The sequence below is a fragment of the Microvirga tunisiensis genome, assembly GCF_009296175.1.
Lineage (GTDB): Bacteria > Pseudomonadota > Alphaproteobacteria > Rhizobiales > Beijerinckiaceae > Microvirga > Microvirga tunisiensis.
The window spans coordinates 1-44,717 of the sequence record NZ_VOSK01000031.1; the positions used below are offsets into that span (position 1 = coordinate 1).

General features: G+C 61.7%; 38 protein-coding genes, 9 pseudogenes and 1 riboswitch. Of the genes and pseudogenes, 14 read left to right on the forward strand and 33 right to left on the reverse strand.

The window, feature by feature from the left end; genetic code table 11:
- Positions 1 to 146 precede the first annotated feature (146 nt).
- Together FS320_RS11060 and FS320_RS11065 are read right to left on the reverse strand one after the other, a co-directional pair.
- A complete protein-coding gene (locus tag FS320_RS11060) occupies positions 147 to 1,721 on the reverse strand; it encodes a YadA-like family protein (RefSeq protein WP_162002933.1) in 1,575 nt (524 codons plus the stop codon).
- Between the two features lie 291 nt (positions 1,722 to 2,012).
- Positions 2,013 to 2,405 (reverse strand): hypothetical protein, encoded by a 393-nt coding sequence (locus FS320_RS11065; protein WP_152711518.1) that lies wholly within the window; start codon positions 2,403 to 2,405, stop codon positions 2,013 to 2,015.
- Positions 2,406 to 2,558: 153 nt separating this feature from the next.
- Here FS320_RS11065 and FS320_RS11070 point away from each other — a divergent pair, with 153 nt between their 5' ends.
- Both FS320_RS11070 and FS320_RS11075 read left to right on the forward strand, forming a co-directional pair.
- The gene (locus FS320_RS11070; protein ID WP_152711519.1) at positions 2,559 to 2,996 is read left to right on the forward strand and encodes a helix-turn-helix domain-containing protein; all 438 of its coding nucleotides are present in this window, start codon (positions 2,559 to 2,561) and stop codon (positions 2,994 to 2,996) included.
- 1,058 nt (positions 2,997 to 4,054) lie between these two features.
- Complete coding sequence (locus tag FS320_RS11075) at positions 4,055 to 4,819, forward strand: helix-turn-helix domain-containing protein (protein WP_274597164.1); 765 nt, start codon at positions 4,055 to 4,057, stop codon at positions 4,817 to 4,819.
- A 166-nt stretch (positions 4,820 to 4,985) separates the two neighbouring features.
- On the opposite strand, the pseudogene FS320_RS11080 reads toward FS320_RS11075, so the two are convergent.
- Positions 4,986 to 5,342: pseudogene (locus FS320_RS11080) on the reverse strand (ATP-binding protein); the annotation flags it as partial.
- Between FS320_RS11080 and FS320_RS11085 the strand changes: the two are divergent.
- Together FS320_RS11085 and FS320_RS11090 are read left to right on the forward strand one after the other, a co-directional pair.
- Positions 5,343 to 5,651, forward strand: a pseudogene (locus FS320_RS11085) (ABC transporter permease); the annotation flags it as partial.
- On the forward strand, positions 5,648 to 6,490 hold the full coding sequence (locus tag FS320_RS11090; RefSeq protein ID WP_152711521.1) for an ABC transporter ATP-binding protein: 843 nt from the start codon (positions 5,648 to 5,650) through the stop codon (positions 6,488 to 6,490). The pseudogene FS320_RS11085 and the gene FS320_RS11090, both read left to right, overlap by 4 nt.
- 57 nt (positions 6,491 to 6,547) lie before the next feature.
- Here FS320_RS11090 and FS320_RS11095 read toward each other — a convergent pair whose 3' ends face one another.
- Positions 6,548 to 7,054 carry a hypothetical protein gene (locus FS320_RS11095; protein WP_152711522.1) on the reverse strand — a complete coding sequence of 169 codons (507 nt, stop codon included), beginning with the start codon at positions 7,052 to 7,054 and terminating at the stop codon, positions 6,548 to 6,550.
- Between the two features lie 676 nt (positions 7,055 to 7,730).
- On the opposite strand from FS320_RS11095, the gene FS320_RS11100 reads away from it, so the two are divergent.
- A complete protein-coding gene (locus FS320_RS11100) occupies positions 7,731 to 8,192 on the forward strand; it encodes an Lrp/AsnC family transcriptional regulator (protein ID WP_152711523.1) in 462 nt (153 codons plus the stop codon).
- Between the two features lie 321 nt (positions 8,193 to 8,513).
- On the opposite strand, the gene katG is transcribed toward FS320_RS11100, so the two are convergent.
- From katG to FS320_RS11175, 15 genes and pseudogenes are all read right to left on the reverse strand, one after another.
- A complete protein-coding gene (gene katG / locus FS320_RS11105; RefSeq protein ID WP_152711524.1) occupies positions 8,514 to 10,715 on the reverse strand; it encodes a catalase/peroxidase HPI in 2,202 nt (733 codons plus the stop codon).
- Positions 10,716 to 11,184: 469 nt separating this feature from the next.
- Positions 11,185 to 11,382 (reverse strand): annotated as a pseudogene (locus FS320_RS11110) (IS6 family transposase); the annotation flags it as partial.
- A 96-nt stretch (positions 11,383 to 11,478) separates the two neighbouring features.
- Positions 11,479 to 13,191 carry a dipeptide ABC transporter ATP-binding protein gene (locus FS320_RS11115; protein WP_152711551.1) on the reverse strand — a complete coding sequence of 571 codons (1,713 nt, stop codon included), beginning with the start codon at positions 13,189 to 13,191 and terminating at the stop codon, positions 11,479 to 11,481.
- A 2-nt stretch (positions 13,192 to 13,193) separates the two neighbouring features.
- Positions 13,194 to 14,060, reverse strand: coding sequence for an ABC transporter permease (locus FS320_RS11120; RefSeq protein WP_152711526.1), 867 nt, complete (start codon positions 14,058 to 14,060; stop codon positions 13,194 to 13,196).
- Complete coding sequence (locus tag FS320_RS11125) at positions 14,057 to 15,007, reverse strand: ABC transporter permease (RefSeq protein WP_152711527.1); 951 nt, start codon at positions 15,005 to 15,007, stop codon at positions 14,057 to 14,059. The genes FS320_RS11120 and FS320_RS11125 overlap by 4 nt, the downstream gene beginning before the upstream one ends.
- Positions 14,988 to 16,661 (reverse strand): ABC transporter substrate-binding protein, encoded by a 1,674-nt coding sequence (locus tag FS320_RS11130; protein WP_152711528.1) that lies wholly within the window; start codon positions 16,659 to 16,661, stop codon positions 14,988 to 14,990. Before FS320_RS11130 ends, FS320_RS11125 begins: the two co-directional genes overlap by 20 nt.
- Before the next feature lie 90 nt (positions 16,662 to 16,751).
- Positions 16,752 to 17,936, reverse strand: coding sequence for a cystathionine beta-lyase (locus FS320_RS11135; RefSeq protein ID WP_152711529.1), 1,185 nt, complete (start codon positions 17,934 to 17,936; stop codon positions 16,752 to 16,754).
- Positions 17,937 to 17,986: 50 nt separating this feature from the next.
- Positions 17,987 to 18,583, reverse strand: a complete 597-nt coding sequence (locus FS320_RS11140; RefSeq protein ID WP_162002935.1) for a DsbA family protein — start codon at positions 18,581 to 18,583, stop codon at positions 17,987 to 17,989.
- Between the two features lie 48 nt (positions 18,584 to 18,631).
- Positions 18,632 to 19,687, reverse strand: coding sequence for an LLM class flavin-dependent oxidoreductase (locus FS320_RS11145; protein ID WP_152711530.1), 1,056 nt, complete (start codon positions 19,685 to 19,687; stop codon positions 18,632 to 18,634).
- A gap of 65 nt (positions 19,688 to 19,752) precedes the next feature.
- A complete protein-coding gene (locus FS320_RS11150) occupies positions 19,753 to 20,649 on the reverse strand; it encodes an ABC transporter substrate-binding protein (protein ID WP_152711552.1) in 897 nt (298 codons plus the stop codon).
- 101 nt (positions 20,650 to 20,750) lie between these two features.
- Positions 20,751 to 21,689 (reverse strand): ABC transporter substrate-binding protein, encoded by a 939-nt coding sequence (locus tag FS320_RS11155; protein WP_152711531.1) that lies wholly within the window; start codon positions 21,687 to 21,689, stop codon positions 20,751 to 20,753.
- Between the two features lie 29 nt (positions 21,690 to 21,718).
- On the reverse strand, positions 21,719 to 23,503 hold the full coding sequence (locus FS320_RS49725; RefSeq protein WP_152711532.1) for an amino acid ABC transporter permease/ATP-binding protein: 1,785 nt from the start codon (positions 23,501 to 23,503) through the stop codon (positions 21,719 to 21,721).
- Positions 23,504 to 23,532: 29 nt separating this feature from the next.
- The gene (locus FS320_RS11165; protein ID WP_152711533.1) at positions 23,533 to 24,078 is read right to left on the reverse strand and encodes a GNAT family N-acetyltransferase; all 546 of its coding nucleotides are present in this window, start codon (positions 24,076 to 24,078) and stop codon (positions 23,533 to 23,535) included.
- Between the two features lie 14 nt (positions 24,079 to 24,092).
- Entirely contained in the window at positions 24,093 to 25,289 is a 1,197-nt protein-coding gene (locus tag FS320_RS11170; RefSeq protein ID WP_152711534.1) for a M20 aminoacylase family protein, read from the reverse strand.
- Positions 25,286 to 26,458: pseudogene (locus tag FS320_RS11175) on the reverse strand (LLM class flavin-dependent oxidoreductase); the annotation flags it as partial. The gene FS320_RS11170 and the pseudogene FS320_RS11175, both read right to left, overlap by 4 nt.
- Positions 26,459 to 26,501: 43 nt before the next feature.
- Between FS320_RS11175 and FS320_RS11180 the strand changes: the two are divergent.
- Together FS320_RS11180 and FS320_RS11185 are read left to right on the forward strand one after the other, a co-directional pair.
- The gene (locus FS320_RS11180) at positions 26,502 to 27,020 is read left to right on the forward strand and encodes a helix-turn-helix domain-containing protein (RefSeq protein WP_244627087.1); all 519 of its coding nucleotides are present in this window, start codon (positions 26,502 to 26,504) and stop codon (positions 27,018 to 27,020) included.
- A gap of 29 nt (positions 27,021 to 27,049) precedes the next feature.
- Complete coding sequence (locus FS320_RS11185; protein WP_152711536.1) at positions 27,050 to 27,595, forward strand: transposase; 546 nt, start codon at positions 27,050 to 27,052, stop codon at positions 27,593 to 27,595.
- On the opposite strand, the pseudogene FS320_RS11190 reads toward FS320_RS11185, so the two are convergent.
- Both FS320_RS11190 and FS320_RS11195 read right to left on the reverse strand, forming a co-directional pair.
- Positions 27,594 to 27,776 (reverse strand): annotated as a pseudogene (locus FS320_RS11190) (LLM class flavin-dependent oxidoreductase); the annotation flags it as partial. The gene FS320_RS11185 and the pseudogene FS320_RS11190 overlap by 2 nt on opposite strands.
- An 18-nt stretch (positions 27,777 to 27,794) precedes the next feature.
- Positions 27,795 to 28,001: a hypothetical protein gene (locus FS320_RS11195; RefSeq protein WP_152711537.1), complete on the reverse strand. Its 207-nt coding sequence runs from the start codon at positions 27,999 to 28,001 to the stop codon at positions 27,795 to 27,797.
- A gap of 363 nt (positions 28,002 to 28,364) precedes the next feature.
- On the opposite strand from FS320_RS11195, the pseudogene FS320_RS47790 reads away from it, so the two are divergent.
- A pseudogene (locus tag FS320_RS47790) lies at positions 28,365 to 29,675 on the forward strand (IS4 family transposase); the annotation flags it as partial.
- Here the strand turns inward: FS320_RS47790 and FS320_RS11205 are convergent.
- Entirely contained in the window at positions 29,607 to 30,185 is a 579-nt protein-coding gene (locus FS320_RS11205) for an NAD(P)H-dependent oxidoreductase (protein ID WP_162002937.1), read from the reverse strand. The pseudogene FS320_RS47790 and the gene FS320_RS11205 overlap by 69 nt on opposite strands.
- A 14-nt stretch (positions 30,186 to 30,199) precedes the next feature.
- Positions 30,200 to 30,484: a hypothetical protein gene (locus tag FS320_RS45905; protein WP_192926272.1), complete on the reverse strand. Its 285-nt coding sequence runs from the start codon at positions 30,482 to 30,484 to the stop codon at positions 30,200 to 30,202.
- Positions 30,485 to 30,751: 267 nt separating this feature from the next.
- On the opposite strand from FS320_RS45905, the gene FS320_RS11215 reads away from it, so the two are divergent.
- Together FS320_RS11215 and FS320_RS11220 are read left to right on the forward strand one after the other, a co-directional pair.
- Complete coding sequence (locus FS320_RS11215; protein ID WP_152711540.1) at positions 30,752 to 30,982, forward strand: hypothetical protein; 231 nt, start codon at positions 30,752 to 30,754, stop codon at positions 30,980 to 30,982.
- 584 nt (positions 30,983 to 31,566) lie between these two features.
- A pseudogene (locus FS320_RS11220) lies at positions 31,567 to 32,109 on the forward strand (P-loop nucleotide/nucleoside kinase family protein).
- A gap of 278 nt (positions 32,110 to 32,387) precedes the next feature.
- Here FS320_RS11220 and FS320_RS47795 read toward each other — a convergent pair.
- The 7 genes from FS320_RS47795 to FS320_RS11250 all read right to left on the reverse strand — a co-directional run bounded on the left by FS320_RS47795 (position 32,388) and on the right by FS320_RS11250 (position 36,651).
- Positions 32,388 to 32,792, reverse strand: a complete 405-nt coding sequence (locus FS320_RS47795; protein ID WP_338105321.1) for a DJ-1/PfpI family protein — start codon at positions 32,790 to 32,792, stop codon at positions 32,388 to 32,390.
- A 13-nt stretch (positions 32,793 to 32,805) separates the two neighbouring features.
- Positions 32,806 to 33,075, reverse strand: a complete 270-nt coding sequence (locus FS320_RS47800; protein WP_244627089.1) for a type 1 glutamine amidotransferase family protein — start codon at positions 33,073 to 33,075, stop codon at positions 32,806 to 32,808.
- 21 nt (positions 33,076 to 33,096) lie between these two features.
- A riboswitch (ZMP/ZTP riboswitch) is annotated at positions 33,097 to 33,179 on the reverse strand.
- A gap of 103 nt (positions 33,180 to 33,282) precedes the next feature.
- Positions 33,283 to 33,492 carry a hypothetical protein gene (locus tag FS320_RS11230; RefSeq protein WP_152711541.1) on the reverse strand — a complete coding sequence of 70 codons (210 nt, stop codon included), beginning with the start codon at positions 33,490 to 33,492 and terminating at the stop codon, positions 33,283 to 33,285.
- A gap of 11 nt (positions 33,493 to 33,503) precedes the next feature.
- Positions 33,504 to 34,370, reverse strand: coding sequence for an NAD(P)-dependent oxidoreductase (locus FS320_RS11235; RefSeq protein ID WP_152711542.1), 867 nt, complete (start codon positions 34,368 to 34,370; stop codon positions 33,504 to 33,506).
- A 66-nt stretch (positions 34,371 to 34,436) separates the two neighbouring features.
- Positions 34,437 to 35,021: a TetR/AcrR family transcriptional regulator gene (locus FS320_RS11240; RefSeq protein WP_152711543.1), complete on the reverse strand. Its 585-nt coding sequence runs from the start codon at positions 35,019 to 35,021 to the stop codon at positions 34,437 to 34,439.
- Positions 35,022 to 35,154: 133 nt separating this feature from the next.
- A complete protein-coding gene (locus tag FS320_RS11245; RefSeq protein ID WP_152711544.1) occupies positions 35,155 to 36,108 on the reverse strand; it encodes a 2-hydroxyacid dehydrogenase in 954 nt (317 codons plus the stop codon).
- Between the two features lie 231 nt (positions 36,109 to 36,339).
- On the reverse strand, positions 36,340 to 36,651 hold the full coding sequence (locus FS320_RS11250; RefSeq protein WP_152711545.1) for a hypothetical protein: 312 nt from the start codon (positions 36,649 to 36,651) through the stop codon (positions 36,340 to 36,342).
- A gap of 410 nt (positions 36,652 to 37,061) precedes the next feature.
- Between FS320_RS11250 and FS320_RS11255 the strand changes: the two genes are divergently transcribed.
- Positions 37,062 to 37,697: a DUF4440 domain-containing protein gene (locus tag FS320_RS11255; RefSeq protein WP_152711546.1), complete on the forward strand. Its 636-nt coding sequence runs from the start codon at positions 37,062 to 37,064 to the stop codon at positions 37,695 to 37,697.
- Positions 37,698 to 37,810: 113 nt separating this feature from the next.
- Entirely contained in the window at positions 37,811 to 39,397 is a 1,587-nt protein-coding gene (locus FS320_RS11260) for an IS66 family transposase (protein ID WP_152711547.1), read from the forward strand.
- A gap of 528 nt (positions 39,398 to 39,925) precedes the next feature.
- On the opposite strand, the pseudogene FS320_RS11265 reads toward FS320_RS11260, so the two are convergent.
- The 3 genes and pseudogenes from FS320_RS11265 to FS320_RS49730 all read right to left on the reverse strand — a co-directional run.
- Positions 39,926 to 40,828, reverse strand: a pseudogene (locus FS320_RS11265) (NAD-dependent epimerase/dehydratase family protein); the annotation flags it as partial.
- Positions 40,829 to 41,083: 255 nt separating this feature from the next.
- A complete protein-coding gene (locus tag FS320_RS11270) occupies positions 41,084 to 41,353 on the reverse strand; it encodes a hypothetical protein (protein WP_152711548.1) in 270 nt (89 codons plus the stop codon).
- A complete protein-coding gene (locus FS320_RS49730; RefSeq protein ID WP_274597165.1) occupies positions 41,350 to 41,475 on the reverse strand; it encodes a hypothetical protein in 126 nt (41 codons plus the stop codon). Before FS320_RS49730 ends, FS320_RS11270 begins: the two co-directional genes overlap by 4 nt.
- 890 nt (positions 41,476 to 42,365) lie before the next feature.
- Between FS320_RS49730 and FS320_RS11280 the strand changes: the two are divergent.
- Positions 42,366 to 43,636: pseudogene (locus tag FS320_RS11280) on the forward strand (IS256 family transposase).
- A gap of 119 nt (positions 43,637 to 43,755) precedes the next feature.
- A complete protein-coding gene (locus tag FS320_RS11285) occupies positions 43,756 to 44,259 on the forward strand; it encodes a transposase (RefSeq protein ID WP_152711550.1) in 504 nt (167 codons plus the stop codon).
- Positions 44,260 to 44,717: the final 458 nt, after the last annotated feature.

Here is a 44,717-nt window from a genome sequence, read left to right on the forward strand (position 1 = left end):
ATGCGTTTGCCCGGCAAATGCGGCTCCATCCGATCCCACTGGTGATCTTTCAACATCAGACGAACTCCGCTCACCCAAGCCTCCGCGCCCAAAAGGAGCTTGAATCAGATTTGCGAGTCCGTCGAAAGCCTGAATGTCAACGCGCTCTAGTTCAGCGTGAAGGACATGCCGCCTGCCACGCCCCATTCTCCGTCAGCCGTGCTTGCGGAGATATTGTAGCGAGCAACGCCGTCCTCGCTGTTCCAGCCAACACCCATCGCCATTGCGGTTGACCCGCGCCAATGGCCGGAGCCAGCCGCCACACTCAGCTTGCCCGGTCGCGGGTCGTACCGGAGAGACGCCGTTGCAAGGCCGACAGCCGCCGCCGCTCTCGCCTCTTTGCGGACCTCCCCGATTTCTCCCGAGAGCGCGCTAAAGCGGCGATCGACATATTCCTTCATGATGTCGATGCGGGTATCGGTATAGGTCTTCCCTCCCCCGGCAGCGGCCTTGAGTTGCCGCACGTTCACCGCGTCAAGGTCCTTCACGCCGTCCGCCACATTGCTGATCTGGACCGGCTTGCTCTTGTCGCCCCCGCTTAGAGAGATCCGATTGCCCTTCGAGCCGTCCGCATTGCGGTCGTACTTGACGGTGCTGTCATCGAGGGCAGCAATCGCGCCGCCTACGTTCCGGTACTCGCGATCTTGGACCTGATAGGTAGGCATCAAGACAGCGCCGCCATCCATCCCCGAGCCAGCCGCAGCCGCGCCAGCCGACCTGCCATTGATCGTCTGGCCATTCCCAGGACCAACCGCAGCCCCACCGCCGAGAGCGGCGGCCAGGGCGCGCAGTTGCGCAACGTTCGCCGCGTCCGTGTTTTCCGTGCCTGCGGACACATTGGTAATCTGGCGCTCAGCGCCAGCCGTCCCAACGGAAACGGAGTTAGCCCGATCCGTCTTGGAGCCATCACCGAGAGCCACCGAGTTGTCATGTGCGGCCACCGATCCAGCACCGACGGAAACAGTCTTGGCTCCGGTCGCTTGCGCGTCCGGGCCGTTGCTGTTGGTGCGGAAGTTGGTAATGCCCTTGCCGGCATTCACATTGTTGATCCAAGTCGAATGCTGATCAACGGTGACGGTCAGACCGGCAACCTTAGTCTCGACTGTGCCGATCCGGGTCGAATGATCCGCCAGTTGCGAGGTATGGCTTGCTAGAACGTTCTCGGCCGCATCAAGTCGGACGCCATGAGACGCAACGGTTGTCTCTAGGCCACCGATCCTAGTTTCGTGGTTAGCGAGGGTCTGATTTTGGGCGTTATTGACAGCCTCGACACCATCAAGGCGGCCATCTTGGGCGGCGTTCTTGTTCTCGACATTGGTTAGACGAGTATCTTGAGCCGTATTCACAGACTCAGCGTTTGTAAGACGCGTGTTTTGAGCGTTGTTGACCGCCTCCACGTTATCCAGCCGAGTGTTTTGTTGGCCGTTAACTGCCTCAATGTTGCCAAGCCGTGTCTCGGCGCTGCCAAGGCGAGCCTCATGATTGTTGATCTGGTTAGTGATCGCTGGGTTGAGACGGATCGGGCTTCCAGCCGAGCCATCGCCAACGACGGTAGATTCATCAGTTGCAATCACCACCTCGCCGCCGCTACCGCTGTCATTCCGAATTTGGTTGATCTGGTTCTGGATGTTGGTGAGCGCGTTATTGACCTCAGTGGCGCCCACCCAGGTGCCTTGGATCACATTGTCTGTGCCGTTGGTGCCGCACTGAATTGGCTCCCCGGCGGACGCGCTGCCCCCATTTCGAACGATACAGCCACTGGTGCCCGTCACTTTGGGAGCAGTTTGTGCGCGAGCCGCAGGACTAAAACCAGAAACGGCAATCGCGGCCGCAACGAGGGCCGCGATGAAACGAGGAGGAGAGTGTAGGGACATTGAGGCTATACCGCCATGAGAGAGGGATCACTTTGAAGGGGAGAGCTATCGGGCGATAGCTTTACGCAACTCGTAGTCTTGGGAGGATCGTCGTCTGGCTTAATGCCGACGAGCAGGATGGCGGCTGTCCTGCCACATGCAGGCTTGCGCCCCGATCAGCAGGTTCTCGACAATGCTCTTCGGTTCATCCGGGTCAGAAGCCGCACCGGCTTTTCCCACCGCCTCGACCCATTGCTCAGCGATTTGCTCAACCTCGTGAAAGGATGAGCCGGATCCAAGCGCCCACAGCAATTTGCTGAAAGCACTCAGGGCGTCCGAGCCGGTAGATTTGGAAAGAGCCGAGCCTGTCATGCTCGCCTTGGTGAATTGATCCTCTGCGAGAGCGGAATCCGTGCGGACTACCGAGAGGCATGGGGCCTTGACATTCATCATTGTACGTCGCTTGAAAACGAATTGACTGTGAAAGGCTTGCGTTTTCAGGGCGATAGGCATTCGCCCCTAAAGACAGCAGGGACCCATTGCGCTAGTACTTGCGCTTTCCATGAGAGGGAAAAGCGATGCAGTGACAGCGGTTTGAATACCTAACAAACCCTTATTTGCACTTATATGCGCTAAAATAGATCGATTATGCGCTAAAATAGATCGATGCAACAGCCTAAACCCGGAATCCCCGAGAAATCTCTCCTATTTGTGCGCAAAGCCATCATTCGTATGGTTTTGTCGGACCTGCGGAGAACCGAGACAGGTAACCAGGCTCTGCAGCATCTTGGGCTCCTGTGGATTATCTATGATTACGCTAGTGTTGATGAGCCTATATCCAGTGCCGAACTACAAGAACTGACGGGAGTAGTGCCGAGCGTTATTCTTCGGCTGACAACACGCCTGGAAAAGCTTGGATTGATTGCACGTCAACGTATGAAAGGCAGTCGCGGAAGAGCGTGGGCCTATTCTCCAGCTCTACCAAACGATGTGCTGCAAAGCGGCATAGTGGGTTTACCACGCCACATCAGTACGTCTCTTGCGACCCCTGAGACCCTTGAGAGCTTGGAACGTGAGCTAATGCCGGACAAAGACGGTGAGTAGGCTCTTTTCGCAATCTTTCTCTTTGGGCCTGTCACTCACGGATTTGACGCGATCGCTATAGGCATAAAGCCAAAAAGAACCCAATTATTCACAGATAACGCGCAACGCCACTTTACCGCACTCTATTTTCATATATACGACGGATCGGGAGCACATCAGCCCGCACTCAGTTCCATCCGATCGGCTGACCTCCTTTCCCAGCAGCCGACATCAAGAGCGGTCAAATGCTCCCGAGTTCGAGTAATCTGGCATGTCTATGCACGCCTCCTGTGTCCCCCTAAGAGGGCCGACAAACCCCCTCCATCGGGCGATTATTCGCGAAGTCGTCGCTGAGTTTCAGAAGGTGGCTTCCGGCAATATGGCTTTGCAAGCCATCGCGATCCTCACAATCATCTACCAATTTTCCGATGAGGATGAGCGGGTCACGACGGCGAAGATCACCGAGCTAACCGGTGTGGGAGCATGGCCCATTATCAAGTTGACCCAGCGGCTCGAAGCTCTTGGTCTGATCACGCGCAGGCAGATAAACGCGCGTCACGGCAAAGGGCGGGCTTGGGAGTATAGACCCGCGCTCCCTGATCACCTCGTACAACACGCCACACGAGGTTTTCTGCCGGGAGGTGAGTGCTCCAGTTCAATTGTTGGAGTTGGTCCGTCACGTCCGCCTCTGACCAGCATCCAAGCGGCTTAATCAGGTTCTCAACCGGAGATTAGCGCGGCCGTTGGTGGATCAGTCTTAAACGTGGCATCGCGCTAATGTGCGACTCGTGCGCAAGCCGTCTTTCTCCCTGGCAGGACAAAGACAGTGAGCGCCCGAACATTACGGAGAAACTAGAGACCGAAAGAGAAAGGCCCTCACGATCCTGGCAGATCGAAAGGGCCTGTCACTGAACCAGAACCGCGAGGGGATCGCGGAAGACCGTGCAATTAGCAGCTCCGATTTTCCCATCCCCAACAATCAAAGTCAAGCGGCGTCGTTTCGGTGGACACTCTCTTTTTGTCTCCAATCTGAGGCGAACAGTGTTGCCTATGAAATGGGATTACCGAAGGGCTTTCCGATGAAGGCCAGCCCTCGCCTATCGACCGCAGGAAGCCGAAAGGTCTCCCCCGCCTTGCACCAGGCGCAGCAGATCGCTCGCAAGTATTCGGAGATCGAGCCGGTCTCGAAGCAAGTCGCCGTGACCGTCGCTCGACTGGCTGCAACGCCTATGCGTCTCACGTCCGCCGACAAGGACATGCTGAATTTCCTTTTCGCGCGGTCGAAGTCAATCGACTGGACCGACCTCTCCAGTCCGCCAATTGTGTGGCCTTCCAATCGCGAGATTTGCATCGAAACCGGCCTATCCCTCGCCACCGTCAAGCGGTGTCTCAGGCGGCTTGCAGAGCGTGGATTGATCACCTTTTGCGATAGTGCAGATGGAAAGCGGCACGGCCACCGTTGCCCCGAGACAAAGCGGATCTTGCGCGCTTACGGCATCAACCTTGCCCCGATTGCCGTCCGCCTCGCAGAGCTTAAGGAACTTCACCGGGCCGCACACGAGGAGAAGGTTTTCAGCAAGCAATACCGCCGCGAAATCACAAGAGCCCGGCGCTCTATCCGCATGACTATTGATGCAGGCCTAGAGTACCAGCTTGAAGGACCGTGGGTAGAGTTCCTTGAAGCCCTCTCTCTCATCACGGATGGCATGAGAACGGCGAGCATGGATCTTGCCGAGTTGCGAGAGATTTATAGCGCGCTCGTGTCCCTCAAAGAGCGTGTGGATAATGCGTTTCTACGCGCCTCACATCAGCATAATATGAACCCCCAAAGGGGCTCAAAATGAGCCTCACCATACTAACTGAGGATACCGACGAAGCCGTCCACTTCGTCCAATCTGAAGCCGTCCAGGCGTTCCGATTTCAAGCCGCCCATGGTTCCGAGGTGAAGTCGTCCACCTCAGTGCCGCTCTTCGGATCGTTGATGGATGGTGGTGGAGGTGATGGCGCTGGTCAAGTATCGGCTTGCGTGTGGCGGGTCTTGCGCAGGCTCTCGCCGGTCAGACTAATTCGGTAGGCGTTGTGCACGACCCGATCGAGAATGGCGTCCGCCAGTGTCGGAAGACTGCCGATCATCGCGTACCAGTTCTCGACCGGCACCTGGCTGGTGATCAGCAACGAACCGGCATCATAGCGGTCCTCGACGATCTCGAGCAGATCGCGCTGCTGCTCGCCGGTGAGCGCCTCAGGCCCCCAGTCGTCGAGCACCAGCAGCTTGGCCCGGGCGAGTGTGCGTAACAGACGAGAGTAGCGGCCATCGCTGCGGGCGAGATCGAGCGCTGCAAACAGCCGCGGCACACGATGATAGACGCCCGCAGCCTCGGAAGCACTCGTACGGCTATGCTGCTCGAGGTCATTGTTCCGGGCGCGGCACCGAACATCGTTACAGGCCTGGTGATCGGCATGGGCACCTCCTGGTTCTGTCTCGTCACGGCCGAGATGATCTCCGGGCAGTTCGGCATCGGTTACTTCACCTGGGAGTCCTACACGCTGCAAAACTATCCCGAGATCATCGTCGGCATGGTCGTGATCGGACTGCTCGGCATGGCCAGCAGTGCGCTCCTCAAGGCGGCGGGGGAGGCCCTCCTGCCATGGAACAAAAAGGAAGGCGGTCGATGAACATCCAGGAACGCATATTCCGCGCCGCGACCGGGCGCGTTGAGGCCGAGCATGTGTCGATCCGGCTGGGTCGGGGCAGCACCGCGGCTGAAGCCGTCAGCGATGTGAGCTTCGAAGTTTTTCCTGGCGAATTCGTTTGCCTTTTGGGACCGTCCGGCTGCGGCAAGTCCACGCTGCTCGGGGCTCTCGCGGGGCATATCGAACCGGTCGCTGGCAAGCTCTCCGTCGACCGCGTGCCCGTAAAAGGCCCACATCCGGAGCGAGGCATCGTTTTCCAGCATCACACGCTTTTCCCCTGGAAGAATGCTCGCGACAACGTTGCTTTCGGACCCAAGATGCGCGGCGTCACGCGCTCTCAACGGAGGCTCGAAGCGGAGAGGATGCTGGAGCTCGTCGGCCTAAACGGATTTGCCGACCGCTATCCTTTCCAACTCTCCGGCGGCATGCAGCAACGTGTGGAGATCGCCCGCGTCCTTATCAATCAGCCGAAGCTGCTGTTGATGGACGAACCCTTCGGTGCTTTGGATGCGCTCACAAGGTTGATGTTGCAGGAACTGTTGCTCGAAATCTGGGAACAGTTCCGCAAGACGATCGTCTTCGTCACGCATGACATCGACGAAGCTATTCTCCTTGCCGATCGTATAATCATCATGCAGGCCCAGCCGGGGCGAATTCGCGAAGAGTTCAATGTGCCCTTTGAAAGGCCCAGAACCACGGAGATCATTGCATCGGGCGAGTTCATGCGGTTGAAGCAGCATTGCCTGCGCCTGCTCCACAGCGACAGGCGGGGAGATATCCTGGCACGGCTTTCGCCACTCGGTTATTCCACCACGATTTAGTGGATCGAAGACTGCTGTTTCGTGGCGCCGTCACAAATCCTTCGGTAACTCACTTCGTCATTCACCTCCGGCAGTTCCCGGAGGTGAATGACGCTCAAAGAGCGCCGTTTTGACCGCTTGGTGATCCTGCTGTGTGTGCGATAGAAGCGCACGGGCATCCTGAGCCTGCGTGATCTGGAGGAGATGATGGCCGACAGGCTCGGCGCTGACCTCAATAATCCGAGGCCTGGGATCGTCCAGGGTCTTTTCGAGCCACTCTGTGGTCACGTGAGAGCGTTCATCGGAAGCCTGCAGGCGGAAGGCCAGGACGAACAGCGCTGTCGCGACGGCGACGACCGTAACCGGTAGCGCTTTGGTGCTCGTGCTAACCTCACAGGGTTGTTCAGCGACGCTGGCTGAGTTGTTCACGTGCCGCCCGGCCGGCGTCCTCGATTGAGGCAACGATCGCCAGGTCGCGAGGCCGAATGCAAGGCCGGCGGTGAAGAAACGGAAGCTACCTTCAACGGCGACATCGATGCCCGCGGTAACGTCCCCGACTTCAATGACGTATGTGGTATGTGGCATGACAAAAGCTCCCTGCTGCCAACGCTGGGCTGGCCATGATGCGGTTGTCTCAAGAAAGAAAAATGTTGTCTGTGAGAGGCGACACCAATCACGGCTGCCGCGAACGCGACGCACAATTCAATGCAGGGCAAATCTCAGCAGGGGAACAATCATGACCGCAGTCCTTCGACGGGATCTCGAGGCGCACGGTACGCATCGTGACGCCTTAGCGTTTGGTTTCGCGGCGCAAGCTGCTCATTTCAAACCACCGTGGTCTCAGGCTCCGCATGGACCTTCTCGAGACACGAGGAGGATGGCTTGACCATATAGCCCCGTCAACGGGAATGAAGTTCTTTATTATGAGGCTCAACGAGAAGGACTTGCTGCCGAAACCCGAGGTGAAGAAAATTGTTTCTCAACCGCACAGAACATCTTTCACCTGTATCCTTATGGCATGCAAATCTGCGAACGATCCCGCAGAATGGCCGCACTGACAAACGAGAAAAACGTTCACCGTCCAGTTCTGCATAAGAAAGATATTGTTCTTCAAACCGGACGCGGTATAGTCGATAAATGATTGCCGTTCCCGAACGCGACGATGCACGTCGTTTTTCATGGCGATCGACGCACTTCAGCGAACCCTTTGTCCCTTCCAATCGCACTGCATTCGAGTCGGCTGCAGATCATGAGCAGAGACATGGACAATATCGACCTCAAGATTCTCACCTTTCTGCAACAGGATGCGTCCCTCTCGATTGCCGACCTGTCTCAAAAAGTAGGACTGTCCCAAACTCCCTGTTGGAAGCGGATCCAACGACTCGAAGGCAGCGGCGTGATTGACAGGCGGGTCGCCCTTCTCAACCCGGAGAAGATCGGTTTGGGCCTGACGGTCTTCGTGTCGATCCAGGCGCCCGATCACTCGGGCCCCTGGCTCAAGCGTTTCGCGGAGTTCGTGTCCGACATCCCGGAGGTGATGGAGTTCTATCGCATGGCGGGCGACGTGGACTACATGCTGCGCGTGGTGGTCAACGACATGGCGGCCTATGATCAGATCTATAAGCGTCTCATTGAGACGATCCCGCTCAAGAATGTCACCTCACGCTTCGCGATGCAGCGCATCAAGGCGACCACAGCATACTCGTTGAAGTCAGTGGCATGACTGCGTTCGAAAAAACTCGTAGTCGTCGGCTTAGGCCAGGAAGTGCCCAAGGTTCAGACTAAGGCGTTTGATCCCCAACACAGCGTCGACTGATTCAAGTTTCATCTTTCCCTCCGACCCCTTGAAGCAATTCCCGAGCAACCCCACCCCAGGCAAAGAGGTATTGATGTCCGAGAGCGCCATTACGTCAACGTCCAGAGTGAGTGTTGTCTTCAGGCTCGGTCCTGAACTCGTCGTGCACTCAGACGTCAGAGATTGTGACAGAACCGAAGTGGCCGGGGTAGTTCCCCGGCCGCCTGCAGTGATCTCATGCGGACGCGGTTATGACCCAGCCTGCCGGGACGGGGCCAGATCGAACCGATCTGCCTGCATCACCTTGGTCCACGCCGCGACAAAGTCCCGCACGAATTTTCCCTGCGAGTCGATGCAGGCATAGACTTCCGCAAGCGCGCGGAGCTGCGAGTGCGCCCCGATGATCAGGTCGACGCGCGTCGCCCTCCACTTCAGCTCGTTGGTTTTGCGGTCGCGCCCTTCGTACGTGCCGTCGGCGACCGGATGCCATTGCGTCTTCATGGTGAGCAGATTGACGAAGAAGTCGTTCGTCAAGACGCCGGGCCTGTCGGTGAAGACGCCATGCTCTGTCCCTCCGGCATTCGCACCGAGAACGCGCAGACCACCGAGAAGCACCGTCATCTCCGGCGCCGTCAGCATCAGCAATTGTGCCCGGTCCACCAGCGCCTCCTCGGGCAGCATGAACTGCTCGCCGCTGAGATAGTTGCGGAAGCCGTCGGCACGCGGTTCGAGGGGAGCGAAGGACTCGACATCAGTCTGCTCCTGCGACGCGTCCATGCGTCCCGGCGTGAAGGGCACCTGCACGTCGACGCCCGCATCCTTCGCGGCCTTCTCGATCGCCGCCGAGCCGGCGAGAACGATGAGGTCGGCGAGCGAGACCTTCGTGCCGCCGGACTGAACCTTGTTGAAGTCCTGCTGGATCGTCTCGAGGACATCCAGGACCGTGGCGAGCTGCTCGGGCTCGTTGACCTCCCAGCCCTTCTGCGGCGCAAGGCGGATGCGTGCGCCGTTGGCGCCGCCGCGTTTATCGGAGCCGCGGAAGGTCGAGGCCGATGCCCACGCTGTCGCGACCAGTTCGGACACCGACAGGCCGGAGGCGAGGATTGTCTCCTTCAGACCCTCGGCCTCCGTGTCATCGATCCGCGGGTGATCGACCGCCGGGATCGGGTCCTGCCAGACTAGCGTTTCCTTCGGCACGAGCGGGCCGAGATAGCGCACGATCGGGCCCATGTCGCGGTGCGTGAGCTTGAACCAGGCGCGGGCGAACGCATCCGCGAACTGGTCCGGGTTCTCATAGAAGCGCCGCGAGATCTTCTCATAGGCCGGGTCCAACCGCAGCGACAGGTCCGTGGTCAGCATGGTCGGCACATGCTTCTTGGACATGTCGTGCGCGTTCGGGATCGAGGGCTCGGCGTTTTTCGCCTTCCACTGCCAGGCTCCGGCCGGGCTCTTGGTCAGTTCCCACTCGTACTGGAACAGGTTATCGAAGAAGTAATTGCTCCACCGCGTCGGCGTCTGCGACCAGGTGACTTCCGGGCCGCCGGTAATGGCGTCGGCGCCGAAGCCGGTGCCATGCCCGCTCTTCCAGCCGAGGCCCTGATCCTCGATTGCCGCGCCTTCCGGGTCCGGCCCGACCAGCGAGGGATCGCCGGCGCCGTGGGTCTTGCCGAAGGTGTGGCCGCCGGCGATTAGCGCGACGGTCTCCTCGTCGTTCATCGCCATGCGGAAGAAGGTTTCGCGGACGTCCTTGGCCGCCGCAACCGGGTCCGGCTGGCCGTTGGGTCCTTCCGGATTGACGTAGATCAGGCCCATCTGCACCGCAGCGAGCGGATGCTGGAGCTGGCGCTCGCCGCTGTAGCGTTCGTCACCCAGCCACGTGCCCTCGGGACCCCAGTAGAGTTCTTCGGGCTCCCACACGTCGGCGCGGCCGCCGGCGAAGCCGAACGTCTTGAAGCCCATCGACTCGAGCGCGACGTTGCCGGCGAGAACCATCAGATCGGCCCAGGAGATTTTCCGGCCGTATTTCTGCTTGATCGGCCACAGCAGCCGGCGCGCCTTGTCGAGGTTGGCGTTGTCCGGCCAGCTGTTGAGCGGCGCGAACCGCTGCTGGCCGGCCCCGGCGCCGCCGCGGCCGTCGGTGATGCGGTACGTCCCCGCGCTGTGCCACGCCATGCGGATCATCAGCCCGCCGTAGTGGCCGAAGTCGGCGGGCCACCAGTCCTGCGACTCCGTCATCAGCGCATGCAGGTCCTTGATGACCGCGTTCAGGTCGAGGCTCTTGAATTCCTTCGCGTAGTCGAACTCCTGACCCATCGGATCGGACAGCGGCGAGCTCCGATGGAGCACCTGAATGTCCAGCTGGCTCGGCCACCAATCGCTGTTCGCTCGCCTCTGGCGGCCGCCGGTGAACGGGCATTCGCCCGCGTTCCTGTCGTCGGTTTTTGTGTCCATCTTTCTCTCCAATTCCGTGGCGGCAGCTTTCGTTGCTCGTGCGTCTTATAGGCGGCGGCGGTTGATCAGGTCTAGGGCCGGTTCTAAAGCAGGGCGTCGAAGAAGGGTCGCGCTGGGCCTAGATCCCGACGAATTCTATAAGCCCTTTATCGATCATCGTCACAACATGAATCCGATTTGATGGTGTTGCCGATATCTCCTGGGAGTTCTACAAAGGCTCTTGGATGACAATCTTGTCAATTGGCTTGCAGCGGCCTGATAACTAAACGACGCGGAATAGCCCAACAGGGCTTCTCGTTCTGGACTCACCATTCTGGCGCATAGACAAGGCTCAATCCTGTTAGCACAACAAAACTCCTCCGCCAGCGAATGAATTCGGAAAAACCTTCTCCATGGTCCACGTCGACTAAGGAGTTCCGTCGCAAATTCCGGGCAGGAACGAGAGAGTAGCGGGCACGTCGTGCCGCGGTCATGCGCTGAGCAGGCGAAATGGCTCGGCTAGAGAGGGCTGCGGATTGTAGGCATACGCTGCCTGCTGGTTGGGCATCATTTGGATCATCTCGACTCCACCCGGGATCGCACGGGTGCTGGCGACGGATTGAAAGCCGAGTATTGGTCGCACTCGCCGCTTGATAGCTCGGTAATCCTGCTGAATGCGATTGTTCAGTTGCATGAACCATGCCATGAACATGAGGAGCGTCCGAATACAGGCCCTCCTTGTTGCCGGGCTGATGAAAAACATTACCTCAACTTGCGCAAGCCTTCAGCGCTGATTATTGCCACTTCTCGCTTTGAACAGGTGCAACTGAGGAACTGCCGCAAGCAGCTGACAGGTGTAGGGATGGCGTGGAGCACCGAAGATCTCTTCGACGATGCCAGATTCCACGATCCTTCCGCCTTTCATCACGGCAATGCGGTGACTCATGTGCTGGACGACCCCGAGGTCATGCGAAATGAAGAGCATTGCCAGGCCAAGCCGATTTTGGAGGGCAACCAGCAAATCGAGAATTTGCGCTTGAGTCGTTACGTCGAGTGCCGACACCGGCTCGTCGCAGACCAGCAATTCCGGTTCGCAGGCGAGCGCCTGAGCAATCGACACGCGCTGGCGCTGTCCTCCGGAAAGGGTATGCGGACGGCGCATGAGAAAGTCAGTCGGAAAGCCCACAAGCTCCATGAGCTCTGCCGCCCGCAACGCACGCGCAGCCTTGTCGAGGCGCGTGTGGAGGCGAAGCGGCTGCTCGATGATGCGCGCCACGGTGTAGCGTGGATCAAAGGAGCTGAGAGGATCCTGAACGATAGTCTGGATACGTCGACGCAACGGTCGACGAGCCGCTTCTGACAGCGTGCTCCAGGGTTCACCATGAAACCGGACCTCGCCCTTGTTGGGATCTTCCAGGGCCAATGCGGCTCTTCCCAAGGTGGACTTTCCCGAGCCCGACTCCCCCACGATGCCCACCGTCTCTCCCGGATGAACATCGAGCGATACCTCATCGACGGCGCTGATGGAGGTCCCATCGGGACGTCTGAAGTTGACTGAGATTTCGCGGATCTCAAGAATGGGTGCTCGACGTTTGGAGTTGGTCGACCGCAGAGGGACGATGCTGGGTGACGACAGCCAACGCCCGCGCGTCATTGCACTCGGCACTGCGGCGAGCAAGCGTCGCGTATAGGCGTGACGCGGTTCCGCCAGCACGCGGTCCGTCGATCCGGTCTCGACCAATTCGCCGCTTTGCATAACAGCGATCTTGCTCGCGATCTGCCCGGCGACTGCAAGATCATGTGTGATCAGCAGCACGCCATGTCCAGCCCGCGCGAGAGCAGCGAACACGGCCAGGACCTGCTGCTGTACGGTGACGTCCAGCGCGGTGGTCGGTTCGTCCGCGATGAGGAGCCGGGGTCGTCCCGCCAATGCCGAGGCGATGAGAGCCCTCTGCCGAAGGCCTCCGGAGAGTTCATGTGGGTATTGCGCCGCTCGTACGTTCGGATCGGGCATGCCGACCCGTGAAAGCAGGGTTTCGACCTCTTCCGCCACGCGAGACCGTGGCACAAGGTCGTGCGTCAGGACCGGCTCGGCGATCTCGCGGCCGACCGTGCGGAGCGGATCCAGCGAGACCAACGCGTCCTGCAGAACGAAGCCGATCTCGCGTCCGCGTACCATGCGCCAGGAAGGCTCGGAAAGGCGAAGCAGGTCGACGACGTCGCCATCGTGGCCGACAAGCCGCATCGCCCCTGCCGCGATCTGCGTCCGAGGACCAGCGAGCCCGACGAGAGCGCGGGCGGTCACCGATTTTCCAGAGCCCGACTCGCCTACCAGAGCGAAGATCTCCCCCGACGCGATGGCGAAGGAGATGCCACGAACGGCCTCGATCAATCCCTGGGCAGTGGCAAAGGCGACGCGCAAACCCTTGACCTCAAGGAGGGGGTGGGCTGCGGTCGGCCCTGTTCTCGTGTCACGGATTTCTCGGACTGCCTCCAGGTTCACGACACGTCTCCCCGAGCGAACAGCATCTGCATCCGGCGCCCCAGCACCGTCATCGCGATCACGGACGCTGCCACCACCGTGGCCGGCAAGAGACTGATCCAGGGCGCGGTATCAAGGAAATTTCGGCCGTCGGCCAAAAGCGCGCCCCACTCTGCGACTGGTGGGACTACGCCGAGACCAACGAAACTCAGAGCCGAAGCGGACAGAACGGAAGTGCCGACGCCGATCGTTGCCAGGATGAGCAGAGGCCGCGTAGCATTCGGGATGATGTGCCGGATGATAATTGTCCAGGGCGGCTCGCCGAGAGCCACGGCATGTTCGACATAGCCTGACTGCCTGACCTGGAGCACCTGTGAGCGTACGAGCCGGGCGTAGCCGGCGACGCTCGACAATCCTACTGCGAGCAACGTATTCACCGGCCCGCGGCCAAGCACTGCAATCACCAGCAGGGCCAGCAGGAGCTCGGGAAAGGCCAAGAGGATGTCGATGAGACGCACCAGGACGCGGCGCATGGCGACGGGCGCCAGTGCCGCCGCGGTGCCGAGGGATACGCCTCCAAGGGAGGCGATCAGCGTCGCGCCGATCCCAATGATCAGTGATTGCGATGTGCCGTAGACCACGCGAGTGAAGACATCGCGTCCGAGCTGGTCGGTTCCGAACCAGTGGCCCGGCCCCGGAGGCAGCAGGATCGCGTCGGTATCGACCGTGTCCGGAGCTAAGGACGTAAACCATTGCGGCGTCGAGGCGGCAGCCACAAGAAGCAGGACGAAAGCCGCCGGAAGCAACAGGCCAGGAGCACGCCACGGATGCCGCCGACCGTCTCTGGACTGTAGAACTGCGGCGATGCCTCTAATATCACTCATGCGGTCCTCCGGCGCAGGCGCGGATCGATAATGAGATAGAGGGCGTCGATCAGCAGGTTGACGAGCACGAAGACAAGCGCAGAGAGCATCACCAACCCCAGCACCAAGGGCATGTCGCGCGTCTTGATTGCTTGAAGCGTGATCTGGCCGATGCCAGACCGGCCGAAGACCGTCTCGGTCAGGATGGACCCGCCGAGCACGCTGGCAAAGAGCGTGCCGGTCAGCGTCGAGGCCGCCAGAGCTGCATGGCGCAGACCATGGCGCACCCGCAACGCTGTCTCGCTCACGCCTCTGGTACGCACCGTGAGCGCGAAGGGCTGCGCGAGAGCCTCCTCCAATCCATCCCTGAGCACCTGGGCAAGCAGGGCGGCAAGCGGAAGGCTAAGCGCGACGACTGGCAGTACGAGCGCCTGGAAGCCTTCTCCGCCGGTAACCGGGAACCATTGCAGATGGAAACTGAAGAGCGCGAGCAGCACGATGCCGATCCAATAGACAGGGGTGCTCAGCACCGCCAGCTCGAGACCTGAAAGAATGGTTCGCAGACGCTTGCGACGGCCGGCCGTGGCCAGGGCGTCGATAAGCGCCAAGCAGAGTGCGAGGAACATCGCGCTGCCTGCGAGTTGAAGCGTTGGCCCTGCCGCCTCACGAATAACGTCGACCACCGGCTGCCGGTATTGGTAGCTCTCTCCGAAATTGCCGGTCAGCGCCGCGCCAAGATAGCGCGCGTATTGGACTGCCAGCGGCCGATCGAGCCCGTATTGCTGGACGAGAGCGGCGCGTTCGGCTTCGTCGACGACGTTCTCGCCCCCCGTCAGCACCGCAACCGGGTCGCCCGGGATGAGCTTGACGGTAACGAAGGCGATCGTGGCTGCGCCCCACAGCACGGCCAAGATAATCCCGATCCGCTGGAGCGCGAGCGGCACGAGGTTACGGAGTGAGCCACGCATCGTAGAAATTCGGCTTTGCATTGGTGGCCCAGCTGATGCCCTGCAGCCGCTTTGAGGCGCCGAGCTGGTAGGCGGCTATGTAAAGTGGCACGGCATAGGCCTGACCTACGATCTCCGCCTGAATCTCGCCGTACAGGCGCTTGCGCTCCTCGCCGGAGGCACCGATTGCCCGCGTCAGCTTGTTATCGAGACTGGTCACACGGGTGACGTTGGAACCATTCGGCGGAATGTAGGCCGAATGGAACACGGTGCGCAGAATGTCCGGCTCCGCCCGTACGTAGAAGAACGAGGCGATGTCGTAGTCGTTAGCTGCGGTGCGTGCGGTGTAGCCGCCAGCATCGACCGGATCGAGCTGTAGATCGAATCCGGCTTTCTTCACTGAAAATTGAATCGCCTGGGCAAGCGTCAGATCCGAGGCGCCCGAGGCAGCGCTGTCGTACACGAAGCGGACCGACAGTCGCACTCCATCCTTCGTGCGAATGCCGTCGGCATCCCTTTGGGCCCAGCCCGCCGCATCGAGCAGGCGCGCGGCCTTGTTCAGATCAAAGCCCCATAGTGAGGCGATCGTCGGATCGTAGTAGAGCGTGGAGGTCCCGAGAATGTTGTCTGCGGGCTTCAGGCTGCCGAAATACGCCGCCTTCACGGCCGAAGGCACATCGACGGCGCTCTGAAATGCCTGGCGCACCCTGACGTCAGCGAACGGGCCCTTCGACGTGTTGAGGAAGAAGGAACGGTTCACGCCGGGGTTTTCGCGCGTCACAACCCGTAGCCGGCTGTCGGACTGTACTGAGCGGAAGTTCGCCGGCGGCACCTCGTCGATCGCCTGCACTTGCCCGCTACTCAGCGCGCCGAGCCGCACGGACGGTTCCGGCAGGTACTTGAACACGATAGTCTCGAGATAGGCGGGCCCCTTATGCGCCGCGTAATCCGGGCCCCAATTGTAGTCGGCGCGCCGGACCAAGCGGCTTCCGCTGCCTCTGGTGAAGGTCTCCAGCAGGAATGGCCCGGAACCGACAATACTGTTGGTGGTGCTCGCTGCAGCGCGCAGATAGGTCGGAGACTGAATTCCCAGATAAGGCAGACTGAGCCCCTGGAGAAGAGGCGCGAACGGCTGCTTATAGGTGATGACGACGGTCCGATCGTCCAGGGCCTGTACCTTGTCGACCGGGCCGAGCAGCGACTTTGCATAGCTCGAGGTGGTTTTGGGGTCCAGAATCCGATCGAAGTTAAACTTCACTGCCGCGGCGTCGAGTGGCGTGCCGTCGCTGAAGGTGACGCTCTGGCGGAGATGAAATGTATAGACCGTGTTGTCGCTGTTCACCTCCCACCGCTCCGCGAGCCAGGGAGTGAAGCGATTGTCCTCGGCCTGCCCTACCAGCGAATCGACAACGTTCCGGGTAATCAACGCGGTTATCGAACTTCCTGTGATCGACGGATCGACAATCGCTGTGTCGGTGGCAAGTCCGACAGTCAATGTGCCGCCGGCAACCGGCTCGTCAGCGGCACGACTCGGCTGGCCGAGCGCCGAGATCAGGAAGACCGAAACGACGGCAACCTGATTTCGCCAACTAAAGACGGAACGCGGGCACCCTGGTTGGCCTGAAGTGGGTGAGCCCGTGTTGGGGCGGATGGTTCTGACCGCTTTGGGGATCATGTGTCTGCCTCATCCTCTGTGAAACTCGCTGCGACCGGTAATTCGAGGCCAGTAGAGTATTGGAACTGATGGATCCTCGATTGAAGACATTCATCCCGCTGCATCGAAGCCCCTCGCAAGGTCCGCCTTAAGATCATCGATATCCTCCAGACCGATATGGAGACGGATGACGGGTCCTTCGTTTGGCGCCCGTAAGACGCGGCGATCATCCAGGTCGACATGGAGGGCTAAACTCTGGAACCCACCCCAGGAGTACCCGAGCCCGAACAGCGAAAGACCGTTCAGAAAGCCCTGCGCCCTCACCTTGAAATCCCGACCTGGCGCGACAGCCAAAACAAAGGAAAGCACCCCGCTCGCACCTTTGAAGTCCCGCTTCCAGATGTCGTGATCCGGAAAGCTCGGCAGAGCCGGGTACAGAATACGAGCGACATCGTCGCGCGCTTCCAGCCATTCGGCAATCGCCAGGGCGCTCTTTTGATGCCGCTCAAGGCGCACCCCCATCGTACGCAGGCCACGGAGAACCTGATAAGCATCATCCGGAGCGCCACAAATGCCGAGTTCGCCATGCACATGCTTCAGACGCCTCCAGCGTCTGGCGTTGGCTGACGCCGTTCCCATCAGAATGTCCGCGTGACCTGCTGGGTACTTCGTTGACGCCTGAATTGACACATCCACACCGAAGTCGAGCGGCCGGAAATAGAGGGGCGTCGCCCAAGTGTTGTCCATCGTCACAACGGCATCATGCCGGTGTGCCACCGCCGCGATTGCCGGAATATCCTGCATTTCGAACGTGTTTGAGCCTGGAGCCTCAAGATGCACAAGTCTGGTATTCGGCTTGAAAAGCGTCTCAATCTCGGCGCCAAGTGAAGGATCGTAGTACTCGACCTCAATGCCGAAGCGGGTCAGCACGGTGTCGCAGAAACGGCGGACATTGCCGTAAACGGAATCAACGATCAGCGCATGGTCACCGGCGGCGAGATACGCCAGAAATGTTACTGTGACGGCAGCAAGACCGGACGGAAGAAGGATCGTACCCGCCGCTCCCTCAAGCTCGTTGATTGCGGTGCAGAGAGCATCTGTCGTTGGTGTTCCGCGTGTTCCATATGTGTATTTCTGCCCGTGCGCCTCCATTGTACCAGCGTCCGGAAACAGAACGGTCGAGGCGCGGACCGTCGGCGGGTTGACGAACCCGTGGAAATCAAAAGGATTGTGTCCGGCACCGACGAGCTGCGTATTCGAACCCACTCGTGTCGGGCGACTGTCGTTTGCGGTCATCTGTGCTGCTTGCCGTGTTTCTCTTGAGGAATGAACGGACCGGGATCGCGCTACAGCGGGTCGCCGGCGAGATGACGCTCAAGGAAGGGGAGATTGTCCTGACCCCAGTAGACTTCACCATCATAGCCGTAGGTTGGAAAGCCGAAGACGCCGGCTTGACGCGCATGAGCGCGGCCCGATGCCCATTTCGCTCCTACGTCCTCATCCTGCTCACGCCGCAGCAAGGCGGCACCATCGAGGCCGACGGTGTCCGCTATCCGGCGGCGGACCTCCGGCACACCTATGTCTTCGCCGCGGATCCAGAACGCTTCCTGCAACGCACGCGTCAGGGCAATCCAGTCGTCTCCGTCAAGATAAGCCGCGATAACCGCAAGTGAGGCTGGCGTCGGATCCGAAAGCACAGGCCTGTTATCCAGAAGCAATGACTTCCCACGCACCTTGGCCCAGCGCTTGAGATCCCGCACCCCGTAGGCTCGGCGGGCTTCCGGCCGATTACGCGAGAAGATCCCGCCGTTTTCCTCAATCACCGTCGTCAGGTACGGCTTGATCTCAAACTCGTACCTACGTGCCAGGTCGAGAAAGGCGTCAAAGCCAATGAAGGCCCATGGGGAGCCGATCGAGAAGAAGTAATCTACGACTTTTGTCACTGATACAGCCTTTGACTAAGAGGATGCGATAACCTCGATTGGCATCGCTCAAGATATTGCGTGTTGTGCTGACGTCGCCTGAGCAGCCGGCGTTGGAGCCCAACCGAGTTCCGGTGCGATCAGGGTCACAAAGTCAGACAGGATCTGCTGGTATTCGTCCTGCTCGAACTCATACGGCAGATCGAGGCGAAACTCACTGACATGCGGCAGGATGGGGTCGTTGAAGAGCCGTTCCAGTATTTCTTCCGAGGTCCCCACCAGATCGCGCGCGTACAATGTCCGCCGTTCTCCTTGCGGCGAGAGGGTGCGCTCGTAGCGACCGGCCGCGTATTCCGCATAGCGTTGGCGGGTAGACCGGTCGGCACTGTCGGTGGGGACGATGACGCGCCCAAGCGCAATCCGCCTCGCCCCGGTCGACGACCGCCGGAATGTCTCGATCAGGCGCGACTGCGCCACGAAGAAATCATCGGTACCCTCACCGGAGATCACATTGCCGGTCAGAAGGTTGAGGCCAGCGCGTCCGGCCCATTCGGCCGAGGATTGCGACCCGCCGCCATACCAGATGCGGCTGATCAGCCCCTTGGCATGCGGCTGCAGGCGGGGACGCTGTGGCCCGAACGGGGTTTTGATATGCGTCTCTTCATCGCCCAGAGGCTCACCTCTCAGGTTAGCGATGAAGCGGCTCACCCGCGCATGGGAGAAATCAAAAGCTTTCCAGTCGCCATCGAAAACCAGAGGCGCCATCAGATCAGCATGCGGCGGCCGCCCAGCACTGATGCCAATATTCAGGCGGCCGCGCGACAGGACGTCAACCGTGGACAGGTCCTCGGCCAGCCTAAAGGGGCTCTCGAAGCCGATCGGAATGACCGCGCTTCCAAGTTGTATGTGAGACGTGCGCTGTGTCGCCGCCGCCAGGAAAGCGCTTGCGGACGAGATTCCTGGCTCCAGATGCCGTTGACGGACCCAGGCGCTGTCGAAGCTCAAACGCTCGCCGAACTGAAGAAGCTGGAGCGTCTGCTCCAGCCCGTACAGCGGGTCATCGCTCGGGTAGTTTCCGGGAGTGAGGAAGCCGATTTGGCTGATGTTGAGCGAGGATGATGTCATGGTTTCGCAGTATCACGAGAAAAGACACCCGAGTCGCAGCAGCGCCGCAGCCCGAGGACGGACGATCAGCTCTTGGGCAGGCCGGGCGGATTGGTTTGCGATTCCGGCAAGGCCTCTTCTGAAAGCTGCCAGCGGGCGAGCACCTTGGCGTACAGGCCGCGTTTGATCAGGTCGTTGGTCGCGAGCGTCAGCGCATCTGCAAGGCCCGAACCCTTACGGGTCGTGATCGCTACGTCCGAGCGTTCCGGCCAACCGGCCGACAGCGTGCCAACGCGTTTGATGTTCTTGTCGCGGGCCGCGATGTAGACGAGCTGCGCATGCGGCTGGACGATGACATCGACGCGACCGGAGCGCAGGGCGACGAGTCGGGCGGCCTCATCATCGTGATACTGCAGCTCGATCGGCTTCAGGCCGGCCTTGACGTTCTCGTCGCTCCACTTGAGCAGGATGCGCTCCTGGTTGGTGCTGGCGCTGACCGTGACGCGCAGACCCGCCGCGTCCTTTGGCTCCTTGATCTCTTTAATCGGACTATCGGCCTTCACAAAGAAGCCATGCAGGCCCTGCCGGTAAGTCGAGAAATCGAACTTCTCCTTGCGCTGCTCGGTGACGCCGACATTGGAAATCACCGCATCGTATTTGCCGGAGGTCAACCCGAGCGGCCAGTCCGCCCAGGCGACCGGAACAAGCTCCAGCTCCAGGCCGAGGCTGTCGGCGATGGCGAGCGCGTAGTCGGGATCGGCCCCGACCACGGTCTTGGCATCGGTGGCGTAGGTGGCGAGCGGCGGCCCGCCCGGAGAGACTGCGACCGTGAACTTGCCAGGGGTGGCGAACTTGAAATCCTTCGGGATTGCAGCGGCCGCCGCCGGGTTCTTTTCCGCGCGGATGCGGCCCGGCTGGTCGGGTGAAAGATCAAAAATATCACCGGCGGCACTTGCATGCGAAAGACCCATGGCAGAGGCCATGAGGCTCGCGGCCAGCAAGCTGAAGGTTTTCGAGACTATGCTCATGATGTTATCCTGGGTTTGACAAAAGGACGCGGGCGCAGCGGCACGGGCAAAACGGGCTACTTCTTGGGCAGGCCGGGAGGATTGGTCTGTGATTCCGTGACCGCCTCAGCCGTGAGGTTCCAGCGCGCGAGAGTCTTGCCGTAGTTCCCGCTCTTGATCTGAGCATTGATGGCCGCCGTGATGGCATCTGCCAAGCCCGAACCCTTCCTGGTCGCTACGGCAATCTCGGCAGTGACTGGCCAACCGCCGGAGAAAGTACCAACCAGGCGCGTCTTGTTGCCTTGCGCTGCCCTGAATGCGGAGATGGCGTTTGGACCCAGGTAAGCGTCGGCGCGACCGGACTGCAGCGCCAGATCCTGCACCACCACATCGTCGTAGTATTGGATTTCGGCCGGCTTCAGTCCCTTGGCGATGTTCGCCTCGTTCCAGCGAAGCAGGATCTGCTCCTGGTTTGTGCTGGCGCCTACAATGACTTTGAGGCCTGCTACATCCTCGGGTTTGCTGATGCTCTGGATCTTGCTGTCGTTGGCGACATAGAATCCCAGCAAATCCTTGCGATAGGTCGAGAAGTCGAGCTTTTCCTTACGCTGCTCGGTGACGGTAACGTTGTGAACCACCGCATCGAACCGTCCCGACGCAATGCCGAGCGGCCAGTCAGCCCAGGCGACCGGGACGAGTTCGAGCTGAAGGCCGAGACTATCCGCCACGAGCTGGGCGACATCAGGCTCATTGCCGACCGGCGTTTTGGTGTCGGTCGCATACACGGCAAATGGCAGATTCCCCGGGACAGTGGCGACTGTCAGTTTGCCGGGCGTCGCGAATTTGTAGCCGGCCGGGATGAGCTTGATCGCGGCTTCAACTTTTTCAGCTCGGACGCGATTTTTCTGTTCCGGCGCAAGATCGACCTCCTGCGCATGGGCGAGGGCGCCGAAGAACCCCGAAAGCAACAGAAGGCCGCCGGTTGCGATGCGAAGAAGCCTGGACGGGGAGGACATGCTGGGTATTTCCTTGTGATGGGATGGTGTCAGAGGACTTTGGCGAGGAATCCGGCCGTGCGCGGATGTTCTGGCCTGCTGAAGACTTTTTCCGTCGTACCGGTTTCGAGAATGCGGCCCTGCTCCATGAAGACGACCAGGTCGGACACTTCGCGTGCAAAGCCGATCTCGTGGGTGACGATGATCAGCGTCGTGCCGGAGCGGGCGAGCTCCTTGATGACATCGAGCACTTCGTTGACCAGTTCCGGGTCCAGCGCCGAGGTCGGCTCGTCGAACAGCAGAACCTTGGGTTTGAGCGCGAGGGCCCGCGCGATCGCGACGCGTTGCTGCTGGCCACCGGAAAGCTGGCGCGGATAGGCATGCGCCTTGTCGGAAAGGCCAATGCGGGCCAGAAGGCCGAGCGCTTCCGCATCCGCTTGTTCACGCGGAATGCGACGCACCGCTACCGGCGCCTCAATGATGTTTTCCAGCACGGTGAGATGCGGGAAGAGATTGAAGTTCTGGAACACCATGCCGACTTCGACGCGGCGCTTCAGGATGTCCTTCTCCTTAAGCTCATAGAGCGTCTCGCCATGCTGCCGGTAGCCGATCAGCTCGCCGTCGATGGCGATAAAGCCGTCATCCACGCGTTCCAAATGGTTGATCGATCGAAGAAGCGTCGACTTGCCCGAACCTGACTGGCCGAGAATGGTGGTGACGCTACCGGCCGGAATGGTGAGCGTGACATTGTCCAGAACCTTCAGGTGCCCAAAGCTCTTCGACACGCCGTGGATCGTCACCGCACCGCCGCGCGAACGCAGAGGCGCAATAGCGGTGCGGCGCTCAACTGGCCGGGCTGCCGTTTCCGCCGTCGGCGAGGGTGCGGCAGCCGGCCCGGCAAACCGGCGAAAGACGTTGGTGAACAACGAAGGCGGCGGATTGCGCAATGCGCCTCTGGCATAATGCCGCTCGATATGGCGCTGAATGAGGGAGAGCACCGTCAGGATGACCAGGTACCAGACGGTCGCGACCATCAGAAGCGGAATCACTTCCAGGTTGCGGCGGTAGATGATCTGGATCGTATAGAACAGCTCGGGCAGTGCGAGGATATAGACCTGCGACGTGCCCTTGGCCAGCAGGATGATCTCGTTGAAGCCATTGGGGAGAATAGTCCGCATCGCCTGCGGCAGGACGATCCGCGAGAATTGGCGGCGGCGCGGCAGGCTCAAGGCGGCGGCGGCCTCCAATTGGCCCTGATCGACCGACAGAATCCCGCCTCGCACGATCTCCGAGGAAAAGGCGGCCGCATTCAGCGTCAGTCCCAGCACCGCCGCCGCGAAGGGCGTGATGAGCTGCGTCGTGCTCCAACTGAAGAAATTGATGCCCGTATAGGGAACGCCGACCGTGACCGTCTCATAAAGATAACCAAAATTGTTGAGGATCAGCAGCAGCACGATCAGCGGGATCGAGCGAAAGATCCAGACATAAGTCCAGGAAACCCCGACCAAAAGCGGCGAGCGCGAAACGCGCGCCAGCGCCAGACCAGTGCCGAGCAGAAAACCCAAGAACGCGCCCAGGAAGGTAAGAAGCAGCGTCCGGCCAAGGCCAACCAGGACCGGCTCGGCGAAGAACCATTCCGCGAAGACGTCCCAGCCCCAGCGCGGATTGGAGAACACCGAGTTCAGGATCGCGAAGATCACGATGAGCGCGAAAACGGTCCCAATGGTGCGTGCGGGATATTTCGCAGGGACGATCCGGTAATGAGCCTTGCTCCCGATGGCAGAATGCTCGGAAGAAGTAACGTCTACTTGCCTGATGGCTGACGTCAGAGTCATGGCTTGCGCCTCCGCACGTGATTGGACAGTCAGATTGCACCCTGAGGTGCCTCGGAACGCGCAGGTTCGCGCCTGCTGGCGAGAGTGACCACTTTCGGTAAAAGGTCCTTTTTGAAAGGAAGGATCTTGTAGATCTCAGGGTCCAAGTTCATATCGAAGAGCGGCGTATAACCCATGCTGAGATATAAGCCCTTCGCCTCAGGTTGGCGGAAGCCCGTGGTCAGGTAAATGCTGGTGTAGTGCTGGCGCAGGGCCTGGGCTTCCAGTTCCAGGACCACACGGCGCGCGAGCCCCTGTCGGCGATAATTCTCATGCGTCCAGATGCGCTTCAGATCGGCGGTATGTTCGTCGTAGCGTTTGAACGCACCGCCGGCGATAGCCATGCCGTTGCGCAGAAGCAGGACGAAGTTCCCTTCCGGAGGGGCAAGCAAGGCAGCCGGATACCGGCGCATCTCGGCACCCGGCTCATCACCGAAATAGGTGCCGTAACGGGTTGCATATTCGTGCGTGAGCGCCTCGACCAGCGGACGTGAACGCTCATCGTCCGGCGAGGTATAGAGAAAGGTACCCGTCATGGGATCGCTTCGGGTTACTGGAGGAAGGTGCCGGCAAGCCCAGTCCAAAAGGCGGCTGCCGGTGCCAGGATGGCGTCGTTGAAATCGTAGCGGGGACTGTGGAGGGCGGCACTGTCGCCGTTGCCCACGAACACGAAGGCACCGGGTCTGGCTTCCAGAAAGAAAGCGAAGTCCTCGCTTGCGGTGCGGGGCTGGAACAATTCGGCAATGCCGGCCGGCCCGAACTGGCCGAGGGCGACACGACGCGCGAACTGGGTCTCTCTCGGGTGGTTCATAACGGGGGGAAAGCCGCGCCGGTAATCGACTTCGGCCCGTGCACCGAAACTCTCCGCTTGCGCCCTCGCAAGCGCCGGGACGCGGATCTCCAGGAGGTTGCGGATTGCTGGCGTGAAACTGCGCAAGGTCAGCTTCATTTCCACGCTGTCCGGGATGATATTCGAGGCCGTGCCACCATGAATCGATCCCACGGTGACGACCGCCGCCTCCAGCGGGTCGACGCCGCGCGATACGATGCTCTGAAGCGCCGTAATCAGGGATGCTGTCGCGACGACCGGATCGATGGTTTCGTGCGGGGCGGCCCCATGTCCACCCTGCCCGATCACGGCGATGCGAGCCTGATCGACGGCGGCCATAGCCGGTCCTTCGACAAACCCGAATTGCCCCGCAGCAAAGCCCGGCCAATTATGGAGGCCGAACACGGCATCGCAGGGGAACCGCTCGAACAGACCCTCGGTGATCATGCGCCGCGCACCGGCACCAATCTCCTCGGCAGGCTGGAAAATCAGATGGAGCTCGCCCGAGAAATCGACATCGTCTGCCAGGGCCTTCGCGGCCGCGAGCAGGATGGCGGTATGGCCATCGTGCCCGCAGGCATGCATGATTTCCTCATGAGTGCTGGCGTAAGACAACCCTGTGGCCTCTTGGATTGGCAGGGCATCCATGTCGGCCCGGATCCCAAGCCGCTTCTCGCCGGATCCCCGCCTGAGGGCCCCGACGACTCCAGTGCCGGCGAAGCCTCGGGCCACCTCGTAGCCCCAGGAGGCGAGATGGTCGGCGACGAGCTCGCTCGTGCGCTTCTCCTTGAAGGCCAGTTCCGGGTGGCGGTGGAGATCGCGGCGGATGGCCACGAAGGGGTCAAGCTCTGCGTCTTCTCCTGCAACGGCAGCACCACGGGATCCCCAAGATGGGCCTGGATCAATCAGCAGGGTCATGAGGCCACCGCTTCGTGCGGAGCGGCGTCGCTCTCCGCATAGCGGCTCTCCCGGAAGGGCAACCCGAGATGATCGCGCAAGGTCTGTCCTGTGAGCGTGCGCTCATAGACGCCTCGCTCCTCAAGAACTGGGATGACATAGCGGACAAAGTCGTCTAGCCCCTCCGCAATGACGGGGAAGCCCAGGATGAAACCGTCGGCGGCCCTCTCGTCGACCCTTCGGATGATTTCGTCCGCAATCTTATCCGGAGTGCCGATGAAATCCGTCCGAGGTGTCGCGGCATTCAGGGCGACCTCCCGCAAGGTGAAACCGTTTGCGCGGGCTTCCGCCTTGATACGGTCAGTGGTCGAGCGGAAGCTGTTACGGCCGATGTCGCCGAGATCGGGGAACGGCGCGTCAAGCGGGTAAACACTGAAATCGTGATGGTCGAAATAGCGGCCGAGATAAAGAAGGGCCTCATCGATCGTGACGAGATCCCGGATCGCGCGGTACTTCGCCTCGGCCTCGGTTTGCGTCGCGCCCACGATCGGTCCAATTCCGGGGAAAATCTGCACGTCATCCGCCTGCCGACCATGCGCCACAGCGCTTGCCCGCATCTGACGCCGAAACAACTTTGCCTCTTCCAGGTTCGTATTGTTCGTGAAGACGGCATCCGCATGCCGCCCGGCAAGGCTTATGCCTGCGTCGGACGATCCCGCCTGAAAGATCACAGGCTGTCCTTGTGGCGAGCGAGCGATGTTGAGCGGCCCTTCGACCGAGAAGAAGCGGCCCTTGTGGCCGAGCGTTTGAAGCTTCGTTTTGTCAAAGAACACGCCCGTGGCGCGATCCCGCACGAAGGCATCGTCGTCCCACGAGTCCCACAGGCCCTTGGTGACATTGAGGTATTCGTCGGCAATCTCATAGCGCAGGGCGTGCTCAGGGTGTGGCCGGCTGTAGTTGAGGCCGGAGCCTTCCAGCGGCGACGTGACCGCGTTCCAGCCGGCACGGCCCCCGCTGATGAGATCGAGCGAGGCAAACTGCCGGGCAATGGTGAAGGGATCGCTGTAGGAGGTGGAGACCGTGCCGACGAGGCCGACCTGGGAGGTCACCGCCGCCAGCGCCGAGAGCACGGAGATCGGCTCGAAACGGTTGAGGAAGTGCGGGATCGATTTCTCATTAAGTAGGTCGCCATAAGTCTTGCAACGCGAGAGCTGCGGGTGTTTTCTGGGGAGCATGCAACGACATGATCACTCTCCCGGGACGGGGCTCGACGAGGCGGATCGCAAGCGGCTGGCCGCCGCGCTGGCTGGCGCCCGTGAGGCCCGTGTGTATCGCCGCCTCGAAGCGCTGCTGCTGGTGGCCGAGAGGCAGTCCGTCGCCGAGGCGGCCCGCCGCTGCCGCGTCAACCGCTCCAGCGTCCACCGCTGGCTGGCGCAGTACAGGGCCGAGCATGAGGCCACCACGCTCCTCGACCGGCCGCGCAGCGGGCGTCCTCGCCTCCATCGCCCGCTCACACCACGGCGGCTGGCCGCAGCCCTGGCACGCGATCCGCGCCGCTGCGGCTACCAGGCCACGAGCTGGACGGTGCCGCTGCTGGCGCACGACCTGGCCGCGAAGGGGATCATGGTCAGCCCCCGGACGCTGCGGCGCCGGCTGCACGAGGCAGGCTATCGCTGGAAGCGCCCGCGCTATGTCTATGTCGAGCGCGCGGCTCATCTGGCGCAGAAAAAGGGGGCGTCATCCGGCGTCTGAAGGCGGGCTGGCACAGGGGCGATCGGCTGCTGTGCCTCGACTGGTCGTTGTTGCGGCTGTTTCCGCCGCTGCGCGCGACCTGGGCGCTCAAGGGCAGGCAGGCGGTTGTTCCGATCACCGGCCGCAATGCCAAACGGGTGCTGTTTGGGGCCATCGACCTGCGATCGGCGCGCCGCGTGGTGCTGGTCCGCAACCACGCCGGTCAGGCCGACGCTCAGGCGTTCCTGCGCGCGTTGCGGCGCCGCTACCGCGGCCCCGGCTGGCTCTGGCTGCTGAGCGACCGGGCCAGCGCCCACACCGCCCCGCAAACCCAGGCACTGGCCACGCGGCTGCGCATCCGCTTCGTGTGGTTGCCTCGGCAGGCGCCCGAATTGAGCCCGATGGATCAGCTCTGGCGCGAGCTCAAGCGACTCATCGCCGCCAACCGGCAGGCTGCGTCCATCGATGCTCTGGCCGCTGATGCCGCGGCTTGGGTTCTGACGCTGACGCCGCAACAGGCGTGTCGCAAGGCTGGCATGATGTCCAAGCGCTTCTGGCTCAGAAAGCTGGTGCAGAACTTTTGGCGACCTACTTAATATAGAGCCCGTCGGCAACGAACGCGAAAGCGATACCGTTCGCTTCTGCTGTCAGGGCCGTTGTGCGGTAAAAACCGAAGTTGACGCTCGCGTCGGCGGGGCCGCTCGGATGCCGCCACGAGTTCATGTGACCGCCCGGCCCCTGTAGCATGATACCGAGTTTGATGTGATTGCGGGACATGGAGATCTCCTTGCGAGGTCAGGCCGCTGCGGGTGCGTCGGCGGCGAGAAGCTCCGGCCTGGAACTGCCGAGGCCTGAGAAACCGTGATGCTCCGTGACCGAGAACCGGTGACAGCCGAGCGCTTCCGCACTGCGCGCGAAGTCCACCGTTCGCGCGAGCGCGATTTCGGCAACGTCGCCGGGGGCAAGAGGGCTCTTGTCGAGCAGGCCGAGGCGATAAGTCATCGGGCGGATACCACAGGGCTCAAGTGACGATCATTCGATGTTCGGCTGGTCACTTTGCGGCGCGGGCAGCGCGAAGCACGGGTTTGGTCTCGGCCGCATGTTTCGAGAGGAGACTCGCGAGCTCGTTCGCCGCATCGGACAATCGCGTGCGGATACCCGTGTCGGTCAGGACATAACCTGCGCCGTCGTCGGTTGCTGCGAAGTCACCGTCGGACGCATAGACGGCTGTCGGAATGGTAAGGGCGGCAAAGAACTTTCAATTACCCACATCTCCGGAGCGAGCGCCGCTTCAGCTTGCAAGGCGGGACTCGGGCGTGATTCCTTGTTGGGCACCCATTCGGATGGAGTGCTGCCATGGATCCGATGCTCGAGGGTGCCTCGTGGCTCGATGAGGAATTGGCCGGATCAACCTTTGCCGATGCACGGCTGGGCCAGCGGCTGCGGCGGCTCTTGGAGCAGCTCGGCGGGGCGATGGGAGCGAGCGTGCCGCTGGCCTGCCAGGACTGGGCCGCCACCAAGGCCGCTTATCGCTTCTTCGACAATGATCGGGTCAGCGAGGCGGAGATCCTGGCCGGCCACTTCGCGGCAACCGCCAGCCGCCTAGCCGCGACCGAGGGGCCGATCCTCATCCTCCACGACACCACCGAGTTCACCTATCACCGGGTCCGGCCCGAGCCAGTTGGCGTGATCGGGCAATATCCCTGCCGCAACACCAGTTATGATCGACGCCAGCTCTATACCGTTTGCGGCCTTCTGATGCACTCAAGCCTTGGCGTCACGCCGGATGGGCTGCCGCTGGGGCTGTGTGCGATCAAGTTCTGGACGCGCGCCACCTTCAAGGGCACAACCGAGCTCAAGCGGCATATCAACCCGACGCGGGTGCCAATCGAGGACAAGGAGAGCCTCCGTTGGCTCGAGAACATGCGCCAGTCCTCGGCGCTTGTCGCTGATCCGGCGCGGTGCATCCACATCGGTGATCGCGAGAGCGACATCTATGAGCTGTTCGTCACGGCGCACGAGCTCGGCACGCACTTTCTCGTCCGCAGCAGTGTCGACCGGCGGGCGGATGAGGGCACCCAGACAATCATCGCAGCCATGGACCAACAGCCTGGCCAAGGCGAGCACTGGATCGCGGTGCGTGACGACAAAGGCAAGGAGAGCCAAGCGCATCTCACCATCAAGTATCATCGCCTCCAGGTGCTGCCGCCTCTTGCCAAGCGCAAGCGCTATCCCGCGCTCGCGCTCACCGTGATCTGCGCTGATGAACAAGAAACACCCGAGAACCGCCAGCCAATCCACTGGCGCCTCATCACTGATCTGCCCGTCACGTGCGTCGATGAGGCAATCGAGAAGATCGGCTGGTACGCTCTGCGTTGGAAGATCGAGCTGTTTCACAAAATCCTGAAATCGGGCTGCCGGGCTGAGGACGCGAAGCTTCGGTCGGCCGAGCGGCTGGTCAATCTGCTGGCGCTGTTTTGCATCCTGGCGTGGCGGGTGTTCTGGCTGACGATGCTCAATCGGACAGCACCCCAAGCATCCCCACGCCTGGTCCTCACCGCGCTCGAGATCCGCCTGCTCGATCAGCTGGTCAAGAACAAGACGTCGTCACCGTCGCCAACGCTGGCACACTATCTGACCAAGATCGCCCGGCTCGGCGGCCACCTCGCCCGCGCCAAGGATCCACCGCCCGGCAACATGGTCATGTGGCGCGGCCTCTCGCGCCTCACCGATATCGAACTCGGCGCCTCCCTCGGCATGAGGCTTGTGGGTAATTGAAAGGGCAAAGAAGCCGAAGAGCGGCCGGAGCGCGTGCTCGACCACGAGCGCATGGCGCGGCCCTCCACCCGTCGCCGTCAGCGCGACCGGCTTGCCAGCCAATCGTTCCGGCGTGATGAAGTCGATCAGGTGCTTGAAGAGACCAGTATAAGCGCCCTTGTAGACCGGCGTGCCGACAATCAGCGCGTCAGCTGTCTCGATCTCATCGACGATACGTGCGGCCGGTAGCGGCAGATCGTTGCGCGCCAGCGCGGAGCCGAGCCCTGGGCCCGCATCGAGAACATTGTAGATCTTCAGATCGATGGACGCGCGGCGCCCAACTTCGGCGCCGAGCGCCTCCGCCAGGGCACGACTGCGCGAGGGGCGGCGAGTGTTACCGGAAAAGACGACAATGCGCGGTCGGCTCACGGGAAATCTCCTTGTCAAACGGCCAGCAGGAAGGGGCCTGGAAGGGCGAGCAGCAGATCGGTGGAAGACTCTTTGGGCGTGGTGCGAGACGACTTCGACCTGGGCGGCGGAGTTGTACGACGCCACTGATCGTGAGCGGCAGCGATCACCTGTTTCAGATTGCGAAACCGGCGCCCCTCGAGGCTGTCGAAGGGGTGCTGCGAGGAGAAGAAGCGAAAGCCACTCTCCTCCGGAACGGCAACGCCCGCGGTGACACTGCCGATCTCGATCACCCGGGCTGTGCTGGTGGTGGTGCTCATGGCAAAGATCTCCTGTCACCGGCAGCGATGGCCAGCGTGATCGTGGTTAGGCGAGAAAATGTCAGATCGGCTTCAACGGCCGCGACAAGCGGTCAGGCGTCCACGACGGGAGAGACGGTGGTTTCGGGTGGACGAGGCGTGCACGACCGGACATCCTTTGCGTTGGGCTGAGGACCACGGGGCAGCACAGGCTCCGTGGCGCTTTAGCGTTTGATCACGCGGCGCAAGCTGCGCACTGTCAAATCACCGCGGCCGATCAAGCGTTGAATGCGCCAAATCAGCATGGTTATGGTGGGTTTGTTGTCTCGCACTGTCAACGAGGATGTTCTTTTAAAAGAACGCCAAACAGTGAACGGTTGGCACTCTGGAATGGGCCAAGGCGAGGAAAAGCTTCCATGCATGGAACAACGTTGTTGCGACATCCCACTGATCAGCAAAAAAGTTCTTTTACCGAGAACCGTTGGTCATGGATTTTCGTTCAGTGAAGGCGCTGCTTGAGTGACGTGGTTCATAAGGTGAAGTGATTTCTTTGACCTTGCCTAACCGATAATGGCGATGGAGTAAGGCAGGTTGGCGAGGAGAATTGTTCCGCCGGATGCGGAATGGTGATCCCTTGGCATCGCCCCTGTCAATCCGAACGATACATCTTGGTTTCTTCCAGAAGGTCTCGCTCGAACGACATCAGAGTCGATCAACGGGCGGCGAGTATCGAGGTAACCTCTGTCGCGCCGAGCAGGCGGCGCCACAGTCCTGAGATGGGAAAAGCCCCGTGGGTTCTGGATGCATGGTGCTGAACTCGACGAGGGCATGATGCACGGAGCGCAGAGAGCTTCAGACCGTGTGAGTGACGCAACATCCCTCATTGCTGCGGTGCTCTGCAGTATTCACAATGGCGAGGATTTCGTTTGCATCTCTCCTGTCCTCCTCTAGCTTGGGCGGCTGCCAGATCATGGCCCAGTGCTGGGGCCTTAGAGGATCTCCGGCGAGCGAGATTGATCGGGCTACAGAATCGATGTCTGAAAGCCCAAATCTGCAGAAGATGCTTTGTCGGACGAGGCACGCGAAAAGAGGCGGAGGGGTGCATGTTGATCGTCCTTGGTGGGCTGCCCGGAGTGGGCAAGACGACTCTTGCTCGCGCTCTTAGTCAGCACCTCTATGCGACCCATATCCGCATCGATTCTATTGAACGGGCGATCACGGCCTCGGGTATGCTGAAGGCAGGGGTGGGCCCCACAGGCTACATGGTTGCCTATGCTGTCGCAGAGGATAACCTGCGTGCCGGGAAAATGGTCATCGCTGACTCAGTTAATCCTTTGAAGGTGACTTGAGATGCGTGGCGCTCCGTTGCCGAACGCACCTCATCTCGTGTTGTGGAGGTTGAGATTATCCGTTCAGACCGCGACGAGCATCAGCGTATCGTCAGGACACGCATCAGTGACATCGAAGGGCTGATCCTCCCGACATGGGATGATATTGTTTCGCGTGAATACGAGCCGTGGAACCGGTCACACGTTGTGATCGACACTTCGTTCAAGACGATTGATGAGAGTCTGAGCGAACTGTTGGTAGTCCTGAACGCATCAAAGATCGATAGCGCAAATCCTGTAAGTCCGATTATGGAGTGAGCAGGTCTGTTATGGTTATCGGTGTCATGGGATCGCGATGACCGATGGACGCTCCTGAGTTACCGCTGGACGTCAGCTTCAACCGCCTCTCTCAAACGCCTGACGCGATGGATATCGCCTCTGAGGTCAAACGAGCGGCTCTGAACGTTTACATCGTCACCGATCAAGATGGGACGACGCGTTTCAAAAGATTTCATGAGCAGCAGTGTCGTCCAAATCCACGTCTCCTAACCATTCCGCGGGATGATAAGCACCTCTTGGTAATTCGCAGAAGCTGGTTATAGCATGGATAGGTGCAATGCTGCCGCCGCCTCCCTTGCGATCTCCTCTCGGTGGCGCTGAAAGGCCGCTGACCCGTCCCGCACCGCTGCGATGATAGCGGGGTCAGAACTGCTCGGAGATCCTCCAGGAAACGGAGGTTCAGGGTCATACTCCATGGATAGCTGCGCCCGCCGGGCCCGGTCGTCGCCGAACAGGCTTGCCGCCAGGGCGAGAGCGAAATCGATCCCGAAGGTGACACCCACCCCTGTCACCCGGTTGCGGTCTACCACAACCCGTTCTGCGACAGGTTCGGCTCCGAAATAGGCGAGCTGGTTGAGCGACAACCAGTGGCAGGTGGCGCGATAGCCGGTCAGCACACCGGCGGCGGCCAGCACCAATGACCCGGTACACACAGAGGTCACGTAAGTGGCGTTTTCAGCCTGCGCCTGGAGATAAGGTGAGAATCTCACTGCCAGCCATAAGGGCGATCTGCCCAGGCCCACCAGGGACGAACAGGATATCTGCCTGCGGACAACTGGCAAAGGTGGTGGTCGGTATCAGGCGTAGCCCACTCCCGTCGACGACCGGGTCGGAGGATTTCCAGGCCAGGTGAAGCGACAGCTCCTTGAAGCGGGCGAACACCTCGAAGGAGCCGGTCAGGTCCAGTTGGGTCATCCGGGGATAGGCGAGCATGACAACGTGCATGGGCACTCTCCTGGGAGCTATCGCGGGTGCCCAGGCGAGCAGCGTCTTGCGGTTCACGCTCCCCGGTGGTGATCCACCTTGCCTCGCCAGTCACGTGAACACACAAAGATGAGCTGATCCTGTCAAAGCAAGCAACGGAGCATGGCTGCTGGTCTCTCCGGTGGCGTAATCTGCGGAAGCCGCAGTACCAAACGGCGTTTGGAGAGCCTATGCCGGCCTGGGAAGGTCCCAGATATGCGTCAGCACTAGAACCAAAAGACCAGCACACAGGAGCAGGACCAGAAGCAGGGCGATGCGGCTCAGCCTCTCATAGCGAGCCAGGTGGGCATCAGCGGCTTCGACCTTGCGGCGGCGCTCATCTGGTTCGGAGGAGGCAGGCGACACAACTCTGCGACCTTTGTTTTCGGAGATTGTCATCGGATCATCCATCAGGCGAGAAAGGAGGCGGCAATGTCCCGTTCGCCGTGGCCGGCATCGGCTGCGCGCTGAAAGCGGGCAAGACCGGCCTCGGCCAGATCGGCACGGACGTTTGTTCCCGCGAGCGCTTCGACGACGAGCTTGGCGTCCTTGACCCCGTTCTCGACCGAGAAGCTGGTGGCGTGGTCGCCCTTGAGCATCGCGGCGCCCTTGCCCTGGAAGTAGCCGCTGTCGAGCGGGCCGCCGGTCACGGCCCCGATCACCAGCGCCGGATCGACGCCGAGCGCTGTGGCGATCGCCAGCGACTCCGCCGTGCCATGGGTGAGCGCGAAGACGAATGCGTTGAGCGCGAGCTTGAGCCGGCTGCTGGCGCCGGGCGTGTCGGAAACCCAGAGAGTGCGTTGCCCGATGGCGTCGAAGATCGATTGAGCGGCTTCGCGCCCGCCGTCCGGGCCGGAGGCGAGGATGACCAGCTTGCCTTGCTCGGCCGGCTGGCGGGTGCCCTGCACCGGCGCGTCATAGAACACGAGGCCGTTCTCGGCCGCCAAACCGGCAAGCGTGTCAATCGCCTCGGCGCCGACGGTGCTGAGCTGGAGCCAGATCGCGCCCTTGGCGAGGCCGGGCCGCGCCGCCGCGATCGCCTCGATCACGGCCGGGCCGTCCTTCAGCACGGTCACGACGATCCCGGCGTCACGCACGGCGTCGGTGGCATGGTCGAACGGTGTGACGCCATCGGCGGCAAGCGCCCGAGCCTTGTCCGCCGAGCGGTTCCAGGCGCGGACCTCGAAGCCCTTGCGTGCAAGATTGCGCGCGACGGCTGCGCCGATCAGGCCGGTGCCAAGAACGGCGACGGGGCGAGCGGGTTGATTGTCCGTCATGATTGACTCCCGATGAGGTTGGATGTTATGTAACGATCATTCCATAATTGACCAAAAAAGGGCTGATCACGTCAGCGCGGCCAGGGTTTGATCGATAATGGCGGTGAGCTTTCTGCGGTCCTTTGGACGGGTCGTTTGGGCCAGCACCCGCAGGCCCTGGACCGCGTTGAAGATAAAGAGCGCCAGGACAGCGGCATCCGCGTCGGGGCGTATTTCTCCGGTGGCCTGCCCGCGCCGGACCGTTTCCTCGATCCCGCGCGTCAGGATGGCGAAGTTCTGGCGCACGAGGTCAGCCACCCGCGGATCGCGCCCGGCCATCTCGATCGCGCTGTTGGTGGCGAGACAGCCGCGCTGCTCCCGCGCGTCCCGATCGGCATTGACAATATCCACCATCAGTTCGCGCAGCCGCTGCGTGGGCGAGCCTTCCCGCCGGAGTTGATCGACATTGGCCCGGGAGCGCTTGCGGTAGTGAAGAAGCGCCTGCTCGAAGAGGCCATCCTTGTTGGCATAGGCCGCGTACAGGCTCCCGCGACCGAGGCCCGTCGCGTCGACGAGATCCTGTGCGGAGGTGCCCTCGTAGCCATTGCGCCAGAAGGTTTCCATCACCGCGTCCAGAACGCGCTCTTCGTCAAACTCTCGCGGGCGGGCCATAAGGGGTACTGTTATTATTGAATGATCATACCATAACACTATCGACGGGCTTGTCAATGCAGCGCTTTGAACTGCGACCGCAGCATGACGGTGCCGGTGATAGTTAGGGGTGGACGATGGCGAATAGCGGCTGTTAGAAGGGGTCGATCGGGTTCGGCACCGCACGGTTGTCGAAGAAAGCCTCCAGATTAGCGAGCACCATGTCCTCCTGGGCGTTCCGGGCGCCGGTGCTGGCAAAGGCGATGTGCGGTGAGAGGATCAAGTTCGGCGCGTTGAGAAGTCGGTCTGGCACAGTAGGCTCATTCTCGAATACGTCGAGCGCCGCCCCGGCGATCATTCCCTGCTCCAGCGCTTCGGCAAGCGCATCCGCATCGATCAGTGAGCCTCGGGCCACGTTAACGACATGACCGTTCAAACCGAGCGCGGCCAAAAGCGAACGGTCAACGATATGGTAGTTGGAAGGATCGGCGCGAACCGCCACGATGAGGATGTCGGCCCATTCGGCCAGTTCTCGTACGCTTGCTTTATAGGAACAGGCGGTGTCTGATTTGGGCGTTCGGCTGTGATAGGCAATTTTCATCTCGAAGGCGGCAGCCCGTGATGCGAGCTTACGACCGACAGCGCCAAAGCCGTAGATGCCGAGCCGCGCGCCGGTCAGGCCGGGAACGGCCGCCATGCTGACGAGACTATTCCCCGTCCAGCGCCCCTCCCGCACGAAGCGGTCGGCGGCGAGAATCTGCCGCGTCGAGGCTAGTACCAGACCCATGGCGAAATCCGCCACGCTCGACGCGTTAGCGCCGGGGCTATGTGTTACAGTCAACCCGTGTTCTGATGCCGCCTGGAGATCAATGCCCTCGAAGCCGGTCCCAAAATAGGAGACGAGGCCGAGTTCGGGAAGCGCTTCGATCAAAGCGCGATCCGTTTGCAGCCCGCCTTTCGTCACCAGCGCCAGGGCAGCGGAAGCCCCCACCGGTAAAGCGTCGGGCGCCGACCGCGGCATGGGTCCGAGTACCTTATATCGGTCCGTCAGCAGTTGCTTGAATCGATCCGAGAAATCACAGGCGAGCAGGACGGTCGGCTTGGACAAGGAGACAACCTTTCAGGTGGAATGCGACGTTGAGCGGTGGTCGCTCACCCGACGCGCAACTTATGGAACGATCATACCATAATAAGCCGGTGGCACCTGTCAATCGGCACACGGCCTCTCGGGCAACCCAATGAAGGGATCGACGACGGTCAGACCCTCTGGCGCGAACGACAGACACCATTCCATAACAGCGATCGGCTTCTGACAGGGATGATAACGGCGCTCGCCCTTCTACGAGGGCTGACACACGCCTTTCCAGAGATGATGGAAGACGTAGCTCTTCTTCATCGGGCGGTTGAGCCACACCATCTCGACGTCGGAGAACGAATCCTTCGGGCCGTAGCCGCCACCGGTCTTGTCCCAGGCGTGCATGCTGCCGCCGTCCCACAGGCGGCCCATGTAATGGTTCGCGCCGAAGAGCAGTACGAAGTCGAAGCGTTTGAACGGCGCAGGGTCGAACGGCTTGTTATCGCCCATGATCGGCTTGCCGAGGGTCGCCAGCCGTCGCAGGCTCGTGCAGCCCTCGGCAGCTCTGCCTGACACGCCCTCCTTGAAGTCGATGCCATAGGGCGGATCGGTGACGATCGCGACCTCGTCCTCGAGGCCCTTGAGGATGCTCTCGTTCCGTCCGCGATAGAGGACGATGCGGCCGCCGTCGACACCCTCTCAGGCATGCCATGATGGGCGATCATGTCTGGGTCGAAGTACGGCCGATACTCGGGATGGCCCTGCAGGTGCACGCTGGCAGTCAGCTTCGACGCTTTGCGCTTCGTCGACGGGCTTGTGACGCCGAGGAACAGGCTGGCTTGCATTCTCTGTCGCTTTGTGGGGAGTGACTCCGGAGCGTGGCATCCGCGTCGACCGCCGTCCAGTTGCACGCGACAGTGTTCACAGGCGAAATAAGAAGCTACCAGCCCGTCGAGCCAACGTGCCGGCGAACCGAGGAGATCGTGATGTTGGACCAGAAGCTGTTCCAGAACCTCGAGGAGGAGCTTCTCCGTCCGGAAACTCGCAGCTCTCGCGAAAGGACCGACGCGCTGCTTGCCGACGACTTCGTCGAGTTCGGGGCGTCTGGCCGGGTTTATGACAAGGCACTCATGCTCGCGGCACTTGCCGAGGAGCAGGCGAATCCACCTCCTATCGAGCGTGAGATTACGGACTTCACTGTCCGGTCACTGGCCGGGGACCTCGTGCCGGTCACCTACCGTGTCACACGCCGCAGGAAAGACACGCCGGGAGAGGCACGATTCCTCCGCAGCTCCATCTGGAGGCATGAAGCCGTCGGCTGGCGCATGACCCTCCATCAGGGGACCCCGCTGCCGGGCGACAACGTTAGCCGCGACCAATTCCGCCGCACCGTGATCGTCGGCAATGGCGGATCGGGCAAAAGCTGGCTCGCCCAGCGGCTGGCGAAGATCCTCGGCGTCGAAGCAGTCGATCTGGACATGATCCATTGGGAGCCGGGCTGCGACACCGCGCGTCGCGACCAGAATGCGGCGGGCGCCATGGTCCGCGAGGCTGCGGCCGCGGATGCCTGGGTCATTGAGGGCGTCTACGGCTGCCTGGCGCAGGAGGCCCTGTGTCGCTAGGCACTTTGGTGTGAGATTCCCGATTTTTGAGCCGCTATAGCCATTTTGGCGTGAGACGCTGAGCTGCCGGGTCGGGGTTCCGGCGCAGCGACAATTCTGATTCAATCCCCTGCATGTCACCGGCCCCTGATCTTGATGGCCTGTCGAACGCCGATCTGAAGCAGTTGGTGCTGGAGCTGCTGGGCCGCGTCGCCGAGCTGGAGCGCCTGGTTGCCACCCAGCGTGAGGAGATCGCCCGGCTCAAGGACCTCAAAGGGCGCCCCACAATCAAGCCGCGCACGCCCAGCGGCATGGACACCCAAACAGCTTCGCCCCGCTCCGGCCGCAAGCCCGGGCGGCGTGGCCCCAAAGCCTCACAGCTCACCATCCATGAGGAGCGTGTCATGCGTGCCGCCGTTCCGGCCGGGTCGCGCTTCAAGGGCTATGAAGACTTCTTGGTTCAAGACCTCGTCGTGCGATCCCACGGGATCCGTATCCGCCGCGAGCGCTGGCTGACGCCGGACGGCCATCCCATCGTGGCGCCGCTGCCAGACGGCATCGTCGGGCATTTCGGACCGGACCTGCACCGCTATGTGCTGGCGCTCTACCATCAGGGCCAACTCACCATCCCGCGCCTGGTCGAACATCTCACCCTGCTGGGGGTCCTGATTTCCAAGCGTCAGGTCGGGCGCCTGCTCGGTGATGCGGACGGTCTGTTTCGCCAGGAAGCCACCGCGGTGCTGCGGGCGGGCCTGAGGACCGCGCGCTGGATCAGTGTCGATGACACCGGCGCACGGCATCAGGGCCGCAACGGCACCTGCACCCAGATCGGCAACGATCACTTCACCTGGTTTGGCACCACCACCTCCAAGAGCCGGCTCAACTTCCTCGAGCTTCTACGAGCGGGCCACACGGACTATGTCGTCAATGCCGAGGCCTTGGCCTACATGCGCCAGCGGGCCTTGCCGCAGCCTCTGATCGCGCGTCTGGCGCAAGCGTCCGAGACGACCTTCAGCGATCCCCCGGCCTGGCAGCGGCATCTGGAGCAGGTGGCGATGCCCAGCCGGCCCGGCACGCTCGATCCGGTGCGACTGGCCACGGAGGGAGCCGTGTGGGGCAGCCTCAAAGCGCACGGTTTTCTGCCGGACACGGTGATCCTCAGCGACGATGCCGGTCAGTTCGATGTGGGCGAGCACGCGTTGTGCTGGGTGCATGCCGAGCGGCTGATCCATCAGCTCGACACCTTCACGGATCATCAGCGCGCGGCCCAGACACGGATGCGGCGGCTGGTGTGGTGGTTCTACCGGGATCTGAAGCTCTATCGCTATGAGCCGTCGCGGCGCCGGCGAAGCGAGTTGCGCAGACGCTTTGACCGGATCTTTGCGCACCGGACCGGCTTTGCCACCCTCGACCGCCTGCTCGGGCGCCTGCGGGCGAACAAGACGGAGTTGCTGCGGGTACTCGAGCGCCCGGAGATCCCGCTGCACACCAACGGGTCTGAAAACGACATCCGGGCTCAGGTGATCCGGCGTAAGATCAGCGCCGGCACGCGCTCCGATATGGGACGAGCATGCCGAGACGCTTTTCTCGGGTTGTCCAAGACCTGCCGCAAGCTCGGGCTCTCGTTCTGGGATTATCTCGGGGACAGGCTCAGGGTCGCCCATGCTCCCGCTGTCCCGGGCCTTGCCGACCTCGTGAGGGCTCGCTGCTCCCCAGCCTGATGGCCCGACTTTTTGCCCCTGTTACGCCTGATCCGCTCTGCCTGCGTTCGGGCCCAAACTCTTTTAATTTTATACTTCCTGTCTGCATCTCTTCCAATCACTCATTGTGCTTAGTTTGGCCAAATTGTCGATTTGCACGTCATGATGGGATTTGGCGATTTGGAAAGCACTTCCCTGAAGTTGCCCTATGCCAGCGGAGCCTTTCGGATCCGCGATGCGACTTTCATCAAGCGCAGTAGAACGGCGCCGGAGCGGTTTGGCCGCCTCAAATGAAACTCCAAAATCCCACCTGAAATACAAACGTCTGCCCTACGGCCTCGGCTATGTCTTTGATCTCTCAATGAGGGCGAGCCGCGGGCGCCTGCATCGGGTTCACGCGGGACTGGGGGAGCATGAGGTCTCGTGGGTAGTCGGTCGGCCGGCCGAGACCTGGAAACGAGATTGGCCATGGCTGCCTACCGCTGTCCGCTCTGAAACGCCCCTCTTCCTACTGGGCAAAACCAATCCCCACACCTCTTCATGCTCTTTTCAGACGGTGGATTGCAGGGCGGCGATGGTCTGTCGAACGCCCTCCCGCAGCGGCGTGACCGAGCCGCCGAACGTGCGCTCGAACTTGGACATGTCCATCACGAACGGCTGCTCGAACTGATAGAGCACCTCACGGGCCTCGCGGATCTGACGATTGAACAGGCCGGCCAGCGTCAGCATGCCCCGCCCGAGCCGCCGCATCCGGGGCGGCTGGCCGAGGGCGTCGAACACCTCGGCGATGAAGGTCCGACCCGTCGCTGGCGGGCCGCTCGGAATGTGCCAGACCTCACCCCAGGCGCGGGCATTCGTCCCGAGAGTGATCAGACCGCGGGCAAAGTCCGGCAGGTAGCTGAGGGTGTGCGGCGCATCCAGCGAGCCGAGCCAGGAGGCCGTCTTGCCCCGCAGGGCCGGCTGGATCACCAGCAGGTTGGCGGCTGAGTTGGCATGGGGGCCATAGAAGCCCGAGCCGCGGCCAATCGCAACACCGACCTGGCCGCTCCTGTGAGCGGCCAGAAACGCCTCTTCCAGGCGGGCCCGCAATTGCCCCTTGGGACCGCTCGCCCGGCGCGGGCTATCCTCGGTCATCGGACCGCTCGAGGGGCCGTACATGTAGAGGTTGTCAGCCACCACGAGCACGGCATCGGCGGCGGAGGCGGCGGCGATCACGCTCTCGGTCATCGCCGGCAGGACCTGCTGCCACTGCGCGTACGGCACGTTCGCTGCGTGATAAACAACCGCCGCATCCCGGCAGGCCTTTCGAACCTCGTCGGGGCGCAGGATGTCGGCCGTGACGGCCTCGACGCCTTTGGACCATAGGTCAGAGCCGCTGCGGCTGACCGCCCGCACGCGATGGCCCTGGCGTGCCAGCTCGGCCACGAAGGCCCGACCGGCGCCGCCGGTGGCGCCGAGGACAACGTGTAACCTCCTATGTCCGCCACGGTCTCACTCCCCCCGAGAACTGCCGAATGCCATAACCATGCTTCTGTATCCTGCCGCAAGAAAGGCGATCAGGCGCCCCTAACATAGATGGGGTGGCTGTTGCATGACGAAACGAGCAAGGCCCTTCCAGGCTCACGCCGTTGGGCCCTCGTCGCCTCCGGGTTCGGCAGCCATTCCATCAGCATTTGGTCCGAGGACGGGTAGGCCAGCGCATGCAACTCAGGAGCTTCGGGCTACTGGGCTCAACCCGAAGTTGCTCTTGACCTCTGTGGTGCCGAGCCACTCGCACAACTCCTGAAGGGTGCCAAAGGAATGCTCAATCTCGGCGAAAGGAGCAGGCCGCTTGCTCTCGGGCAGATCTTCAATCAGTTCGGCCGTCCAGCACGTATCGCTGCGGCGCGCCCCGCTGCGCACAACGCTCCCGACGATCTCCCCCTTGAGGAGAAGGTCATAGGCGCCGGGTGCGAGTTGGATAAGGCTATAGGTCATGTGGATTCCCCAGCGGACCGGACCTGTACCTCGATCCACTCGTGAGCCATAGCGATCACAGCCTCACGATCCGGAGCCAGCATCAGGGTCGGGCGCTGCTTGGGCAGTGCTACGAAAGCCATCCACTCTGCTCCGATGAGGCTCAGCCGGATCTGATAACCCCGGTGCTCGAGGACACCGGTTTGTTGCGAATGGGTCGGATCAGGCATCGGATGGCGCGTCGCTCGTGATCTCAAAACATTGATGATCCACAGGTGTGGCGTTCGGCTGCTGATCCGCCGCGTCCTCGAGCTCCATCAACACACTCCAGGCAGCTCGAAAAAGGCTGCCGTTGCCAGCAGTCCGAGTTGGAGCGAGGAAGAACACTCCTCAGAGTTGCGGCCGCGGGGCCCGGGCCCCGCAAGGCAATTACCCCCGAGCGAAGCAAGCGGAAATCCCATGTCGCTTATGTAATCGTTTACGGAATTTAATTTTGAACTGAATTCTGTCGCTGTGTTGGCAAAGCCACACTAACTGGATGTTTAATTCGCGGTTGATCGCTCGCTCAACTGCACCCCCGAAGGAAAGCGCCCGTCAGATGGCTGGTGGTCTCTTTCGATAATGGGAAGGACAAGTTCTCGTATTGGCTTGGGTGCTCCTCCTACCGGCGCTCCGGCTCCGTGCTCGAAGTGCGGGAACCGGCAGATCAAGATGATGATCAACGTCCATGAGCTCGATATGAGCAGGTCGGACGTTACCAGGATCCGGAGCGCTAAAGCAAAATCATACGCCGCCCGAGCCTGCGGGAGCAGATCAGGCCCGATCAGCCTCGGCTTGCGGTTCGGCAATAACCGGCTTCTGAGCACGACGCCGGCTCTGGGGCTTTGAGGTCGTTTCTGCGGGAGCCGGTCCCCGCCAGGGTGCCGTCCGAGAGGTGGTAGACTTTTGAAAGGGTGGCGTAGTCTCCGGGTGTTGCAACCCACACAGCGGGATTCGGGCGTTGGAGCGCTCCGGTCCCGCGGGAGACCACGCCATGACGGACCTTATCAGCAAGACAGATGCAGCGCATCCGGCCAGCCAGCCGCAAGCCCGACTTTTCGACGATTGGATCGACCCGATCGAGACGGGTGTGCGCGAGCGGGTCCGCGACTGGATCGAAGCCCTCATCCAAGCCGAACTCGACGCTGCGCTCGGCCGGCCGCGCTATGGCCGCAAGGGCGCGCACGAGCCAGCGGCCTGCACCCGCGGCTATCGCCATGGCCGCCGGTCGCGCGCGCTCACCGGCACCTTCGGCACAACCGAGATATCCGTACCGCGGGCGCGCCTGCAGGCTGAGGATGGCACCACCATTGAGTGGCGCAGCGGGGCACTCCGCGCTTATCAGCGCCGCACCAAGGCGGCCGATGCCCTGATCGCCTCGGCCTACCTGGCCGGCACCAACACCCGTCGGGTGCGCCGAGCCCTGGCGGCCTTGTTTGGCGGGGCGGTCGGCAAGGACACGGTCAGCCGGGTCTGGCGCCAGGTGCAGACCGACTGGCAGGCCTGGAACCAGCGCTCGCTCGCCGACGAGCCGATCGTGCGGCTGATCCTCGACGGCACCGTGGTACGCGTCCGGCTCGACAGGAAGGCTACTTCGATCTCGCTGCTGGTGGTGATCGGCATCCGTGAGGACGGCCAGAAGGTGCTGCTGGCGGTCAAGAACATGGGCGGCGAGACGCAGGCCGCCTGGCGGGCGGTGCTGGATGATCTCGTCAGGCGCCAGCTGCGTCGGCCAGCCTTTGTGATCGTGGACGGAGCACCGGGCCTGGAGAGTGCGCTGGCAGCGGTGTGGGACGGGGTTCCGCTTCAGCGCTGCACGGTGCACAAGCACCGCAACCTGCTCGCCCATGCGCCCAAGCGCCCAAGCGCCTTTATGATGAGATCACGGCGGATTACACCGACATGATCTATGCCTCCACGGCCGAGGAGATCGCGGAGCGGCGCACGGCCTTTCTGCGCAAGTGGCGGCTGCGCCATCCCACAGTAGCCGACAGCCTGGAGGAGGCGGGCGAGGCGCTGTTTGCGTTCACGACGCTGCCGCCCTCGCAATGGAAATCGGCACGGACCACCAACGCCATTGAACGGCTGCATGAGGAGTTCAAGCGGCGGATCAAGACCCAGACGGTGCTACCCTCGGCGGCAACCGCCGCCATGCTGTTCTGGGCCTTGCTGGCGTCTGGTCAGATCACCATGCGCAAAGTCGATGGCTGGACGACGCTTCCTAAACTCTCATCGGGTCAGGAGACCATTGACCTCGCCGCCTGACCCGTTACCCTGCCCATGCCGGAGACTGCGCTACTCGAATTTCTACAGCCCTCGCGCCGCTGCCTAGGCGTGTCTCCGCCGGAGCTCTCGCGCTACCCGCGATTATCCGATGTCCATATATGACAGTACCCGAGCGAGCCCGACAAGAGATCGATTATGGCCGCCGCGCCAAAGGCTATGTCTTTGGCGCGTTTTGTCCGGCAACCGGCGAAGCCTTCACGCATCCGTACCCGGGACGCGGCAGTGCGCCTTGGGTCGACTTCCTCGACCACGTTGAGAGCTGGATCCCGCGCACGACCGAGTGGGTCTACGCCATCATGGATAACCTGAGCTCCCATCGCACGACGGACGTGCTGCTGTTTGTGCTGGCGCATCCACGCTGGGAGATGGTGTTCCAGCTCAAGTACGCCGCTTACCTCAACCTGATCGAGCCCTGGTGGAAGATCCTGCGTTCCCTCGCATTAGCGGGTCGGCGCTTCGAGACCTGGGACGAGATCATCGATGCGATCCACCGCTCCACGGTCTACTGGAATGCACACCGCCACCCCTTCGTCTGGGGCCAACGCCGCCGACATCGGCCACGTCGCGCTCCTGGTATCGCCCTGCTGCCGAGGGTCGCATGAATTCCCGGATGCACCACTTAGCGAGTTGCCGTAGCCGGTACCTTTCTATCCGCACCGGGTCACCGGAGGCGGTCACCCGCCCCGGTTCCCACAGAACGTGGCGTGCGGAGCTACCGCACCACGCTCTTCGGCAGTTGGTTCACAGCACCGCGAGGGCCTGCAGGTCCCGATGGGGGAGCCGCAGTTTGGGGCGCAGGAGCGGGCTCCGGTCTTTGATCTGGTTGAAAGTGCTCCAGCTGAGGCGCCCGCTATCACGGCTGCGGCTGCCCAGCATTCTGCGCCAGTAACGCTCCACCCCTGGTACCCCCCTAGAGCGCGTTGACATTCAGGCTTTCGACGGACTCGCAAATCTGATTCAAGCTCCTTTTGGGCGCGGAGGCTTGGGTGAGCGGAGTTCGTCTGATGTTGAAAGATCACCAGTGGGATCGGATGGAGCCGCATTTGCCGGGCAAACGCAT

What these genes read in the sequence shown, in the direction of transcription:
- FS320_RS11090 (WP_152711521.1), top strand. Translation starts at nt 5,648, where the DNA reads ATGAACATCCAGGAACGCATATTCCGCGCCGCGACCGGGCGCGTTGAG.
- FS320_RS11130 (WP_152711528.1), bottom strand. Translation starts at nt 16,661, where the DNA reads ATGATCCCCAAAGCGGTCAGAACCATCCGCCCCAACACGGGCTCACCC.
- FS320_RS11215 (WP_152711540.1), top strand. Translation starts at nt 30,752, where the DNA reads ATGCGCCAAATCAGCATGGTTATGGTGGGTTTGTTGTCTCGCACTGTC.
- FS320_RS11270 (WP_152711548.1), bottom strand. Translation starts at nt 41,353, where the DNA reads ATGACCTATAGCCTTATCCAACTCGCACCCGGCGCCTATGACCTTCTC.
- FS320_RS11065 (WP_152711518.1), bottom strand. Translation starts at nt 2,405, where the DNA reads ATGCCTATCGCCCTGAAAACGCAAGCCTTTCACAGTCAATTCGTTTTC.
- FS320_RS45905 (WP_192926272.1), bottom strand. Translation starts at nt 30,484, where the DNA reads ATGAGCACCACCACCAGCACAGCCCGGGTGATCGAGATCGGCAGTGTC.
- FS320_RS11155 (WP_152711531.1), bottom strand. Translation starts at nt 21,689, where the DNA reads ATGTCCTCCCCGTCCAGGCTTCTTCGCATCGCAACCGGCGGCCTTCTG.
- FS320_RS11260 (WP_152711547.1), top strand. Translation starts at nt 37,811, where the DNA reads ATGTCACCGGCCCCTGATCTTGATGGCCTGTCGAACGCCGATCTGAAG.
- FS320_RS11150 (WP_152711552.1), bottom strand. Translation starts at nt 20,649, where the DNA reads ATGGCCTCTGCCATGGGTCTTTCGCATGCAAGTGCCGCCGGTGATATT.
- FS320_RS11070 (WP_152711519.1), top strand. Translation starts at nt 2,559, where the DNA reads ATGCAACAGCCTAAACCCGGAATCCCCGAGAAATCTCTCCTATTTGTG.
- FS320_RS11235 (WP_152711542.1), bottom strand. Translation starts at nt 34,370, where the DNA reads ATGACGGACAATCAACCCGCTCGCCCCGTCGCCGTTCTTGGCACCGGC.
- FS320_RS11170 (WP_152711534.1), bottom strand. Translation starts at nt 25,289, where the DNA reads ATGACCCTGCTGATTGATCCAGGCCCATCTTGGGGATCCCGTGGTGCT.
- FS320_RS11165 (WP_152711533.1), bottom strand. Translation starts at nt 24,078, where the DNA reads ATGACGGGTACCTTTCTCTATACCTCGCCGGACGATGAGCGTTCACGT.
- FS320_RS11195 (WP_152711537.1), bottom strand. Translation starts at nt 28,001, where the DNA reads ATGACTTATCGCCTCGGCCTGCTCGACAAGAGCCCTCTTGCCCCCGGC.
- FS320_RS11180 (WP_244627087.1), top strand. Translation starts at nt 26,502, where the DNA reads ATGCAACGACATGATCACTCTCCCGGGACGGGGCTCGACGAGGCGGAT.
- FS320_RS11100 (WP_152711523.1), top strand. Translation starts at nt 7,731, where the DNA reads ATGGACAATATCGACCTCAAGATTCTCACCTTTCTGCAACAGGATGCG.
- FS320_RS11125 (WP_152711527.1), bottom strand. Translation starts at nt 15,007, where the DNA reads ATGCGTGGCTCACTCCGTAACCTCGTGCCGCTCGCGCTCCAGCGGATC.
- FS320_RS11145 (WP_152711530.1), bottom strand. Translation starts at nt 19,687, where the DNA reads ATGACATCATCCTCGCTCAACATCAGCCAAATCGGCTTCCTCACTCCC.
- FS320_RS11230 (WP_152711541.1), bottom strand. Translation starts at nt 33,492, where the DNA reads ATGACAATCTCCGAAAACAAAGGTCGCAGAGTTGTGTCGCCTGCCTCC.
- FS320_RS49725 (WP_152711532.1), bottom strand. Translation starts at nt 23,503, where the DNA reads ATGACTCTGACGTCAGCCATCAGGCAAGTAGACGTTACTTCTTCCGAG.
- FS320_RS11240 (WP_152711543.1), bottom strand. Translation starts at nt 35,021, where the DNA reads ATGGCCCGCCCGCGAGAGTTTGACGAAGAGCGCGTTCTGGACGCGGTG.
- FS320_RS11255 (WP_152711546.1), top strand. Translation starts at nt 37,062, where the DNA reads ATGTTGGACCAGAAGCTGTTCCAGAACCTCGAGGAGGAGCTTCTCCGT.
- katG (WP_152711524.1), bottom strand. Translation starts at nt 10,715, where the DNA reads ATGGACACAAAAACCGACGACAGGAACGCGGGCGAATGCCCGTTCACC.
- FS320_RS11135 (WP_152711529.1), bottom strand. Translation starts at nt 17,936, where the DNA reads ATGACCGCAAACGACAGTCGCCCGACACGAGTGGGTTCGAATACGCAG.
- FS320_RS11285 (WP_152711550.1), top strand. Translation starts at nt 43,756, where the DNA reads ATGACAGTACCCGAGCGAGCCCGACAAGAGATCGATTATGGCCGCCGC.
- FS320_RS11075 (WP_274597164.1), top strand. Translation starts at nt 4,055, where the DNA reads ATGAAGGCCAGCCCTCGCCTATCGACCGCAGGAAGCCGAAAGGTCTCC.
- FS320_RS47800 (WP_244627089.1), bottom strand. Translation starts at nt 33,075, where the DNA reads ATGCACGTTGTCATGCTCGCCTATCCCCGGATGACCCAACTGGACCTG.
- FS320_RS11120 (WP_152711526.1), bottom strand. Translation starts at nt 14,060, where the DNA reads ATGAGTGATATTAGAGGCATCGCCGCAGTTCTACAGTCCAGAGACGGT.
- FS320_RS49730 (WP_274597165.1), bottom strand. Translation starts at nt 41,475, where the DNA reads ATGGCTTTCGTAGCACTGCCCAAGCAGCGCCCGACCCTGATGCTGGCT.
- FS320_RS11095 (WP_152711522.1), bottom strand. Translation starts at nt 7,054, where the DNA reads ATGCCACATACCACATACGTCATTGAAGTCGGGGACGTTACCGCGGGC.